Origin of the sequence: Rhodococcus sp. G-MC3, from assembly GCF_030063335.1 — a bacterium.
Lineage (GTDB): Bacteria > Actinomycetota > Actinomycetes > Mycobacteriales > Mycobacteriaceae > Rhodococcoides.
The window spans coordinates 1-57,671 of record NZ_JASISW010000022.1 but is presented as its reverse complement, the minus strand read 5'-3'; the positions used below and the strand labels follow the sequence as shown (position 1 = coordinate 57,671).

Here is a 57,671-nt window from a genome sequence, read left to right as displayed (position 1 = left end):
AAGTGCGCCGAGGAGAATCCAGGTCCCGGAGACGTATTCGCCGATCTGGCTCCGATCCGCCTGGGTGACTGACCGAGCACGCTCGGAACAACGTGGCCATCATCTCGTAGCGGTGAAAGACCATGCGCCGGATCAGCAGTGTCGTCAAACCGCGGTACAGGTCGTGACGTTGTGCCCGCCTTGTTGAATCGGGATCCTCGGGTTGTATCGCAAACCTGGACCGGTCGAAATGGTTCGAGGGGACTCCGATGGGTATTTGCTCGCGAGGGTCAGCACTCGTACACCATTAGTCCGGTCAGTAGAGCCGCCTGGAGGTTTAAGGTCACTCGACCGGAGGCACTTCGATGACGTGCAGAACGATGGAGCGAAAAGCAGAGGACATACTGGAGGCGAACGCGGAAGCAGAGTGCCAAGCCGGTTTCGTAGTCGACCGTGCGCAGCCATTACGATAACGGAGGCGAGAGAGAGTGCAGCTCGAGCGCACGCAGATCGTCCCTGATAGGCCACTTGGGACCGCAGGTCGAGTGCTTGTCTACAGCGGCCGCACGCTGGTTCACACAGGACGGGCATTGGGTAACGCCGGTGCTACGGCCGCGTCGGCGGTCAAGTGGGCGGATCCTCGAACGCTCATCACTGTCGTTGCAGCGCTGTCGAAGATCACCGCACTGGCGGCCCCCGACAGGCCGTTGGGTCGAGCCCTGGCGGCAGGCGGCTCGATAGACACGCTCCTCGCACGCGGAGGAATCGTCGACCGTGTTCTCGAACCAGGCGGTGCAGCAGAACAAGTGCTGGCCACGAACGGCCTCCTGGAACGACTGGTGGCCGACGGAGGCACTCTCGATCAGATTGCGGACCTCAGCGCTACTATCGCAGCCATCGCGCCGCAACTGACAACGCTCGGGCCCAGCATCGATGCAATCAATGAGTCCTCCGCCCAGCTCAGCACTGCCGTCAATCGCATTCCTGGACTACGCCGCAAAATCTAACGCGTGGAGAAGGCCGACGTAGAAACGTCGACGCCGACAAAATCGCCGCCCACCTCGATGCAGCACAAGAGGTGGTCGAATTCTTCGAAGAGAACACGGCAGGCTCGATCGTTCACACCTGCGGTGACGGCGTCGACCGTCCCCACCCGGCGTCGCTGGTGATCGCCTGCAGCAACGGCTGGGTGCGGTAGGGCAGGGGCGTCGTCAACGCGACGGTGGTGCTCGAGTGCCACACACCAACAATGCTGAGCACTTTCTCGATGAGCTCCTGCAAACTCGCGTGATCACGCGTCGCGACTCGAACGAGCAGATCCTCCCTTCCCGTCGTCGCGTGCATTTCGAGCACCTCCGGGATCTCCTTCAGTGCTGCCACGACGGACGTGAGGTATCCCTGTTCGAGTTCGAGAGCGAGGAAGGCCTGAACGTCAATTCCGGCCAGCGACAAGTCGAGTTCAGGACGAAAACTGCGAATGAGTCCGGTGTCCTCCAGGCGTTTGATTCGGGACTGAACGGTATTGCGGGTTACCCCGAGTGTCGCCGCGAGTTCGACGATCCCCGCGCGGGCGTCGGTTGTCAGCAGGCCGATCAGCTCGGCATCCAACTGGTCAATGGTGAGCATTTCGTAGACCTCCAAAGGTGTTCCAGATCACTGTCTGATCAATATGCTTAGTTGTACACGCATCAATTGACCGTCGTGTGATGCAGGTACATGGTTGCGGTACCGATAGGTCAACTAACCGGCTTTCGCCTACTGCGAGGTGCTTCATCCGATGTCCCAACTCGACGACGTAGTGACGGTCCAAACGGACTTCGATCCCGCCGATCGGTACCGAGCCGACTCCGGCCCGACGCTCATGACTGGAGTGCAGGCCATCGCACGCCAGCTCGTGGAACAGCACGTACGCGACCAGCGGGCCGGGCGCAACGTCGCGACGTTCGTTTCGGGATACCAGGGAAGCCCGTTGGCCGGTCTGGACCGACTGCTGGCCGGCATCCCCGAAATCGGTTCGGTCCACGAAGTACGCCTAGTGCCCGGCATGAACGAAGAACTTGCCGCGACCTCGGTGTGGGGAAGCCAGCTCGAGCTTCCGAGTGGATCGGCAACCCATGACGGAGTTGTCGGCGTCTGGTACGGCAAGGGGCCCGGCCTCGACCGAGCAAGCGATGCGTTGCGCCACGGCGCGATGTACGGCGCACATCCGGCCGGCGGCGCACTCGTTCTGGTGGGCGACGACCCAGCCGCAAAGTCGTCGACTGTTCCAGCTGCCAGCGAACGCTCGCTCGCGGCTCTGAGCATGCCAATCTTTTTCCCGCGCAATGCCGAAGAGATCATCGCCTTCGGGTTGTACGGCGTCGCCCTGTCCCGACTGTCCGGTTGCTGGTCGGCCATGAAGATCAACGCCGACGTCGCCGACGGGTTGTGGACGCTCGATCGCAACTTCTCCGACTTCGAGATCGTCTCACCGTCGATCGAGTGGGAAGGGCGGCCGTGGACCTACCGTCAACGTGTTCCCGGTCCGCCGCCGGACAGCGTCCTCGCCGAAGCCGACCTCTACGGCCCGCGGTGGGCGATGGTCGAAGCATTCAACGCGGCCAACGACATCGACTCGATCGAGATCGATCCGGACAACGCGTGGCTGGGCATCGTTGCCGTGGGAACCGCCTACGATTCGGTTCGCCAGGCCCTGCGCGAACTCGGTCTCGACGACGACCGGCTCGTCGACGCGGGCATCCGCATTCTGCGTGTCGGAATGCCGTACCCGCTCGGTTCGGCGAAAGTCCGTCAGCTCGCACGCGGCGTCGAGACCGTGCTCGTCGTCGAGGACAAGACGTCCTTCGTCGAGGCACAGGTCAAGGATGCGTTGTACGGCTCGGGCCATGCCCCGGCAGTCGTCGGCAAACGTGCGCCCTCCGGTAGCCTGCTGATCCCCGCCGACGGCGAGCTGACCGCCGCGCGGCTGCGAAAGCCGTTGCGCACGCTGCTGTCCGGCCGTGTGGACATGATCGTGCCGCCACCACCACCACCGCTCGAGCTCACCGTCCTGTCCTCCAAGCGAACCCCGTACTTCTGCTCGGGGTGCCCGCACAACCGATCGACTGCGGTTCCGGAAGGCTCTCTGGCAGGCGGCGGAATCGGTTGCCACACTCTCGTCACGATGTCCTCGCGTACCGACTCGCAGGTGACAGGTCTGACGCAGATGGGCGGCGAAGGGGCGCAGTGGATCGGACAATCCCCGTTCACCGACGTCGGGCACATCTTCCAGAACGTCGGTGACGGAACGTATTTCCACTCAGGGCAGCTCGCCGTGCAGGCTTGCATTGCCGCCGGGGTGAACATCACCTACAAGATCTTGTTCAACTCCGCCGTCGCCATGACCGGCGCTCAGGACGCCGAGGCGAGTCTGAGCGTTCCCGACCTGACCCACAAACTCGCCGCCGAGGGTGTAGCGAAGATCATCGTCTGCGCCGACGAGCCCGAGCGTCACCGGGGTGCGTCGTTCGCCGTCGGGACCGTGCTGTGGGATCGGGACCGGCTCGACGAGGCGCAACGACTCCTGCGGGACACCACGGGCGTCACCGTCCTGATTTACGACCAGCAATGCGCCGCGGAGGCGCGTCGTAAACGCAAGCGGGGCACCCTCCCTGTGCGACGGACGCGCGTGGTGATCAACGAGGCCGTGTGCGAGGGCTGCGGCGACTGCGGTGTCAAGAGCAACTGCCTCTCGGTGCAACCGGTCGATACCGAGTTCGGTCGCAAGACCCGTATCGACCAGGGCAGTTGCAACACCGACTACTCCTGCCTCGACGGCGATTGCCCGTCGTTCGTCACCGTCGAGCTCCCAGAGACGCCGGTGGCGACGGTGAAGAAGGCTGTGGCACAGCCGCCGTCGGTATCGGACGTCGTGCTCCCGACAGTCGAGGCGACGCATAATATCTTCCTCGCCGGCATCGGCGGGACCGGCATCGTCACCGTCAACCAGGTGCTCGGCATGGCCGGCTTGCGCTCGGGTCTGCACGTCGAGGGGTTGGACCAGACCGGGTTGAGCCAGAAGGCAGGTCCGGTCACCTCGCACCTGCGACTGAGTCCACATCGCGCCGAACCGTCCAATCGCATCAGCCCCTCCTCGGCGGACTGCATCCTGGCGTTCGATCTGCTCACCGCGGCCGATGGCAAGAACGCAGGCTTCGCCGATCCCGCACGGACGGTCACGGTTGCGTCGACCAGCCGGACGGCGACGGGCGAGATGGTTTACGACCCGTCCGTCTCGTACCCGGACGAGAGCGGTCTGCTCGATCGACTCGACGTGCTGTCCAAGCAACTCGTGAGCTTCGATGCGCTGGCGGCTGCGGAGACGCTCTTCGGCAACACCGCCGCAGCGAACTTCCTCCTCGTCGGAGCGGCCTACCAGGTCGGCGGACTGCCGATCCCGGCCGACGCCATCGAAGAAGCCATCGCGATCAACGGTGTTGCGGTGCAGGCGAACCACGCTGCGTTCCGTTGGGGCCGCGTCTCGGTCGACGATCCTGCAGCGTTCCGCACCGCGATGACGCAGGCCGCTCCGATGGCCACTCGGACCATCACCCCGGCGCCGGAGCGACTACTGAACTCGATCACTGTCGGCGGCGTGGTTCGTGAACTCGTCGAACGCCGCGCCGGCGAGCTCGTCGCCTACCAGAGCGAGAAAATTGCCTCCAGGTATCTGGCCGTCGTCCAGCAGGTATGGGCAAAGGAGCGCACGGTCGGTGACTGCACCGAGTTCAGCGAGGCCGTGGCACAGGGATTGTTCAAGTTCATGGCCTACAAGGACGAGTACGAGGTGGCCCGGCTCCTGACCGACCCAGCGTTCCTCGCGTCGGTGTCGTCGGAGGTGCCCGGGGGAGAGAAGCTCACCTACAAGCTGCATCCACCCGCGCTGAAGGCCCTCGGGCGCGCCAAGAAGATCGGGCTCGGACCCAACCTGCATCTCCCCATGCGCGTTCTCGCCAGGGGGAAGAAGCTGCGCGGCACAGCCTTCGACCCGTTCGGGTACGCACACGTTCGGCGACTGGAACGAGCACTGATCGACCACTACGAGTCGATGGTGCTGGACGCCGCCGAACATCTCACCGAACAGAACTACGCCACGGCAACCCAGGCCGCGGCGGCAGCGGACATCGTGCGCGGCTACGAGGACGTCAAGCTCGGGAACGTCGATCGATACCGCGCCCGGCTCACCGAATTGTCCATCGATACAACAGCTCTTCCGACCACCCGCTAGTACACCGACACAGGAACAGGAACCATGACACTGATCGACGATCACCGCACGGACACCTTCGCATCGACGGGAGTATTCGGTCGTCCCGATTTCGCCGACGATTCGCCGCACGAGCAGGTGGTGTTCTGCCAGGACGCAACGACCGGGTTGAAGGCCATCATTGCCATTCACTCGACGACACTCGGCAATGCCCTGGGTGGCACGAGGTTCTTCCCGTACCGGGACGAGCAGTCGGCTCTGACCGATGTGCTGCGTCTTTCGCGCGGCATGACGTACAAGGCGGCTGCTGCCGGCCTGCATCTCGGCGGCGGCAAAGCGGTCATCATCGGCGACCCCGCGACCGTCAAGACGCCCGAGTTGCTGGAAGCGTACGGCCGATTCGTCGAGACGCTCGGCGGCCGGTACATCACGGCAGGTGACGTGGGAACCACCTCCGACGACATGGATGTCATCGGGCGCTCGACCGATCATGTGGTTTCCCGGACGACGGCAGCGGGCGGATCCGGCGACAGTGCGCCACTGACCGCGCTAGGCGTCTTCCACTCCATGCGTGCGGCCGCCCAGGCCAACTGGGGATCGACGGATCTCACGGGCCGACGCGTGGGCGTCGAGGGCACCGGCAAGGTCGGGTACAACCTCATCAAGCTGCTGGTCGAGGCCGGTGCGAGCGTCACTGCAACCGACGTGAATGCCGCTGCGCTGCAGCGTGTTCGTGCAAATTTCGCCGACGTGCGTATCTCCGATCGGGTCATCGACACCGATATCGAGATCTATGCACCCTGTGCGATGGGAGCGACGCTGACGGACGAGAGTGTCCGCACCCTGAACGCTGTAATCGTGTGCGGCGCAGCAAACAATCAACTCGTCCAGCCGGGCGTCGAGGAGACACTGCGTCAGCGTGAGATCCTATGGGTCCCCGACTACGTCGCGAACAGCGGTGGTCTCATTCAGGTCGCAGGCGAAATCGACGGTAGTTCACGCTCCGAGATGACGTCCCGGGTGGAACGCGTCGGGTCGACGGTTGCCGAAATCCTGCGGCGCCAGCGCGATCAGGGAGTGCTCGCGGGTCACGCTGCGCACAGCATCGTCCACGAGCGCCTCGCCGCCCACTGAAGTCGAAGAAACTCCTCGAAAACCATTTCTACAGAGCCGGTTTCGGGTAGTCTGTGATTACCAACACAGTCCGAGTGGATGCCGCGCGAGACCCGCGTGGACCAGGTGCTCGAACAACTCGAAGTCGACAGGTGGAACACAACAGTGGATGAGAAGCGTCCGTCGAGCTATGCCCGAAAGACCGGGATCTTTCGAACCAAATCGGTTGAGCAATCCATTCGGGAGACCGACGAACCCGATACCAAGCTCCGCAAGGACCTGTCCTCCTGGGACCTCACCGTCTTCGGTGTAGCCGTGGTCATCGGGGCCGGTATCTTCACGCTCACGGCCCGGACTGCGGGCAACGTCGCGGGTCCGTCGGTATCGCTGGCATTCGTTCTGGCTGCCGTTGCCTGCGGTCTGGCGGCGCTGTGCTACGCGGAGTTCGCCTCGACCGTTCCCGTGGCCGGTAGCGCATACACGTTCTCCTACGCGACATTCGGCGAGTTCGTCGCCTGGATCATCGGGTGGGATCTGGTTCTCGAGTTCGCCCTCGCGTCGTCCGTTGTCGCGAAGGGCTGGTCGCTCTATCTCGGTGAGGTTCTCGGATCTGTGTCACCGATTGTCACGATCGGTGGACTCGACATCGACTGGGGCGCATTGCTGATCGTCGTGATCATCACCGGCCTGCTGGCGAGTGGCACCAAACTGTCCTCCCGCGTGTCGCTGATCATCACCGCGATCAAGGTCGCCGTCGTGCTGCTGATCGTCGTCGTCGGCGCGTTCTACATCAAGGCCGAGAACTACTCGCCGTACATTCCGCCCGCTCAGGAGGGGGCGACGGCCGAAGGCATTCACCAGTCCCTCTTCTCGTTTGCCACCGGAGCCGGCGGCAGCACATTCGGGTGGTACGGCCTTCTCGCCGCAGCCAGCCTGGTGTTTTTCGCTTTCATCGGATTCGATGTCGTGGCCACCACAGCCGAGGAGACCAAGGAGCCGCAGAAAGCTTTGCCTCGCGCAATCCTGGGCTCGCTGGCGATCGTGACAGTTCTCTACGTTGCCGTCACACTCGTGCTGACCGGAATGGTGAATTACACCGAACTGGCAGGGGATAGCTCCACATTGGCGACGGCATTCGAACTGAATGGCCTGACCTGGGCTAAGAACGTCATCTCGTTCGGTGCTCTGGCCGGCCTGACCACTGTGGTGATGGTGTTGATGCTGGGGCAGACTCGCGTATTGTTCGCGATGTCGCGCGACGGTTTGGCGCCCCGCGGCCTGGCACGCACCGGCAAGCGCGGCACGCCGGTACGCATCACGCTGATCGTTGGATTCGTGGTCGCGTTGCTGTCGGCGTTCTTCCCGATCGGCGCTCTCGAAGAGATGGTCAACATTGGGACGCTCTTCGCCTTCGTGCTGGTCTCGATCGGTGTCGTAGTCCTACGACGGACGCGCCCGGACCTGAAGCGCGGATTCAAGGTTCCGCTGATGCCGTGGATTCCGATCGTTGCCGTCGTCGCTTGCCTGTGGTTGATGGTCAACCTCTCCGTGGAGACATGGCTCAGGTTCGTGATCTGGATGGCGATCGGTATCGTTGTCTACTTCAGCTACAGTAAGCGCAACGCAGACAAGACGATTCGTGAGCGCGAACAGGAAAACCTCGATCGGGCGACAGTTCGGCCGGAGGTGGTCGGGTAATGAGCATCGTTGAGTCGGACCAACATAATTGCGCTGCACGATGGAAGCATTTCGTCGCGCCAGACTATCCAGAACTTCGGTATCGCGCCGAATAGCGGGCTGAATCGTCGTCGATTTTCTGTTGCCTGTACGCGCTCAGGAGTGCGGGGTCGAGTCCGTGACTGACAAGTCGATGACGCTGATAGATCGGTGTGAGGGCGAGCATGAAGTAAACGAAAGGCAGTAACAGGATCAGGAGCATTCCTGCACGGACCACCAGTGGGCCCGGCACCAGGAGGCACGCCGCCAGTAGTGGGGTGAGCGGGACTATGCACCGGGTGGCGTAACGCCGAGTGGAACCGGCGCCGGTAATGTCGTGAATGACCCAGGCATTGAACTCCTCGGGCAAGGGCCGACCTGCAATGTAGGCGGCGATCTGCCGGATGCCGGGTCGAGGTTCGATTGTCATCGGAGCACCTTCCATGCATCTTCGGGGCACGTGTGTTTCGGACGGAGTCGAGTGAGCGACGTAAGTTTCACGATGGCCATGCGTTCGGGAGCCACCCCTCGTCGCGGGCAATGGACGAAGCGATTCGCAGGGCGAATGATTTCTTCCCCAGTAGAGCATTGCCTCCATATCCGGATCCGTAGCTCCACATGGTTCGGGTCTGGGGGAAGTGGCTGATGTACTGCGTGTTGTCACGCGGCCAGGGGACGTCCGGTTGGCCCGGCGCCAACGGCGAACCTACCGAATGGAGTCCTTTGACGAACCGTGCGTCGGTGCCCATTCTGTCCCAGACGGGTGATCCGGTGCGGGTCATCACTCGCATCGATACCGCGACAAATTCGGAATCGGTTATCTCGACGCCGAATCGAGGGGTAGCCGAGTCGAGAGAACCCATACAGTAGCCGACGACGTACATCGTTCGGCCTGCCATAGCACCACGAAATTCTTCGGTCAGTATTGTCGTCATATCGACGGGGTCCATCCAATTGTTCGTCGGTCCCGCATCGGACTCGTTCTCGGAGCAGACGAATATGCGGTCTTTCACTCGTGCAACGTCTTCGGGATCAGCGATGCACCGAAAGGTATGTGCGGGTTCGCTCAGCTCGATGAAGGTTCCTCGGCGAACCAGAATGTCGGTCAATCGGTCCCATTCATCCGAGGTGCCGTCGCACCACACGACCTGGTCGGGCGTGGTGAGTTCAGCGACTTCGCCGACCCACATCAATAACTCGGAATGAGGAGTCGGTGCTAAGCCGAGATCGACGGTGCTTGACGTCGTCATGGGCATCCTTTCGAGGTGACATGGTGGGATGGGAACCTGCTGTGTAGGCGTAGCTGCCGCGCGTGGCAATTACCGACAGCGCCGAGGACTGGATTGTTCCGCGAGGTCGAAAACTCGGTCGGTGAATGGATCGATCGAGCTTCCGGGGTCGTCCACGGTCCCACCGGGGCCGGACAAGTCGACCAGAACATCGTTGTTCGAGATCAAGAGAGTCAACGGAAAGTCTTGTGCATCAATACTATTCCAACGCGTGATTCTGCCGACTCCGTCTTCGATGAGTGCAGAGACCAGTAGCGGCACTCGCTCGGAGCACGCAATGATCACGCGTCCACGGTTTACCGCGATGTTGTGGCGGCTGAGCATGGACACCACCGATTTTGCCAGCGTCGAGGTGGTGAGGTTGGGGGATTGTCGACTCGTCGTGGGGTGTCGAGCACTCATCTGTGGCCTCCGATGGTTGGCTGAGCCCTTACTGCCTGAACTTTCAATATAATAATCTCTTTACTTGCGCAATTATGCAAGTAGGACGTGTGTGATCTTGCCTTCAGGTCGAAGTCTTTCGAGGCCAGCGCTCGGAAGCCCTCGGGTATCAGGATGTTGCTAAAATACGCAAGCAATGGATCCAACGCGTACCGGGCGCCTGGTACCGAAGTCGAGAACGAGAGACCGAGGCCTTGAACTCACGGCAGCCGCTGTATCAAATGAAGGCAGACTTCTTCAAAACGCTGGGCCACCCAGCTCGGATTCGCGTTCTCGAGCTGTTGAGCGAGCGTGAATACGCAGTGTCGGAGATGCTGCCCGAAGTGGCGATCGAGCCGGCAAACCTGTCGCAGCAACTTTCGATTCTGAAGCGCGCAGGATTGGTCACCGCGCGTAGGGAAGGGCTATCGGTCTACTATGCGCTCACATCTCCCCGTATCGCAGAACTCTTGGCGAGCGCTCGTGCGATCCTGACGACCGTTGTCAGCGGCCAAGCGGAAATGCTGGAGGAGTCTGCGGACAGGTAATACTGTCGTCCCGACGGGCTCGCCTCTTCGGGAACCTTGTGGTCCGCACGTGAAGTTGTTGAGCGGTGTGCTTACTCGGGGATCTGCTCGGCCTATTTTGTTCACACGACAGGTTAAGCACGACACCCTTGGTGGCGGTGCCGCGGTTGGCAGATGACGGCCGGTTTTCCGGTGGCGACTGTTTCCACGAACTAAATGGGGGCGAGGGCGGCCGACAACGTCAACTGTCGCCGGGGTCGGGGGCATTCTGCGTGCGGAGCAAGCGGGCCTCCAGTCCGTCCAGGAGTGCGTCCAATCCGTAGTCGAAGGAAAGGTCCGACCGTACGATGCCGGTTTCTGCCGCAGCGATCGCCTCGGCCATCGCTCCGTCGGTGCGGTCGGTCGCCCACACGCGTTCGGGCGCAGCACGATCGAGCGCCGACCCCAGCGAGAAACTATCCAGCGCGGAGATGACGTAAATGACGTCACCCTGAGGAAATCCTGCGCGCAGGAGAGTAGACGCAAGTCGGCCGTAGAGGTCGAGAACCTCTGGTGCGGTTACTGTCTGAGCCGTCAGCAAAGTGACAAGCTCGGGATACGGCGAGAACGCCATTCGTACCTGCCGCACCCAGTGCGCGACCGCCACCCGCCAGTGCGCGTCCCAGTCGATATCAACGACGCGACTGCCGGCGATCTTGCCGCGCATGAGCTCCAACAGCTGACTACGGCCGGGCACGTGGTGGTACACCGATGAAACAGATACGCCGAGCTTGGACGCGAGGCCCGGCATCGTCAGTCCAGCGCGAGTGCCTACGAGCGCGAGGCCCGCGTCGACGATCATCTCCCGGTTCAGTCGCGGTGTTGTAGGTCTTGGCACCTGTGGAACTCCTCGTTGTCGGTTCACACAAACTTTACGTATCACTCTTGACGGCGAGCTCGGCATGTCTCACGATAGTTAATCGAATCACATTCGATTAATTCTCGGGCCCGCAAACCGTGGAAGGCACCATGACACAAATCGATGAGCCCATGAGCGCACCTGAGCCAGAGTCGGCCCTGAGAGCAAACGCTCTCGGCGCGTCCGGAATCGCTTTCATGGTGGTGGCAGCCGCTGCACCGCTCACCGTGATGGCTGGAGTTGCTCCACTCGCGCTCGCCGTCGGGGGAGTCGGTGCTCCCGTTGCCTACCTCGGGGCCGGCGCCGTGTTCGCGGTGTTCGCCGTGGGATTTCTGGCTATGACCAGGCATGTGGGGGGCGTCGGCGCGTTCTACAGCTACATCACGCTCGGCCTGGGGAAGGCGCTCGGACTTGCGGCAGGCATTCTCGCAGTGCTGTCCTACAACGCCGTCATGATCGGTGTCTACGGCCTGATGGCCGTGCAGACGCAGGCCGCGATCGAGCGGTTGTTGCACGTCCACATCGAGTGGTGGGTGCTGGCACTTGCCGCCATCGTGGTGGTATTGGCAATCGGGCGCCGGGGCGTCGACGTCGGCGCCAAGATCCTGGGAGTGCTGCTGGTCTTCGAGACGGCGATCCTGCTGGTGCTGGCCTTCTCTGTTCTTGTGCAGGGCGGCGCCGACGGGATCGAGTTCAGCTCGTTCACTCCGGACGCGATTATCTCCCCCGGAATGGGCGGGATTCTCGCGATTGCGTTCGCGGCGTTCATGGGGTTCGAGTCCACGGCGGTCTACCGGTCCGAAGCGCGCGACCCGAACCGGACGATTCCACGGGCCACGTACTGCGCGGTGGGCTTCATGGCACTCTTCTACTGCTTCATCGTGTGGTCGATTGTGCAGGCGTTCGGCGACCGCGACGTCCAAGCCGCTGCTGGAGGCGACATCGCCGGGTTGTTTTTCACGGCGATCGAGAAATACGTCGGCCTCTGGGCATCCGACGTCATGTCCGTTCTGATCGTCACGAGTGCACTGGCATCGCAGATTGCTTTCCACAACGCCATCAACCGGTACACCCTCTCACTGGCGAACGACGGAATCTTGCCTCGTTGGCTCGACCACACCCATCCCGTGTTCAAGTCCCCCAGTCGTGCGGGTCTACTGCAGACGGTCGTTGCTGCGGTGGTGGTGTCCGCATTCGCTCTTGCCGGCGCGGATCCATACTACAAACTTCTCCTCCTGCTCAACACTCCAGGAATCATCGGACTGCTTGTCCTGCAACTACTCACTTCGATCGCGGTGGTGGCCTATTTCGTGCGGAAGAAGGCGGTGTCCGCCGAACGTATCGGAGTGATTGCCGCAGCGATCGGTGCCGTGCTGCTGGCAGGTGGTACGGCGCTGCTGATCAAGAACGTCGAACTCCTGACACTCGCCACCGGGATCACCAACGTCCTACTGGTCGGTTCGGTCGGAGTGGTCATTCTCGCCGGTGTCGCCGCCGGCATGTGGTGTCGCTCCCACCGTCCCGACGTCTACGCCGCCATCGGCGGATTCGGCGCACAGCACGAGGCAATCACAACCACACCACATGAGAGAGAGTCCCAGATATGAGCAGCGCCGATCTGATAATCCACGCGGCGTCGGTCCACACACTCGACGACGACTTCGACGGACCTCGTTCGGTTGCCGTTTGCGACGGACTTATTGTTGCAGTCGGGGACGCAGTGACGGTCCGCCATCTTCGCAGCTCCCGGACCGAGGAGATCGACCTCGGCGGCGGATCGCTGACGCCAGGCCTTGTCGACGGCCACATCCATCCGGTCATGGGCCTCAACCTCACGTTCGGTACCGACCTGTCGACAGTGACGGATCTCGACGGCCTTCGGGATGCTCTGCTGCGCAGTATGTCTCATCTCGATCGCGGGGAGTGGATCCGCGGATGGGGATTGAACCCTAACGTTTTCGGCGACCGACCGGTCACGCACGCCCCACTGGTTGACGCAGTCGGCTCGGACATCCCGGTGTTCCTCGAGATGTTCGACGCGCATTCGGCGCTCGCAAGTCCAGCGGCGCTCGCGCTCGCCGGTGTCGACGGACCTCGCACGTTCGAGCAACGATCCGAAATCGTCTGTGATGCGGACGGAGTTCCTACCGGGCACCTTCTCGAACTGGCGGCGATGGGAGTAGTCCGCGCGGTTCTGCCGCTCGAGTCGCCGGACTCCCGTCGCGCACGCCTGCTCGACGTTCTTACCGGTATGGCTGCAGTCGGCATCACTGCGGGCAACGCCATGGATTTCGAAACCGACAGTGGTGATCTGATGCTTGCACTCGAAGCGGAAGGCGAGTTGCCGATGCGTTTGCGGTTTGCTCCGTTCTGTCTACCGGGTAGCGACATCGCCGCACTCGACCACATCACCGAACTTCAACGTCGACGGGGACGCCGGTGGAGGGTCGACGGTGTCAAGTTCATGATCGACGGCACCATCGATGGTGGCACCGCCTGGTTGGACGAGCCAGACACTCATGGTGAATCGACGGTGCCGTTCTGGCCTGAGCCCGATGAGTACCGAAGGGCAGCAACATATCTTGCCGGTCACGGTGTGCCTTTGGTGACGCACGCGATCGGCGACGCCGGAGTGCGGTACGCGCTGGACACCCTTGCGAGTTGTCGTCCAGCCGCCGGGGCAGCGCACCACCGCATCGAACACATCGAAACACTGCCGGACGATCTGGTGCCGATGTTCGCCAGGCATCAGGTCGTCGCGAGTATGCAGCCCACGCATTGCACTCATTACACACGAGCCGACCAGACCGACAATTGGTCTTCGCGCCTGGGCCCCGAACGCGCTGACCGAGCTTTCCGTACGCGCGATATTCGCGACGCGGGTGGCACCTTGGCTCTCGGATCGGACTGGCCGGTCGCACCTTATGACCCCCGTGCGATCATGGCCGACGCGCAACTGCGCCGCCCGGCAGGGCGACCCGAGGTGGAGCCCGTCCGCCCAGAACAGATGCTCACCGCACGAATGGCACTAGAGGGCTACACGACTCATGCTGCGGCGGCTGCAGGCGAATCGAGAACTGCAGGTCGTATCGCGGTGGGTATGCGCGCAGATCTCACGGCCTTCGCCGTCGATCCACTTGCTGCGCCTCCAGACGAACTCGCCGACGCGCCCATTCTGCTCACGACCGTCGGGGGAAGCATCAGTCACTATCAGCGATAGAACCTGAACCGAATTCCGTCCAGCCTTCTCCTGCTATCGCGTGCGCTGCAGATATCGGTTCATTCGACTGCGTCGAATATTCTTCGAAATGGCTGCGCAGCTTCGAGTTCGAATGCCAGCTCGAGTAGGAGCCTTTCAGCTCCTTGGTCGGCCGAAAGCTGGACACCGATGGGCAGGCCGCCGTCCGTCGATTCGAGTGGCAGCGAGATCGCGGGGCCGCCGCTCGCATTGTTGAGAGGGGTGAACGCGACGTAGGCCAGCAAGCGGGGCATGAGTACGTCGAAACCATGTGCTGGGGAGAGGTATCCGAGCTGCGGAGTCGTATGTGCCACTACCGGTGACACCATGACGTCGACGTTGGCAAACGCTTCGTGATAGATCGCCTCCGATTTCCGTAGTCTCCGCACTGCACCCGGGGTCCGCCAGAAGTGCCGTAGAAACATGCGGGAGAGTCCTCGCGTCAAAGCGTCCGTCCGCGACGGGTCGAACGTCGAGTCCATAGTTTTCTTGCCAAATTTCTGGACCGCGAAGGCCATCAACCCCCAGTAGTGCGTGAAGTCTTCCTGGAACGCCAGGAGGTCTTTCTTCTGTAGCGGCAAACCGATGTCGCGTACATCGTGCCCGAGGTCGGCCAATGCACGGGTGGTGTTCGAGACCGCCGCGTGTGTGTCACTGTCGAGAGGTATGCCGGGTAGCGAGCGGGTGATTACGCCGATTCTCAGACGCCTGCGCACCGGACCCTCGACGAGCCCGACCGAAGCAAGACCGCGTGGGTTGCGGTATTGCTCGATCTGCGCAACGAACGCTGCAGTGTCACGCACTGTTCGGGTGAGGACTCCGTTGGACACGATGTTCACCGGCATACCGGAGGCGTGGGCGTCGATGATCTCGCGTCCACGAGTGAGTTTGAGACCAACCAGCCCGCAGGCCGCGGCAGGTATACGTATGGAACCGCCGCCATCGTTTGCATGCGCAATGGGAACCACTCCCGCGGCAACCAACGCAGCAGATCCGCCTGACGATGCTCCGCTGGAGTAGTCGGTGTTCCACGGGTTGCGAGTCGGTGGCAGCGATTCGTATTCGGTGGTGGCGTTGAATCCGAACTCGGGCATCGTCGATTTTCCCAGACTGATCAAACCGGTCGACAGGAGCTGGTCGGTGAACGCCGCGTTGCGGGTCGCGGCCGGGGCATCGACGGCGAGTGAGCCTTGGTTGCTCGGCATGCCTGCGAAATCAGTGTTGTCCTTGATGAATGTCGGGACTCCCGCGAAGACGCCCGGCCCCAGGCTGCGGGCGCTGCTGCGTGCTCGGTCGAAGTCCGCGGTCTGTATCGCGTTCAGGCGACCGTTGACCATCTCGGCGCGCGCGATTGCGGCGTCGACACCCTCGGCTGCTGTGATGTCGCCTGCGGCTATAGCCGCTGCAACACCGGTTGCGTCGAGTTCCCCGAGCGCGTCGTCGGTGAACGAGTGAACCCGGCTGGACTGCGACATCGAACCTCCTGCACAGCGTTGGTCGAACCGATCGATCCACGGTACTTCGTCGTCAGGCACATCCCCTCACCGCGCTGACCTCGCCGATGCATCTTCCGGCAATCCGGCGATCCTTCCGTAGCGAAGTACATATAACGAAGGCAGACGAGGATTAGGATCGCGACGTGGCGAAATCGGGTGGACCAGGGCCGAAAGAGTCGCTGTTGCCTGAACCTGCGTCGGACTCCGAATACGGGTTTCCCGTTCCGGTCTTCCGTTCGATGGCTCGGCTCCGTCCACCTGGATTCGAACGGCTCTCACGCTTTCGAAGCCCGTTGCGCGGGCCGTGGCTGACGTCGTTCTTCGGATCGCTGCTGTTGGTAGCACTCCCGATCATCATCGTGACCGGTCTGCTGTCCTATATCGCGTACAGCCCACAGTTCGGACAAGCGCGACCGGGCAACGTCGGATGGTTGAAGCTCCCGACCTTCGATTGGCCCACCGACCCAGTCTGGCTCTACCAACTCACCCAGGGTTTACACGTCGGCCTCGGGTTGGTGATCATTCCACTGGTCGTCGCAAAGCTCTGGTCGGTGATGCCCAAGCTGACCCAGTGGCCGCCAGTCAGGTCGATCGCTCAGCTGCTCGAACGTATTTCACTGTTGGCGCTCGTCGGTGGACTGCTGTTCGAAATCATCACCGGTGTTCTCAATATTCAGTACGACTACATCTTCGGCTTCGACTTCTATGCCGCGCACTACTTCGGTGCCTGGGTGTTCATCGCCGGATTCGTCGTCCACGTCGTCCTCAAAGTTCCCTTGATGTGGCGGACCCTGCGTTCGCGGTCGCTCATGGAGATACTCCGTACGAGGACCGAGGACACCGAACCCGAAGAGCTCGACGAGAGCGGGCTCGTCTCGCGCGACCCTGCCCCTGCCACTATTGCTCGCCGCGGTGCGCTCGGACTCGTCGCCGCGGGATCCACCCTCATCGCGATCCTCACAGTCGGCCAGACGTTGGGTGGCCCATTGCGCGCAGCGGCGCTCCTGTTGCCGCGAGGCCGGTCCTATGGGGACGGACCCAACGATTTTCAGATCAACCGCACCGCAACGGCGGCGGGGATAACCGACAGTGACGCCGGACCCGACTGGCAGCTCACCCTTACCGGCTCCTCCGAGGTGGTCTTGACCCGCGACAGGCTTCTATCGCTGCCTCAGCACACGGCAGTATTGCCGATCGCGTGCGTCGAGGGTTGGTCGAGCACTCAAACCTGGACGGGGGTGCGGCTCGCAGACCTAGCGGCGCTCGCCGGTGTTGCCGCTCCGCGGTCCGCCGTCGTTACATCGCTCGAGAAGAGTGGTGCGTTCAATCAAGCCATCCTGCAAGGCAATCAGGTGACACATCCCGACGGACTGTTGGCGTTGATGGTCAACGGCGCCGAGCTCTCCCTGGATCACGGGTACCCGGCGCGAATCATAATTCCTGCCCTTCCCGGCGTTCACAACACCAAATGGGTAAGCGGTATCGAGTTTCGGGCCTGAACCGATACCTACTCGAGAAACGGTGCGCTACCGCCGGTGGTCAACCATGAATCCTTGTCATCGGGTGTTCTTGTCAGTGGCGCCGCGAGGACCGCGGTGTCGACAGTTGGCGCAGCTGGATAGCGGTGTCGAGTGCGAGCCGGTGCCAACCATTTCTAGGGTCCCTACCCGTGAGCTCACGGGCTCGCCGAAGGCGGTATCGCAGGGTTTGCGGATGTACGAGAAGCGCGGCTGCGGCCGCGGTTGCCGTTCCGGTGGAGATGAACGACGCCAGACCGGCGAGGATGTGGTCGTTCGCGGGGTCGGCCAGCGGGCCGAGGATGGACGCCACGACTGCGCCGGTGTCGGCGCTGGGCCGGGCGGTGAGCAACGCGAGAAGCTGCGCGTCACCTTCGTCGAGTACCGAGCGCTCTCCATATGCGTGTTCCGGGGCGGTATCGAGGGCGTACTCGGCAAGTCTGTACGCTGTGCCGACATCGCCTATCGGGTGTCCGGAGATCATGCATCCGCGTAACAGCATTGTCCGACAAAGGCTCTCGATGTCCTCGGGCGTGATGGTGTTCGGCAGCAGGAAGATCGCGCGAAGTGACCGTCTGGTGCACAGCTGGCTGCCGGTGCCGACAAGTGCTTCCACGGCTGCGTCGACAGCGTCATCGCTGGGCGGCCTCGATGTCTCGAGGGATTGTACGACGAGAATGTGCGGACGATCCGGCAGATCCAGAGCCAGTTCGCGGCTACGGTCCGCAAGTGCACCGGGTGAACTCTGACGCCCTGCAATCAGATCATCGAGAAGTGCGGCACGCGCTTGGCTGCGATCGGAGAGCAGTCGCCCCCTAGCCGAGGTGTAAGCATCGATAATTGCCTCGGAGATCAGGTCGATTCCTTCGATCAGCACGACACTGAGTTCGGCGATGTCTCCCGGCTCCAGATCGTTCAGGTACTCGGTGGCCACGTGCCGTACGAACACACTCGACGCGACACGGTAGGCCCGAAGTACGTCGGTGAGCGGTCTGCCATCCGAGGCGCGCGCGACCCCGATCGCACGAAATCTTGCTTGATCCCGGTCGTCGAGTGTGTCGCGACCGCCGGACCACAGCTGCAGGAGCCTGCGAAGCGACCAATAGGTGATGGCCTCGACGTCGGCGAGTTGTGCGCCGCGCAGATCTCGATACGCGGGTATCGCCTCGCGGATCGCATCGACTGCCGTCGCCACCACCGTCTGCATCCGGCCGTCGATCCGAGCAGCGACGATGTCGCGGGCGGGGTGCACAGTGCAAGCAACCTCTCTCAGGGATGCCGGCTTGTCACCGGTTGATAAATCATATCGTCGATTCGGACCGTTTTCTTGCGCTTGTTTGTCATTTTCAGCATTGTCGAAGGCGACGAGAGCTATCGGGTCGCGCAAGCCCGATGGGTGAGCGAGGAGAGGACCGGAGATGGACGCGGACGTGATCGTTGTCGGAGCTGGACTGGCGGGGTTGGTGGCTACGGCCGAACTGGCAGATGCAGGCAAGAAGGTTCTTCTTCTCGACCAAGAGCCCGAGCAGAATCTCGGCGGTCAAGCCTTTTGGTCGCTGGGTGGTCTCTTCATGATCGACACCCCGGAGCAGCGCCGGATGGGAATCAAGGACTCACCTGAACTGGCATGGCAGGACTGGCTCGGAACCGCCACATTCGACCGCGGCATCGATGATCCCGCGGGGGAGGATTATTGGGGCTACCAGTGGGCGCGTGCGTATCTCGACTTCGCGGCGGGGGAGAAGCGGTCCTGGTTGCATGGTCAGGGGTTGCGGTGGGTACCGATCGTCGGTTGGGCCGAACGCGGTGGCTACCTCGCCGACGGCCACGGCAACTCGGTTCCCCGGTTCCATCTGACCTGGGGGACCGGGCCGGGCGTCGTCGCACCGTTCGAACGCCGTGTACGGGAGGCTGCGGGTAGAGGCCTGGTGCGCTTCGGATTCCGCCATCGCGTCGACGAGTTGTCCATGACCGACGGCGTAGTCGATGGCGTTCGCGGTGCAGTGCTCGAACCCAGCGTGTCCGAGCGCGGATCAGGCAGTAACAGGACCGAGGTCGACGGTTTCGAACTCCACGCAGGCGCGGTCCTGGTCACCGCGGGCGGGATCGGAGGCAATCACGATCTCGTCCGCGCAAATTGGCCCGCCAGGCTGGGGACCGCCCCCAAGTCCATGATCTCCGGTGTGCCCGAACACGTCGACGGACGCATGATCGGCATCACCGAGCGCGCCGGCGGACGGTTGGTCAACAAGGACCGGATGTGGCACTACACCGAAGGCATCAGAAACTGGAATCCGATCTGGGCCAATCACGGTATCCGCATCATTCCGGGACCCTCGTCGATGTGGTTCGACGCTCGTGGCCGTCGATTTCCGGCCCCGAACTTTCCTGGTTTCGACACTCTCGGCACCCTTCGAGCAATTCAGGACACCGGCTACGACTACTCGTGGTTCGTGCTCACCCAGAAGATCATCGAGAAGGAGTTCGCGCTGTCGGGATCGGAACAGAACCCCGATATCACCGACAAGAACCTCAAACTTGTTCTCAAACGTGTCTTACCTGGGGCCAGCGGTCCGATCGAGGCGTTCAAGAAGCACGGTGAGGACTTCGTTGTGGCCGACAACATCGACGACCTCGTCGCAAGTATGAACAAGATAACCGACGAACCACTGATCGATCGAGATGATCTGCATCGCCAGATCGTCGCTCGCGACCGCGAGACCGACAACGCGTTCACCAAGGACCTGCAGATTTCTGCCATCCACAATTCCCGTCGCTCACGCGGTGAACGGATTGCCAGGACGGCATCACCACACAAGATATTGGATCCGAAGTCGGGACCGTTGATTGCCGTCCGGCTCAACATCGTCACCCGTAAGACGTTGGGCGGCATTCAAACCGACCTCGCCGGGCGAGTTCAGAATAATCACGGCACGAGTGTGCCCGGTCTGTGGGCCGCCGGTGAGATAGCGGGATTCGGCGGTGGCGGCGTGCATGGATATCGATCGTTGGAGGGCACATTCCTCGGCGGATGCATCTTTAGTGGCCGCCAGGCTGGTCGCGCACTTGCGGCGGAGCTGTAGAGGGGAGTGGGTCCAGCGGCAGGGCTTGTAATTGAGCGTTCGAGACCTTGTCGTGGCCTTGACAGGGGGAGCAGTCTGAGAGGAGCGCACACACGTCGATAAGGGCGGGTGCGAAAATCGAGGAGGATCTGATGAATGCTGGATCTGGAAAGCATCAGGACGAGGAGCCGCAATCCGAACGTGGCGAAACGGGTTCGCGCGGGTTCGAAGCTGTGGGGAAGGGCTCGGCAGATCGACCGAGCGGATCGTTCGACGACGAGGAAATGCAGTCCGCGGCGCCGGGGTATCGCGACCCCGATTCCGATGCCGGTCGTCAGGCGGAGCCGGAGTTCACTGACGAAATCAACGATGTCGAGCCGGTGGTGCCTCCGTACGAGGGGCGAAAGGAGCGCGCCGACGTCCATCCGCAGACGGAGAAGGCCGGCCCCAACGCCGCCGGTGCACGAGGTCCGGTCGAAGACGATCAGGCCAAGTCGCCGGATCCGTCGAAGACGCCGAGCGGAGCCACAGCGTCTCCTGCCGACGAGCGTCCCGCAGACGAGGGATCCGAAACCGAGGACAGCGAACCGGGAGTGGGCCCATCGCATCAAGCAGGCGTGCCGAAGGCTGAAGACAAGTCTTGATTTTGTCGCTCTCGCGCCGTAATCACGTGAGAACAGTCGGGGCAGGGTCGAATACTGCCGGTGTCACATTCGCGTGAACCGACGCCGGTGTGCGAGGTTTCTCAACTTCGAGTGGTGCCTCCGCACGTCGAGAGTAGTCGGGGGCTCTTGACGCGGATCTCATTGAGCCATTATGGTGAGCAAGACCACTGAATGAAACGTTTCAATCAAAGCGTGTCAATCGGAGGTCTCCCTGTACCTTCTGCTTATCGAGGCTCGATGAACCCGATCGCTACCGACGCATCCACATCGAAGACCCAACGCATGTGCTTCCTGCTGGCCCTGCGCCCGGAGCGTGTCGAGGACTATCTCGCCGCTCACGAACACGTGTGGCCGGAGATGCTCGATGCGCTACGCACCGCCGGATGGCGGAACTACTCGCTGTTTCTCCGTAAGGAGGACGGCCTCGTGGTCGGCTACGTCGAGTCTCGGGACCCGCAGGCGATGACAGCAGCGATGAGCGCGACGGATGTCGACGCCCGCTGGCAGAAGACCATGGCCGAATATTTCGAACCGTCGGCTCGTCCCGATGCACCCCTCGAGTTTCTCACTCACTACTTTCACCTTCCCTGACCTCGAGTCGCGAGATGTCATCCCTCACAATGATTCCGGAGCCCTCATGAAAATTGGCGCCACATCCACCACCGGGTGGAAGGCAACCATTTCGGTTGCGATGAGCAACTACATCGAAGCTGGATCGATCATTGCGATCGCAACCTCACTCACGTTGTGGCAGAACGAGTTCGGTATCAGCAACCTCGCCGTCGGTTTGCTGGCCGCCTTCAGCGCCAACGCCTTCGGTGCGGCCATCGGCGCCGGCATCGGCGGGCCACTGTGCGACCGCTTCGGACGAAAGGCCATCTATACCTACGACCTGATGGTGTACATGGTCGGGGTACTGCTCGCAGCATTCGCGGTCAACTTCACCATGCTCCTCGCCGCGTTCGTGATCACCGGCGTCGCGGTGGGGGCGGGCGTTCCGGCGTCGTGGACCTACATCGCCGAGCAAGCCCCCTCACGTGAACGTGCTCGACATGTCGGCACGGCTCAACTCGCCTGGTCGGTGGGACCTTTCGTCGGATTTGCGCTCGCCGCTGCGTTGTCACCACTCGATCTGCTCGGCTCGCGCATCATCTTTCTCCACCTCTTCGTTGTGGCTGCTGTCGTCTGGTGGATCCGTCAGGGACTGCCCGAGTCGGTGATCTGGAAGGACGAGGCGAAGGACACCGCCGCTGCTGCGGCTCGGGCCGTGACGTTCGGAGCACAGGGGTTGAAAGGCTTGTTCACCAAGCGGGTCAACATCACCGCTCTGCTCGTGTTGATCGGCATCTATGGCTTCTGGAACACGGTTGCAGGCCAGGCGGGCATTTTCATGCCGCGCGTCTACGAGAGTGCCGGTGTCGAGAGCGCCGTCGAGCAGGACCTGCTTCAGGTTCTGGTCTGGGGCTGCACCGTCGCGGCCACGTATTTCGGATTCATGAGGTTCGCCGATCGTGTGTCGCAGCGGGCTCTGTACATACTGGGTGCAGTCCTCGGTATCGCGGCGTGGGCGATACTCGTGTTCTTCACGGACGCCGGGATGCCCACACTGTTGATCTTCGCCGTGACGTGGGGCACCGCATCCGGTATCGGCGCGCAGGCGTTCTACAGCCTCTGGGCCAGCGAACTGTTCGCAACCCCGTACCGAGCCAGCGCGCAGGGATTCATGTTCTTCATCGTTCGTACGGCGACCGGGCTGCTCAGCTACTTCTTCCCGACGTTGCTCGCCGCGACCGGACTCACCACCGTCGGTCTTCTGCTGATCGGTTTGCTCACCGTCGCTCTGGCTATCGGCGCAGTGTTCGCACCGAACACCCGCGGGAAGTCGCTGCAGGAGATCGAAACCGAGCGCTACGGCAGTGTCGTGTCCACTGAAATGTCAGATCCCGCCGGCGAAACCGGCCGTACCCCGGAGCGTGCACTATGACCACCCCCGATCCAACCGCTGTTCTCGACGCCCTCGCGATCGAACTTCCGTCCTGGGCGTTCGGCAACTCGGGCACCCGGTTCAAAGTGTTCGGTACCCCTGGTACTCCTCGAACCATTCAGGAGAAGATCGCGGACGCCGCCACTGTCCATCGTCTCACCGGCCTTGCTCCGGCTGTGGCACTGCATATTCCGTGGGATCTGGTAGACGACTTCGCCGCCCTCGTTCGCTACGCCGAGGACCAGGGCGTGAAACTGGGGACGGTCAATTCGAATACCTTTCAGGACGACGACTACAAATTCGGCAGTCTCACACACACCGACAAGTTGGTGCGTCAGAAAGCAATCGACCACCACATTCGCTGCCTCGAGATCATGACCGAGACCGGATCGCAGGATCTGAAGGTATGGCTTGCGGACGGAACGAACTATCCGGGCCAGGGCGATATTAGAGGCAGGCAGGACCGTCTCGCGGAATCGCTCGCGGCGATCTACCAGCACGTCGGTGAGCAGCAGCGATTGGTGCTCGAATACAAGTTCTTCGAGCCTGCCTTCTACGTCACGGATGTACCGGACTGGGGCACCTCATATGCGCACACCGTGGCGCTGGGGGAGCGTGCGGCAGTGTGCCTCGACACCGGACATCACGCACCGGGTACCAACATCGAGTTCATCGTCGCTCAGCTACTGAGGCTCGGCAAGCTCGGATCCTTCGATTTCAATTCGCGCTTCTACGCCGACGACGATCTCATCGTCGGCGCGGCGGACCCGTTCCAGCTTTTCAGGATCATGTTCGAGGTGATCCGTGGAGGCGGACTCGCCGCCGGTTCCGACCTCGCACTCATGCTCGATCAGTGCCACAACGTCGAGGCCAAGATTCCCGGTCAGATCAGATCGGTGCTCAACGTGCAGGAAATGACACTGAGGGCTGCCCTTGTCGATACTTCGGCGTTGACGGTTGCTCAGGAATCCGGAGATGTTCTCGGTGCCAACGAAATATTCATGGACGCCTTCTACACCGATGTGCGTCCGCGTCTCGAGGCCTGGCGCGAGGACCGAGGTCTGCCCGCCGCGCCGATGCGTGCCTACGGCGAGTCCGGGTACCAGGAACGTATCGAAACCGACCGTGTAGGCGGCACCCAGACCTCCTGGGGTGCCTGAGCCATGTCCATCGACCCCGCTGCCACAAGGAACATCACCATGAATCAGACTGTCGCCGATCTGCTGGCGCGATCGAATCGCCTCGGCTCCGATCCCACCAACACAAACTATGCAGGAGGGAACACCTCGGCCAAAGGCACCGACATCGACCCGGTGACGGGTGCCGACGTCGAGTTGATGTGGGTCAAGGGATCCGGTGGTGATCTGGGGACCCTTGCCGAGAGTGGCCTCGCGGTACTGCGTCTCGACCGGTTGCGTTCACTAGTCGACGTCTACCCGGGAATGGACCGCGAAGACGAGATGGTCGCGGCGTTCGACTACACCCTGCACGGACGCGGCGGGGCCGCACCATCCATCGATACCGCCATGCACGGCTTGGTCGATTCACCGCACGTCGACCACCTACATCCCGACTCCGGAATCGCGATCGCGACAGCTGCCGATGGTGAGGAGTTGACTCACGCCGTCTACGGCGACCGTGTCGTGTGGGTGCCGTGGCGTCGTCCGGGATTCCAACTGGGACTCGATATTGCGGCAATCAAGGCCGAAAACCCGCAGGCGATCGGATGTATCCTCGGCGGTCACGGCATCACCGCATGGGGCGAGACGAGTGATGTGGCCGAGGCCAACTCTCTCGAGATCATCCGAGCGGCTCAGGCATACCTCGACGAGCACGGAAAAGCCGAGCCTTTCGGCGCAGCGCTCGACGGCTATGCGGCACTGCCGGAGGAGCAGCGGCGCGCCAAGGCTGCTGCCCTCGCGCCTCATATCCGAGGTCTTGCCTCGACCGACGAGCCGAAGGTCGGCCACTTCACCGACTCGGCAGCTGTTCTCGAGTTTCTCGCAGCTTCCGAACATCCTCGGCTCGGCGCACTCGGTACGAGTTGCCCTGACCATTTCCTGCGTACCAAGGTCAAGCCGCTCGTCCTCGACCTTCCCTCGGACGCGTCCGTCGAACAGTGCATCGAACGCCTGTCGACTCTTCACGACGCCTACCGCAAGGACTACCAGGCGTACTACGACCGCTATGCCACCGAGAACTCTCCAGCAATCCGGGGAGCGGACCCGGCAGTCGTGCTGATCCCCGGCGTCGGCATGTTCACCTACGGCAGCAACAAGCAGACCGCGCGCGTCGCCGGTGAGTTCTACGTCAACGCGATCAACGTGATGCGCGGCGCAGAATCGGTCTCGCGCTACAGCCCGATCGACGAGTCCGAGAAGTTCCGGATCGAGTACTGGGCGCTCGAAGAAGCCAAGCTCGCGCGTATGCCGAAGCCGAAGCCGCTCGCGACCCGTATCGCTCTGGTCACGGGTGCGGCATCGGGCATCGGCAAGGCGATCGCACAGCGGCTTGCGGCCGAGGGTGCCTGCGTCGTCATCGCAGATCTCGATGCGCAGAAGGCAATCGACGTCGCCGCCGAGATCGGCAGCACGGATGTCGCAGTCGGTATATGCGCCGATGTCACCGATGAGGTCGCGGTCCAGGCTGCCGTCGACGCAACGGTTCTCGCGTTCGGCGGAATTGACCTCGTGGTCAACAATGCCGGGCTCTCACTGTCCAAGCCGCTGCTCGACACGACCGTCGCCGACTGGGATCTGCAGCACAATGTTATGGCCCGCGGCTCGTTCCTGGTCTCGCGAGCAGCCGCGTCGGCTCTCATCGCGCAGAAGATGGGCGGAGACATCCTGTACATCTCGTCCAAGAACTCTGTGTTCGCCGGGCCCAACAACATCGCCTACTCCGCTACCAAAGCCGATCAGGCTCATCAGGTACGTCTGCTCGCAGCCGAATTGGGCGAGCATGGCATCAAGGTGAACGGAATCAACCCCGACGGTGTGGTGCAGGGGTCGGGAATCTTCGCGGGCGGATGGGGCGCGTCGCGGGCAGCGGTGTACGGCGTGGACGAGTCGGACCTGGGCAAGTTCTACGCCCAGCGGACGTTGCTCAAGCGCGAGGTGCTGCCCGAGAACATCGCCAATGCCGCGTTCGTGATGTGCACGTCCGACTTCTCGCACACCACCGGACTCCACGTGCCGGTCGACGCCGGTGTTGCCGCTGCGTTCCTGCGATGACGATCGGGCAGGTTGCGGCCGTCGACCTCGGCGCGACGAGCGGACGAGTTGTCCTCGCGACCGTCGGAACGGATTCCGCGGGCAAAGACGTCCTCGAGCTCGACGTGGCCGCGCGCTTTCCGAACGAACCACTGCGCCTGTGGAACGGCACGCGGGCAGTGCTGCACACCGACGTTCCAGGTCTCTTCGGGTACGTCCGTGGCGGGCTGGCCGATGCCGCGCGTCGGTCGACGAATCTGGTGAGCATCGCGGTCGACTCGTGGGCGGTCGATTACGGCCTGCTGCGAGAGGGCACGCTGCTCGGGCTCCCGCATCACTACCGTGACGAGCGCACCGCTCGCGGCGTCGAACTCGTCGAGTCGGTGGTGGACCGAGCAGAACTGTTCGCACGCAACGGATTGCAGTTTCTGCCCTTCACCACCGTCTACCAGCTTGCGGTGGACCGCGCGGACGGCGTTCTGGATCTGGCCGATCGTGCGTTGCTGGTGCCCGATCTGATCGGGTACTGGCTGACGGGCAAGGAGGTGACCGAGCGCACGAATGCGTCGACAACCGGATTGTTCGGCACCGATGGAACTCTCGACACCGTGATTCTCGATCGGCTGGGGCTGGCGCAGACACTGTTCGCGGATCTGGCGGAGCCAGGATCGGTCTTGGGTCGAGTGCTTCCCGGTATCGTCGACGGTGATCCTGCCGCGACGGTGACCACGGTCGGATCTCACGACACGGCCTCCGCTGTCGCCGCCGTACCCATGGACCCGGACACATCGGCATATATCTCCTGTGGGACATGGGGACTGGTAGGCGTCGAGACGCGCACTCCGATCATCGACGAACGCGTTCGTGCAGCCGGATTCACCAACGAAGCAGGGGTGGACGGACGAACCCGACTGTTGCACAACGTGATGGGACTGTGGTTGTTGTCCGAATCCGTTCGCGAATGGACCGGGCAGGACGGAACGGCCGTCGACCTTCCCGAGTTGGTCGACGCGGCGGCACAGTGCCCGCCCACGACGCACATCTTCGAGGCCGACGATGATTGCTTCCTATCGCGCGGCGACATGCCTGCACGTATCGCTCGGTGGTACGCCGAGCGCGGTCTACCTGTCCCCGCAACTCGTGTCGAGACCGTCCGGGCGATCGTCGACTCGCTTGCCGCTGCACTCGCGCGTTCGGTTCGCGACGCCGCAGCGGTGTCCGGCGTCGATGTACGACGAGTACATGTTGTTGGCGGCGGCGCTCAGAACACCCTGCTCTGCCGTTCGCTTGCCGATGAACTCGGATTACCCGTACTTGCGGGCCCCGTGGAAGCGACGGCCATCGGTAACGTGTTGGTGCAGGCGCGGACACACGATTTGATCGACGGAGACCTGCAACGACTCCGGCACACCGTGGCGTCGGCGTTTCCGCCCATACGTCACGAACCCTCGCCGCGTCACGGTTCACGCACCGCGTGATCACCGGAAAGGAACACAAGATGATCAAGAGGCAGTTCCCCAAGGTGCGCGACCTCGCGCCCCTCATGCAGTTCAAGAAGCCCGAACTCAACGCGAAGAAGCGTCGACTCGACGCGGCCCTGACGATCGAAGATCTGCGCGCGATCGCCAAGCGGCGCACCCCGACGGCCGCATTCGACTACACCGACGGGTCGGCCGAAGCCGAGCTGTCGATCGGGCGGGCGCGGCAGGCGTTCCAGGACATCGAGTTTCATCCGGCCATCCTGCGTGACGTGTCGAAGATCTCGACCGGGTGGGACGTACTCGGAGCCCCGGTTTCCCTTCCCTTCGGTATCGCACCGACGGGATTCACCCGCATGATGCAGACCGAGGGTGAAATCGCGGGTGCTCACGCTGCCGCGCGTGCAGGAATTCCGTTCTCGCTGTCGACGATGGGAACGAGCTCGATCGAGGACGTCCGCGATGCGAACCCGCGGGGTCGCAACTGGTTCCAGCTGTACATGTGGAAGGACCGTGAGCGCTCGATGGCGCTTGTCGATCGGGCCGCAGCGGCGGGTTTCGACACCCTGCTGGTGACCGTCGACGTACCCGTGGCAGGAGCCAGGCTCCGCGACAAGAGGAACGGCATGACCATCCCGCCGGCGCTGACACCCGGCACCGTCCTCGATGCGCTTCCGCGCCCGAAGTGGTGGATCGATCTTCTGACGACCGAGCCGCTGTCGTTCGCGTCCATCGATCGCTGGTCCGGTACCGTCGCCGAATTGCTCGACACGATGTTCGATCCCACCGTGACGTTCGAGGACCTCGCGTGGATCAAGTCGCAGTGGCCGGGAAAACTCGTCGTGAAGGGTATACAAACGCTCGACGATGCCAAAGCCGTGACCGAGCTCGGTGCCGACGGCATCATTCTGTCCAATCACGGCGGCCGACAACTCGACCGTGCCCCGATTCCGTTCCACCTGCTACCCGACGTTGCTCGGGAAGTGGGAAAGGATACCGAGGTCATGATCGACACCGGCATCATGTCCGGAGCCGACATCGTTGCCTCGATCGCACTCGGTGCCCGGTTCACTCTGGTCGGACGCGCTTACCTGTACGGCCTGATGGCCGGTGGTGAGGCCGGTGTCAACAGAGCTGTCGACATTCTGTCCGAACAGGTGGAACGGACGATGCGTCTTCTCGGGGTAACGGCGCTCGAAGAATTGGTGCCCGGGCACGTCACGCAGCTCGAGCGTCTGATTCCACGCGCCCGCTAGTCCTGCGTGCGGTCTCGCTCGCTGCATTCGTCTACCATCCTGTGCGAAGCTCGAACCCTGTAAGCACTTGGACGGAAGGCGTCGGAAGCGTGATCACCGGAAGCATCGTTGCAATAGTCACTCCGATGACCGAGAGCGGTGAAGTCGACCACGTGTCGTTCGGCGAACTCGTTGAACGCCAGGTCACCTCGGGTACCTCCGCCATCGTGTCGGTCGGTACCACGGGGGAGTCCTCGACGCTGTCGGTGTCCGAGCACACGGAGATCATCCGGCGCACGATCGAGGTGGTGGCAGGACGTGTTCCGGTGATCGCGGGTACCGGCGCCAATTCGACGTCCGAGGCGATCCACTTGACCAGGGCCGCGCTTGCTGCGGGCGCTGATGGCGCATTGCTGGTCACGCCTTACTACAACAAGCCGCCGCAGGAGGGTCTGTACCGGCACTTCCGCGCGGTCGCGGAAGCCGTCGACATTCCTCAGTATCTGTACAACGTTCCGGGACGCACCGGCTGCGACATGCTCCCGTCGACCGTTGCGCGGCTCTCGGAGATTCCCAACATCGTCGGCCTCAAGGAGGCCGCGGGGGACCTCGATCGGGTACGCGAACTTGTTGCACTGGAGCTGGCGGACTTCGCGCTTTACTCCGGAGACGACAGCACCGCGTGCGCAAGCATGTTGGCCGGGTTCCACGGCAATATCTCGGTCACGGCGAACGTCGCCCCCGAGGCCATGGCTCGTATGTGCGCGGCAGCGCTCGAGGGCGACGCCGAGGCAGCTTCAGAGATCGATGCGAACCTGGTGGGCTTGCACAGCGCCTTGTTCGCCGAGCCGAATCCGATTCCGGTCAAGTGGGCGCTCGCCGAGATGGGCCTCATGCCGGGAGGCATCAGGCTGCCACTCGTCGAACTTGACGAGTGGCATCACGAGGACGTCCGCGCAGCTTTGCGCAGTGCCTCGCTGCTGGCCTGACCGGGCCCTGCGGTCAGCGCCATCCAAGGGCAGGCGCGACCTCGGTCAGGAGCGCATCCATTACATGCGCGCAATAGTCGACCCCGAGCTGATTGGGCACCGTCAACAGAACAGTGTCAGCGGCGGCAACAGCTTCGTCGGCTGCCAACTCCTCGATGAGGCGGTCCGGCTCGCCTGCATACGACTTTCCGAAGCGAGCAATCCCGCCGTCGATGTACCCGACCTGGTCCTCGCCATCGGCCTGGCCACCGAAGTACGCACGGTCGACGTCATTGACGATCGGGAAGATGCTGCGACTGACCGACACTCGCGGTTGGTAGGCGTGCCCTGAAACTGCCCATGTCTTTCGGAACAGTTCGATCTGCTCGGCCTGTAGTTGGTGGAACGGGATGCCGGTGTCCTCGGTCAACAGAGTCGAACTCATCAGGTTCATACCCTGTTCGGCAGCCCATTGCGCGGTCTGCCTGTTTCCTGCGCCCCACCAGATTCGCTCCCGCAACCCTTCGGAATGCGGTTCGAGACGCAGCAGGCCGGGCGGGTTGGGAAACATCGGGCGCGGATTGGGCTCTGCGAAGCCCTTACCTTCCAAAAGGTCGAGGAACGTCCGTGTGTGCTCGCGTGCCATCTCTGCGTGATCCGTGCCCTCGACCGGGGTATGGCCGAAGTATCGGTAACCCTCGATGACCTGCTCCGGCGATCCCCGACTGATACCGAGCTGCAGTCGTCGGCCCGAGATCAGATCGGCGGAACTGGCGTCCTCGATCATGTAGTAGGGATTCTCGTAGCGCATGTCGATTACGCCGGTCCCGATTTCGATCTTCGAGGTTTTCGCCCCTATCGCTGCGAGCAGCGGGAAGGGTGAGGAGAGTTGATTGGCGAAGTGATGCACGCGGTAGTAGGCGCCGTCCGCGCCCAACTCCTCTGCCGCGACGGCGAGGTCGATCGACTGGAGGAGTACGTCGGAGGCCGAGCGCGTCTGCGATTGCGGAGACGGCGTCCAATGGCCGAAGGACAGGAACCCGATCTTCTTCATTGTCGCTTCAACCTAAAATTGTATGGCTGTATTCCTGGCATGGACGAGAATCATGACCGATGCGTTCGGACGACGATCGGCCGGGTGACAGACTGTGCGGGTGGACGTACGAGCAAAGAACAACGTCACGGTCACCGGGTCCCGATCCGGGCCGACCGTCATGCTCGCCCATGGGTTCGGTTGCGACCAGACCTTGTGGCGCGCGGTGACCGAGTTATTGGTCCCGACCTGCCGCGTCGTGTTGTTCGACCACGTCGGCGCAGGCCGGTCCGACGTGTCGGTCTGGGACGAAGAGACATACTCGTCGCTCGACGCCTATGCCTGCGACGTCGTCGACATCGTCCGTGACCTCAACCTGCAGGACGTGATCTTCGTCGGCCATTCCGTCGCGTCGATGATCGGTGTGCTGGCTGCGGCCGCACATCCTGAACTGTTCGCCGGACTCGTGCTGTTGACGCCGTCCCCGCGCTACATCGATGAGGGCGACTACCGCGGCGGGTTCAGTCGAAGTGACATCGACGAGTTGCTCGAATCGCTGGACAGCAACTACCTGGGCTGGTCACGGGCAATGGCACCGTCGATCATGGGTAACCCGGACCGCGCAGAATTGAGCGAGCAGTTGACCGACAGCTTCTGCCGAACCGATCCGGCGTGTGCTCGGGCGTTCGCACGGGCGACGTTCCTTTCGGACAATCGCGAAGACCTCGCCCGAGTCTCCACGCCGACACTCGTCGTCGAGTGCGCCGAAGATTCCCTGGCACCGCGGTGGGTTGGGCGCTACGTGCGCGAGAATATCGCCGGTTGTGAACTGATCACCCTCGACACGAGCGGGCACTGCCCACACGTCAGCGATCCGAAGGCAACGGCGAGCGCGATCCTCTCGTTCGTTCACGATCGATGAACGACAGCGATCCCGTCCTCCACGACACCGCAGAAGATCTGTACGAGAACGCGCCGTGCGGGTATCTGTCCACGTGGCCCGACGGTCGAATTGCAAGAGTCAACGCGACTCTCCGCGGCTGGCTCGGTTTCGACGGGGACCAACTCGTCGGTCGCCGGTTCGTCGACCTTCTGACCGTCGGTGGACGGATCCATTTCGAAACGCATTTTGCTCCCGTGCTCCGGATGAACGGTGAAGTGGAGAGCGTGGCACTCGATATGGTCGATTCGACCGGTGCGCGGCTGCCGATGTTCATCAGCGCCAACGTCAAAGCGGGAACCGACGGTAGGCCGGTGTCGATTCGGATCACGGCTATCGATGCCAGAGATCGCCGTTCCTACGAGCGTGAATTGCTGGAGGAGAGGCGCCTCGCCGAGGTCGAGCGCGAACGAACTGAGTTGCTGGCGAAAACACTTCAGCGCTCGTTGCTGCCGCCGACGTTGTCTCCGCCGCCCGGGCTCGATGCTGCTGCGTACTACCACTTCGCGTCTCGCTACGACGTCGGCGGCGATTTCTACGACTTGTTTCCTCTGTCGGACGACCGCTGGGGTTTCTTCCTGGGTGATGTGTGCGGGAAGGGGCCGGATGCCGCCGTCGTCACGTCCTCGACGCGGTATACCCTGCGCGCGGCGGCCGTGTACGACCGTGATCCAGTTGCCGTGCTGCACAACCTCAATTCTGTGCTCGTTCAGGAGTTCGGCCACGACGATGCACGATTCTGCACGGTAGTATTCGGAGTTCTCACTGCGTGCTCGGGGGGATTCGACGTCGAATTGGCCAGCGGTGGGCATCCACCCGCTCTGGTATTGGGATCGGATGGATCTGCGCGGTACATCGACACTCCAGGTGGACAACTCGTCGGAATTCTTCCCGATGCGAAGTTCACCTCGGCCCGAGTTCTGTTGACGCCGGGGGATACGTTGGTGCTGTACACCGACGGACTGACCGAGGCCAGGACCGGGCGCGGACGTGAGCGATACGACGACCATGGTTCGCTGCTCGATTTTGCACGGTCGAGCGCGCCGTCGACTGCAGTCGGTATCGTGGCCGCCCTCCGGGAAATTCTGGACGGCTTCGGCGACGGACTCGAAGACGACGCCGCGATCATGGCGTTCGGTGTGCCGTCTGACTAGGATTCGACCGGTGCCACGTATCGACGCGATATCAACTTGTCCAGAAGCGCAGGGAGTGTAACCGAGAGATCGTGCTCGGCGGCAACACGAGTGCGGGCGGCATCGGCGATGGAGCGACGCAACGTCTCGTCGGCGAGAACCGAGTCGAGAGCCTCGGCCAGAGAAACCGAGTTTCCGGGCTCCACCAGAATTCCAGCGCCACCCGTCAAGAACTCGCTGGTACCTCCGTGGTCGGTGCCGACAACAGGAAGACCGTGTGACATCGCTTCGAGTACCGAGAGCGGCCCCGCTTCCGGGGATGTGCTGGCGGACACCACGACATCCCACCGCTGCAGGGCCGTGTCGGGGTCGATGTGCCCGAGGAATTCGACTCGTCCGGCAAGATCCTGCTGTCCGGCCCTCGATGATAATTCGGCTACATACTCGGCGTCACCGGGGAAGCTCCCGCCTGCCAACTCCACACGAATTCCGGGAAGAGTCGCAGCGGCATCGAGCAAGACCCTGTGTCCCTTCCATTCCGTGAGAAGTGCCAGCATTCCGATGACCGGTGGATCGTGCAGTTCACCGCCGAACTGGGGCACCGGCCATCGGACGCCGTTGTGCGACACGAGCACCGGTACGTTTGCAGCGCGCAGTGGGGCCGCGGTGGCATCAGATACCGATACCGCGATGCGAATCGCGGGTTTGCTGATCGCAACCACCGCGCGCTGCTTGCTGCTCGTCATCGTGTCGTGCACCAGCCACGAGGCGCCCCTGGCGGGACGAGCGAGCCGCGCAACGGGCAAAGCGAACAGCGAATTGACGACGGTTTCGGTATCGTCGGCACGTGCGAGGGAACGAAGCTTGCGCCCCGCATCGATCCACCGGTACACCAGACGTACTGTCGCCAAGCCGCGGGCAAGTCCGCGTTCACCGCCGAGGCCCAGCTGGCTGATCTTCACATGTCGAACGCCGTTCGGGAGTGACTCCGACAGTCGACCGCTCGGACACGCGACTATGACATCGAGCCCGCCGCGTTGTGCCTCGCCGATCAGATCGAGCAACACCTTCTCCGCACCGGAGACCTGACCGGTGTGCGCAAGAAACAAGACCTTGGTTGCACCGGTCATCGGCAACACCCCTTCGTTCGGTAACTACACTCGCCGCTGAAGTCAGGGCCGGACAGCTCGCAGCAGCCCAACGGGATCGGTGCACAAGCGCGCGAGTGCTGATTCGATGATCGCATCGTCGACGAATGTGCTGCAGTACGACGCGGTGTACGTACGGCCGCCACCGAGTTCGGCAATGAGCATCGTGACGCCATCGGGTCCATCCGGTTCCAAGGACGCCGCGAGCTGCGGTGGGCGTCCGTCCTCGGCCCATTTCAGATGGCCGAACATCGGCAGTTTCCCGAGATCGCTCACCGCAAGTCGCAGCGCGCGTGGTACCTCCACCGCCGCAGTGTCGGGGACCTTCGCGTAACTCCGCCGGAGGATTGCTTTGATCTCGGACATAGCGAGGATCGCGATCGGCCACCCGGAGTCGATGACTGCACGCATCGTCGATGCGATGTCCCCTGGCGTCGAACTCTGGGGCAGATGCAGCGGGATGCCAACAGCGAAGTTGCCGTGTGCACCGACGTACTCGGGCCCGAGGTATCGCCGTGAATTGAACAGAATCATGATGTGTTCGTCGACGGCGACATTCTCGGCGCGCAGTGCCGCTGCCCAGAGTGCCACCGAGATCGATGCCGACGTGGCGCCTTCGGCCTCGGTGGTGGCCCACTTCTTCAGCTCGGAGACTCGAGCGGGGGCCATGTAGCCGGATTTGCTGACCTTCGCTGTGGTCCAGTTCTCGATCGTGCGAGTGTGAAGCGATTCTTGTGCCGGCTTGCGCTTGTGGGCACCCCTCAGCCGCCAGAAGTCACGCACGGCCGAAGGTCGCGTAGCGTAGTGCCGTCTCAACGCGGTCCAGGTTGCGCGCGAGGGTAACCCTGCGGCCAGACCAGGGGCGAGCGAGCCGTCGGGATCGCTGGAGAATGCAGCCATCATCATGACGCCGAGTTGACCGTCGCCGAGTCCGTGCGAAAAATCGACCGCGAGATAGTCACCGCAGATCGATACTTCCAGCGAACCACGTGTGCCGGATCGGTTTCTGATGTCTGTCAACAGCTTCCCGAGGTCAGCGGTATCGGCGTCCGGGGCGTGGTGGACGGCGGTATCGGCGAGTGACCGACGGTAATTCCACTGCCGCGAGTCGCTCCGAGGCTCGAGCGCGAGCCTCGGAGTGGGAGAGGAGTTCTCGGCGTCGGTAAGTGTCGCTCGGGTGGCCTCGGGATCAAGACCGAGCGAGGGGCCGGTGACCGCGATGATCCGTCCGTCGGCGAACGCGCGGTCCATTGCCGTCGATCGGTAAGTGGGCCTAGAGGACGGCATCGACGACCTCCTGCATTCTGGATCGAAAGTGCTGACGCGAGAAGCCTTCCGCCCACGTTCTGATTTCCGAGCGGTCGAAGTCGTGAGGAGCGAACGACCGCATCGCAGTGGTGAACCCGTCGATCACTTCGTCGTCCGTGCCCGATGCGACGTGCAGACCGGTCTTGCCCGGTACCACAGTATCGAGCGCTCCGCCCTCGTCCAGAGCGATCACCGGCGTTCCCGTGGCCATCGACTCGACGGGAACGATACCGAAATCCTCGATGCCCGGCATCAGAAGCGCGCGTGCCTTGCGGTGCAGCGCCAGAAGCTCCTCGTGCGAGACCCGGCCGAGGAACGTCGTTTTCGGACCGGCCAACTCGCGGCACGCATCCATCGCCCGGCCGTCGCCTGCAACCACCAACGGTACGTCGGCTGCTGCCGCGGCCCGCACCGCGATATCAGGACGCTTGTAGGGAACCAGCCGTCCGGCGAGAAGGAAGAAGTCTTCGCGCTCCACTGATGCGTCGGGAGTGAATCCCTCCGTATCGACGGGGGGATGAACGACGAGTGCGTCGTCGCGACCCCACCAGTCCGCGATCCGCTGCGCCACCGCGGTCGAATTGGCAACCACCGTGGTCAATTTCGGTGCCGCAGATGTCTCGCATCGCCGGGCGACAGCGGACAGAGCCGTCAGGATGGCGGCGCCTACCTTCCCGCCGCCCTCGCCGGCCCGAAGCTCGGGATCCCATGCCCACCGTGCCGGGCTGTGAACGTAGGCAATGACGGGAGCGTCGGTAGCGAACACCACCTGCGTGGCGAAAGCGTGGTGACTCACCACCACTGCCTCGTAGTCCTGCAGTTTCATGTGACGGAAAGCGAGCGGAATCATGGGCAGCACCGGTGCATAGGAGCGTTGTCCGATCGCGTTGTACACCCCGTTCAGCCAGGTCGTGTAGGGCGGTTTCGACAGGCCCGCGGGTATCCCTTCTTCTCGCGCGATAGGCGCGAACACATCCGCGTTGGGCCAATGAATTGCCAACTGCTCCATCACGTGCTCGGAACCGGCGATCTCGGTGAACCGCTCGTGCACGAGTGCCAGTCGGTTATCCGGCATTGCTTTCGACCTCCGTATTCCTCGGCGCCGTCGACTGCGCCTCCGGCCGTTTGCGGCTCTTCGACTGCAAGAGCATGTATGCCGGGCGGTCGAACTCGGCAATTCGCTTCAGAGTGCGGCCGGCCTCCTTGCGATCGTGTCCGCCCTTGGACAGCAGGACTACCACAGTGTCCACGGCGGCTACGTCCACTGCTCGCCACCACTCGTCCGTCAACCCCATGGTGACCACAGCGGATCGTTTCGGTCGGGCGGCTGACGCATACGTCGGTGGGGGGACGTAGGCGGCGTCCTCGCCGACCAGCACCACTATCACCGAGTCACGTTTGTTGGCGGAATGTCGAGCGTTGCTCGACGTTTCCTCGCCCTCGCGTTGCAATGCGTCGATCTTTGCCACGAGTATCGGGGGCAGAAAGTCGGCCAGGCCAAGCTCGAACCGGGCACCGTTCTTCTTCGCTGCACGCCGCGCCCATGAGCGATTCGGCTTGGATCCGAATCGACCACGAAGCAGCACGATCAATTCGGCGGCGATGATCAATGCCGCCAATGCAGCAACCAACGCCTCCGACAGCGGCTTCGGAGCTACCGGGTCAGTGCTCTGCTCCGGACTGGCCAACACCACGAGTTGGTCGCCGCCTGCGCTCTGCAGACTGGACAGCTGCCCTTGAAGGTTGGCTAGTTCGGCTGTTGCTGTGGTTCGAGCTGGATCGTCGGCTGCGAGCGTGCCGACCTTCGCTTCGGCTGCAGCGACGGACGCCTGCACCTGTTCGACTTGGCCCTGAGTGTCCCTGGCGTCATTGGCCCTTGATGCCTGCGCAACAGTGGAGACCAAGGACTGCGCGAGTTCGAGGGCGAGTTCGGGAGAATCCGCCGTGACCGTGAACGTCAGGAGAGCGGGAGACGTACCCGGGGTCAAGGTCAACTCGTCTGCGAGCTCCGACGAAGTCAAATCCGTGTCGACTTGGCCCAGAGCCTGGTTCAGTACGTCCGTGTCCGTTGCGAGTTGCATGAAGGGGCCGCGCATCTGTTCGATGAAAGCGTCGCCGGCAACGAGCGTCTGGCTGGGCTTGACTTCGGTGACGACCGACGCCGAATACTCTTTGTCGGTCAATTCGCTTCGCACATAGAACACAGCGGCGCCGACGATCAACGCGACCACGAACGCGGGCAGCAATGCTCGTCCGAGTTCACGCATGTGACCCGCCACGTCGATTGAAGGAGGCACGTCGCTGCGGTGCGTTGCGTTCTCTACGTGCACCAACCGAATCTCCTTACATCGTCGATGTGAGTCTGCCCGGGAGTGCGCCGGCTCGAGAAGTGAACATTTTCGATGATAACCGAGCTGTTGGTTTCGGGGGTGAGTCACCACTGGTCGAAGCCACCGTACCCAGCGGGATCGTCATGACTCGTCCCTCTCTCCGCGTGGCAGAGGCTTTCCGCGCGGCAGAGGCGATTCGACGACGCCGATGGCCACCAATGCGAACACCGAGCCGCCGACAAGGGTGGCGGCGAGTACCGAGATCGGAAACCATAAAGCGGAAAATGTTTGAACAGCAGCATATCCCGCGCCGGTGAACACCGCAGTGATCACTGCGAGCACAAGAATGGACCGCGTCGGCAGCAAGCCGGACATCGGCATGCTGCGGGCAATGACGATCCACAACAGAATGACGGTCGTGCCGATTGTGGCCACGGTCGAGATCGCGGCACCGTTGTATGACATGCGGGGGATGAGGACCAGGTTGAGTCCGATGTTCAAGGCAAGGCCGACCAGTGCCACCACCGGATAGTGTCGTTGCAGCCCTGCGGATGCGAGCATGAAGATCCCGAGAAGCACGAGCGACATCAGAGCTGCGCCGAGAACAAGCAACCTTGCCGCATTCGCGCCTTCAACGAATCGGTCTCCGTACAGCAGCCTGATCAGTGGTTCGGCCGAAGGCCAGAACGCAGCGACCGCCATAGCCCCGAACACCGCGAAAAGTGCAGCTGCCGAGCGTGATCTGGACTTGAACGTCTCCAGGTCGTGTGGCCACGATGCGATCAACAAAGTGCTCACCGGAGCCACCGCAGCGAGCGCGAAAGTATCCATCATGTCCGAGAACTTGTAGCCGATGGAATACAGACCGACAGCATCGAAGGAATCGAGAAGACTGAGCATCAGTACGTCGATCTTCAGCATCGCCACCGTGAGGGCGAACCCGATGGCGAGAGGAACCGCTTCCTTCAGATAGGGACCCCATCGTCTGAATTCGATGTGGCGAGACGGTCTCAGGCCAAGCGACCGGCTTCGAATGCCGAACCCCTTGGTCGCCAGTTTGTAGACTTCGTTGGCCACTGCCGGCAAGACGAAGATGAGCAGAGTGGGAGCAAACACTGCTGCCACTACGGTGAGCCCGAGTTGGAGCAGCTGGCCGAGGCTTTCGGCGATTGCGACAAGCAACAACCGGTGCCTGCTCTGGTAGAGAACGGACAGTGCGTGACTCGGGGTCGCGAACACGACCACGAGCCCGCCGGCCGCAGTCGCGGCGATCACCTCGCTCGGATAGCCGAGAACTGCAACGTATCCGAGCGCCAGAGCGTAGCCGCCGAGACCGAGCGCGGTGCGAAGCGCAAGGAACGAGGATGCAGTCCGACCGATTTCCTCGGGGTCGTTGTCCATGAGCCGGGCGAGAACCACTCTTCCGACACCGAGGTCCGTCACTACCGACATCAGTCCGAGGAGCGCGAAAACAAAACTGAACTGGCCCCAACCATCAGGACTGAGTGACCGCGCGACGATGACGCTGCCAATCCAGCCGAGGGCTGCCACCACGACACGGCTGGCCAGCACCGCGGCGGTTGCACGTGCAGCGGCCTTGGGATCGGCTGCTATTGCCCGGTAGTCCGGTGGAGTTTCCATCCCGTCGGGAACCGAACTCTCCGTCATCCGCCCACTCCCGCGTCGCGGTATGCCCGGGCGGTGAGTTCGGCGGTACGGCGCCACGTCAGTCCATCGGCCACTTTCAGTGCATTTTCCGTCAGGGCGTCGCGAGCCTCGGGATCGAAGACGAGGGGACGCAGTGCATCCGCCCAGTTCTCGACGCGTGTGGATTTGAGCAGGACTGCACCGTCTCCCACCACATCGGGAAGTGCACCGACTGCGCTCGCGACGACGGCGCCGCCGCACGCCATTGCCTCGACGGGAGGCAGGCCGTAGCCCTCGTACCGAGAGGCGTACGCCGTGACGGTCGCCGCGGCGTACAGACCTGGCAAATCCTCCACATCGATGTATCCCAGCCCGATCGAAGAGGTGGGTGCATTCGGGCCGGTGGACCCCGCGCCCGCCAATACCGACGGAATGCCCAGCCTGTCAGCCGCATCAGCGACGAGCTGCACATTCTTTCGAGGCTCGACGGTCCCGACCTGCAGGACGAATTTCTCGGGCAGAGAATATTTGGCCCGCACCGCCTCGACTGCAGATTCGCTCGGTGGCCGCGCCCACGCGCCGGGGGCGAGTTCGGCAATGGCCGCATCGCGGCCGCTCACCGCCTTGATCCGATCTGCGGTGAACTGTGAGACGGCGATCAACAGATCTGCGCGGCGCAACGTGTGTCGGATCAGGCGCTGTTCCCCGAGCGCGCGGAACTTGCTGGATGCGGACGGCATGTCGATCACCGAAAGGTCGTGGACGGTGGCGATCGTGAATGCGCGGGTGATCAGAGGAAGGTCCACATCGAGCCCATGAACAACGTCGCACGAACCGACAGGGAGTGCACCGAGGACCGCACGGATCGCGCCGCCTGCCACCGGTCGAGTGATCGGCCGAACGTCGGGTGGTAACTCGTCTGCGGCATCCTTCTGCACCACAGCGGCAAGATCGGCTCCGAGCAGTTGCGCTGGCAGCTCGTTCAGTAGCTCGCGGATATAGGTCTGTACACCGCTACCCCCTGGCCGGAGCGCGAGCGCCCCGTAGATGAACCGTGTTGCGCTGCTGCGCATCCCACCACCCCTAACAGTAACCAGAAATAGACGTCGATCGGGAAGATCTCGAAATAGGTCGAGACGAGGCTGGCGAACATCGCAGCGACGATCGAGGCGCCGACGCCGAGGGCGAGTGCGCCGTCGTTCCCCGGAAGTGATCGCGAGAGCCGGGTGCACCACATCATCGTCGCGATCAGCAGTGCCACTACCGCCCACAATCCGATCGGACCCAGTTCGAGAGTGGCTTTCACGAAGTAGTTGTCGGGCTGATAATTTGTCGACAGTCCGTCTTTCTGGAAGGCCGTACCCGACGCTGTCGAGATCCGGTCGGCGGCAGAACCACTGGAACCCAGGCCGGTGCCGAGCGGGTGCACGAGGATGCTCGCGATGATGTTGTTCCAGCCGTCGCCGCGCTGACCGAGGCTGCTCGAGGAGAAGAAGACCGCCGTGATCTTCGGCACGAACGGGACAATGACGGCGATGGACGCTGCGGCGATGCCCAGCGGGGCGGCAAGGAAGCGAAACCTGATGGCGATCAGGTAGATCACTCCCACCACGAGGCCGAGGATCGCGCCTCGCACGATGGAGCTGGCCATCGCGACCACCATCACCGGTGAGGTAACGAGAAACAACATGTTGCGGCGCCGCTGTGGATCCGCAAGGGCCACTGCGCCGCCCACAAGCAGGGAGAGCATCACATACAGGCCGAACGGGAACGGAAGATTGAACGTACTGAACGTCCGTAGAAGTCCGCCCGAGGTGCGCACTTGGGTGCCGTACTCGTAACCGAGCGATACCAGCGCCGCAGGACCCGCTGTCAATTGCAGTATCCCGACGAAGGAGGTGAACGCGCCCATGCCCATGAGGATGGACACCACGTTGTCGCGATCCTGTGCATCGAGGGGCGCCAGCCACATGATCACCACGAGCAGGATGTAGAAGTACGTCACCTTGATGGCGAAGATACCGACGACACCGAACGTTGCGAGAGCGGAGACGCTTCCGAATACCACGAAGAGCGCGGCCGCAGGCCACCATGGCATCAGAACCGGCGGCGACGTAGGGGAGCGGGTCCGGCGGATCCACGCACAACCGAGGGTGAACAGAACCAGTCCCTCCTTCCATCCCGAGACGAAACCGGGAAGGGGCAGGAGGAACAGCAGACCGTTGAGGGGTACGAAGGCGGCGAGTAACAGCAGTCCGCGCTGCGGCCTTCGAAAGATGGCTGCTGCAATCACGTACGCGACCGCAGCCACCAGAACTACCGCACAGGCGATTGCGATGATCGCGATCACGAACTACCCGGGGCGCAGTGCATCGGTCAGTCCTCGGCGCGCTTGAGTACCGCGAGAACGGTCAGAAACAGAATTTTGACGTCGAGCCAGATGGACCAGTTCTCGATGTAGTAGTTGTCCCATTCTGCCCGGTCCGCGATGGAGGTCTGCCCCCGCAGTCCGTGTACCTGAGCCCAGCCGGTGACCCCTGCCTTCACTCGGTGCCTCTCGCCGTACCGGCGGATCTGCATGGCGAACAGGTCCACATACACGGGGCGCTCTGGTCGTGGTCCGACCAAGCTCATGTCGCCCCGAATGACGTTGAGCAGCTGAGGAAGCTCGTCGAGAGAGGTCTGGCGCATGATCTTGCCGATCTTGGTGCGCCGATCAACGCCTTCGACACCGCCGGGTGCCGCACCCTCGATGCGAACAAACTCTGCGTCGGACGCCCGCGGTGGCCGCATCGACCGAAACTTCAAGCAGTCGAACGGTATACCGTCGCGGCCGATCCGCTCCTGTGCGAAGAAGATCGGGCCGGGCGAACTCAGACGAACCAGGAGCATCAGGAGTAGAAAGATCGGGGAAATGAGCAACAGGCCGATGCTGGTCAGGACACGGTCCGTGGCACCCTTCAGGAAGAATTGCCAGCCTTTGGGATCGACGTGAGGCAACACCATCAAAGGCAGGCCGCCCAAATGCTCGATGCGCGTCTTGAGGCCGATTGTGTCGAAGAGGCGCGGCACCATCCACACTCGCATGCCGAGTTGATGTGCACTTCGCGTCGCTGCGACAAGTTGTTCGGTTTCGACGGCGGCGAACGCAATGATGACTTCCTCGGCACCGGTCGTGCGAGCGATCAGGTCGAAGTCGTTCGGGGTCCCGAGGTAGGGCACATCGATGTAGTCGGGTGCAGCCGGGTCGACCGGCGTGACCGGCAGGACGTCGACCATGCCGATCGGGGTCAGGCCGTACTCGGGAAATTCGCGCATTCTGGTCACCAGTTGGTGCGCGATGGGTCCGCCGCCCACGATAAGTGTCGGCGCGGCCGAGCGATACTTGATTCGCATTCGGCGCTGAATTGCTGCCCGTATCAAGCGTCCGACCGCGATCGCCACCGCTGCAGTGATCCACATGCGGACCATCAACGCTCCGGGCCGATATTCGGTCTCGACCACGAGCATGATGCTCAACATCGCGAGCGTAGCGAACGCGACGGCTGTCTCCACCGGTCCGATCTCGTCGAGGAAGTTTCTGCTAAGGCTTCTTCGGTACAGTCCACCCGCACCGAGGATGGCGATGACGATGGGGATGAAAAGCCATGGCAACGAGCCGAGTTCGGTCAAGCTGCCGGTGCGCCACAGTACGGCTTCGGCGACGGCGATGGTTGCCGCCAGGACATCGACGGCGACGGTGATTACTGTGTGCAGCGGATCGACCCGCATGCGGTCGGTCAAACCACGGGGCCTGACGTGCGCATCGCGGAGTGCTTCCGCTGTGGCGGGGGACTCGAGAGTTTTGGACACTCGTCAGACTTTCGTTTGGGACCTAGTTCGCGTTCCAAGCATGGGTAAAGGCTAGCCCAGTCCGTAATCCCGGGTAGTCATTTGTTTTATCGATCGCGTTACGAAAAACAACCGGTTTGCTGTTTCTGCGCGGAAATTCGGGTGCCGAATATTGTTTCGATATCTTCAGCCGAATATTCGTTCGCGAACAATCCACGCAAGGTCCTGAAGGATTTGTTGGTGGCCGATTGTCCACGCTCGTGGCTGTTGGTCCCAGACACACAATGTCCCGACGGTGAGACCCTCATCGTCCTTCAGTGGAACTCCCATATATGAAATCGCAAGCCCGCCGAGTACTGCGGGGTGGTTCTTCAGGGTTTCATTGAGCCGGGCATCTTCGACGATCAGTGGTCGCCCATCGTCGACCACGTACTGGCACATGGTCTGATGGACATCGACCTCACGCGCCTCCTCCAGCTCCGGTGGCAAGCCGACGGCGCTCTTGAAGAACTGACGAGTCTGATCGATGAGCGAGACTGCGGCATTCGGAACCATCAGCGAGTCTGCCACCATCCTGACCAGAAGATCGTAGCTATCCTCGCGGGGTGAATCCATGAGCCCAGTCTTCGCGACAGCCTCGAGCCGTGCTGGGTCGTTCAGCGCACGTTCGGGTTGCTCCGTCTCTGATGGTGTCTCGATTCGGACGTCCTCGAGATGCCTCAACAATCGACCCAGTTCGGATCCATCGTCTTCGGTCAACTCCAGCACGAGCCTCTTCACGACTGCGCGCCTGACGTACGCCTCGGGAGACTCTCCGGCCTTTTCGGCTTGCTGCGCGAGAATCTCGTTGAGTCGGTCGTCGAAACCGGGAACAACATCAGTCATTTTTCCGATGGTAATGCAGTTGTCGCGTACCAACTGATTCATTCGGGTGGCGCATGCCTGTCACGTTCGGAAAGCACTATATGTCGATCGAATGGTTTCGAGCGGTGCGAATGCTGTTATATTCTGTCGATGTTTCGGCGCGCACCGCTGAGCGTGCGGCTGACGCTGATCGCTCTGGCTGTTTCTATCGTTTCCCTCACGTCGATGGCGCCGTCCGTGTCGGCGGCGCCCGTCCCTGCCGACGGGCGGTGTTCCGATATGTCCTCTGCGCCTCTCATCGGTGGATCCCCCGGTGCGACTCTCGGCGGGCTCTCGGACGCGGATCTCGATCGCGAACTCACCCTCGCGAGGAACGCAGGGATGTTCGGTGTTCGCGTCGATATCGACTGGTCGAACATCGAGGCTGTCCGCGGCCGCTTCAACTGGACCAACACGGACAGAGTGCTCAACGCAATCGTATCGCACGGGATGTGTCCGCTCGGCATCATCGGCTACACACCTCAGTGGGCGAGGGTGGCGGCGGCGGTGGGGGATTCGCATTCCCGACCTGCCGATCCGGCAATCTATGCAGCGTTCGTCGGCACGGTGGTACAACGCTACCTCGCCCACATGAATCTGTGGGAGGTGTGGAACGAGCCGAACATCGTCGGATTTTTCAAGCCTCAGCCGGACGTCACGGCATACTCGCTCATGCTTCGAGCCGCGTATCAGAAGATCAAGGCCCTGCAACCGAATTCGACTGTGCTGTCCGGCGGTTTGGCGCCCGCAACGAACAACGGCATCAACATCGATCCGACGACGTACCTACAGCAGATGTATCAACTTGGTGCCAACGCCTACTTCGACGACTTCAACCTTCATCCCTACACGTATCCAGCACTCCCCAACGATCCGAGTACAGCGTCGTGGAACACCGCGATGAAACTGTGGCCGATGCGCGACGTCATGGTTGCGGGCGGCGACACCGCGAAACAAATCTGGCTCACCGAGTTCGGCGCCCCTACCGGAACCGCGCCGAATGCAGTATCCGAACAGGGACAGTCGGACACGGTCGGAATCATCATGGACGCTGTGCTCGGAAACTCTTGGATCGGTCCCGCTTTCGTCTACAGCACCCGGGATTCTGGAACAAACGTGGCCGATTCCGAGCAGAACTTCGGGCTCTTGCGCCGCGACTTCTTGCCGAAACTCGCATACGGCAGGGTCCGCGACTTCACTGCCGGACACCCGCCCCCTGAGACTTGACACCGTTCCAGAAACTGCCGTGACATCATGCTTCGATGCTTGTTAGTGTCCCTTTCATGGCATGGGACGAGATTCGCGACGCAGAGGAACTGACCGCGATGTTCGGGACACCGAGTGATCGCGCCGCGAACAAGGATCGGATCGCACTACATCCGCTCGACGTGCAATGGCTGTCCAAATCCCCGTTCTGCCTCATCGGCACATCCGACGACTCGGGCCGATGCGATGTATCTCCCAAGGGTGATCCTGCAGGCCAACTGGTCCATGTGCTGGATGAGAAGACCATTGCCATCGCTGAACGTCCCGGCAACAAGCGAATGGACGGGTATCGAAATGTCCTGCTCAATCCTTTCGTCGGGATCAACTTCTTCATTCCGGGTCGAGGAGACACTCTCCGCGTCAACGGCGCCGCCCGACTGATCAAGGACGCGCCGTTCTTCGACGGTATGAAAGTCAAGGGGCACAGGCCGATTCTGTGCCTCGTGATCGACGTCGAACAGGTTTTCTTCCACTGCGCCAAGGCATTCATGCGATCGCGCCTGTGGGAGCCGCAGACGTGGGATCCCGCCGTGATGCCCACCGTTGCGGCCATCACCAAGGCCGTGATGCCGAATTCGCCGGAAACCATCACCGAGCTGGAGCAGTACTACGGCGCCTCGTATGAACAGCAGCTCTACCAGCCGCAGTAGGCGCCGAGCGGCCTCGGTCAGTCGAGACGGCCGAATGCGACCGCGCCGAGGATGGTGTGTGCCCCGGCGATGACGCCGTCCAGCGGTTCGGAATCGGGGGCGAGCAACCATTGCTGGGTCATCATGAGGACTGCACCGACCAGCCCCACCGCCAATGTTCGACGGTTGGGCCCGGCGAGGCCTCTTGCCGTACCGACAGAGTCGGCAACTGCCAGCACCGCGTCGACGAACAGTGACGTTGTTTGCCGGTACAACGCATCGACCTCCGTCGATACACCGAGAACTTCGAGCAGTACGATGCGAGCGGAACGGGGATCGTCGGCGATTGCCTCGAAGAAGTTCGACAACGCAGCCTGCAGCACTTCCTCGGCAGTCATCGAGCTTTCCGCCGAGGGTGCGTGGATACCGCTGAGCATGGTGGTCGTGGCTCGCCGATACACCGTTGTCAGTAGATCTTCGCTGCTCTCGAACGACTCGTAGAAGTACCGCTTGGTCAATCCGGCAGTCGAACAGATGCGGTCGATCGATGCCGATCGGAAGCCGCTTGTCCCGAATATCTCGACCGCGGCATCGAGAAGCTGTTCGCGCCGCAGCTCACGACGTTCTTCCGGGGAGGAGCCGCGGTACGGGCGACCCGGGGCGGTGCCGGTCTCGGAAGTGCTCACCAAGCGATCTTGACACTGATCGGTATCAGATGGGAAGTCGCAGGCGACTTCGTCTCACGTGAGCCGAAGCGCGAGGTAGAACTCGACCCGGTCCTCCAGTCGAGAAAGATCACGTCCGGTCAATTCTTCGACACGTTGGATGCGGTAGCGGACCGAGTTGACGTGCAGGTGCATCAACTCCGCGCATTTGGTCCACGATCCGTTGGTGTCCAGAAACGCCGACAACGTCGCGATCAGATCGCTCTTGTGGACAGCGTCGTAACCTGAGAGCGGAGTGAGCAGGCGAGAGCGAAACATGTGCCGTACATCGTCGGGAACTCCCGCCAGAAGCAGTACCAGCGTAGCGAGTTCGTCATGACCGACCACATAGCGGTCGTCGTTGCGACGCGCGGCGAGCTGACGGGCATGCCGGGCTTCCTCGACAGCGCTGCGGATGTCTCGTGCAGCCACGAGGCTACTGACTCCGACGGACAGTCCCGTGCCGACGAGCCCAGCAGCGAGGATGTCCACCGTTGCCTCGATGGACGGGGTCAAGTCTGTCTCGGCGGGCACGATCGCAACCACTTCACCGTCGATGATCCCCACTGCCGCAGACGGATCGGCCGAAATTTCGCGGACCAACTGCCGCACCTCGCCGAGCCGGAGAAGAGTTTCGGACACGGCTGCGGCGATGGCAATATAGCGAGATCGGTGCGGAAGTCCGACTATGTGCAGCTGCTGCGCGATGTCCGACGCACTTGCTCCCTCGCACACCGCGCGAACAAGTTCCTGCGCGAGAATTCCGGTTCCGCTCAGTCGGTCGTCGGATCGCACGCGTTCGGCCGCGACGATCGACGACAACTGCTCGGCAAGTGCTAAACGCTCCGAATGCCAGGTTTGCCAATCGCTTCGAACGGCAAGGAACCAGTCGACGACCCTCGCTGTCGAGTCGTTGTCGACCGGTAGCAGGGAAATGCCGAACTTCTCCACATAGTGGGGAAGCCGCCTGGCCGTAAGGAATTCGCGAGCAAGGTACACCGGATCGGCAAGATCACCCTGTCCGGCCACCACGCGCCCCGAGGCCGTCAGCACCCAGCACTCCATTCCGAGTTCGCTGCCGACCAATTCGAGAAGAGGACCCATGCCGCCGGGGCCGGTCGTGGCGACGAGGCGTTGGTGGCGGTCCAACACGGCCTTGAGATCGGAAGTCCTGGCTGTGGACAGCCGTCGCACAACGCTCTCGGTGATGGTCGCGAACGCGATGTCCGCCGAGACCCGAAACAATGGAAGTCCGTGTTCACGGCACGCATCGATCAGGTCCTCGGGGACGAGACCGCCCTCCGAGGCGGCCAAGGCTGCCACCCCTGCTTTGGCGACCGAGGAGACGAAGGCGAAAGAATCGGCAGGCTGCGTCCGCCACATCATTCCGGTGAGAACGAGTTCTCCGCCGGTCAGATAGCGGCTCGGGTCGAGCATGTCGGTGGTCACCACCCACCGGATCACCGGATCGAAATGCTCCGGGGCCACTATCTGCTGCAGCTTCAGATCGGATAATCCGAGCAAATCGTGCAGTCTCACGACGTATCGACCTCACTATTTGTAGGAACATCCAGAACCTACACTGTGATCGCCGTCATAGTTCGTTGTTCCTGTCCCTCGTTCGGTAGCTCTCTCGCAGCTGTACTGGGAGCATGGAATTCTTGAGGCCACAGACCTGGGCCGATGCACTGGCGGCCAAAGCCGAAGACGTCGACGCAGTCCCCATTCAAGGCGGCACCGACGTCATGGTGGAGTTGAATTTCGATGTGCATCGACCTGGTGCGCTGCTCGATCTGAACCCCATCGAGGAACTGAACACCTGGCACGAACTACCCGACGGCACTCTCCGCGTCGGCGCAGGCGTTCCCTATGTACGGATCATCGCCGAGCTCGGTGATCGACTCCCGGGAATCGCGCAGGCATCTCGGACCGTCGGTTCGCCGCAGATTCGCAACAGAGGAACCGTCGGTGGCAACCTTGGAGGTGCGTCGCCTGCCGGTGATCTGCACGCGCCGCTGCTGGCCGCGGGAGCGGTTGTCGAGGTCGAGTCGGCTTCGCGTGGTACTCGGATGATCCCGGCCGCCGAGTTCTACGTGGGCGTCAAGCGAAACTCGTGCGAGTCGGACGAGCTGATCCGCGCCTTCCACGTCCGACCCGCCGCCGGACCCCAGTATTTTTCGAAGATCGGTACACGAAACGCGATGGTCATTGCAGTCTGCTCCTTCTCGATCGCTCTCTTTCCCGGTGAGCGGCGGGTGGGTACCGGCTTGGGATCCGCTGCGCCGACGCCGAGGCGGGCCTATGCTGCCGAGGAATTCCTTGCCGCAGAACTCGACTGGTCCGGTGTACTCGATCACCGAGTGGCCGAACGATTCGGCGCATTGGTTTCGGAAGCGGCGAGCCCCATCGACGATGTTCGCGGCACTGCGAACTACCGCAGGCACGCGCTTTCGGTCATGGCGAGACGAACTCTCGGATGGGCATGTGCAGACCTCGACAACAAAGGAAAGGCAGCCTGATGCGCGTCAAGTGCACGGTCAACGGTAAGGATCTGGAAGCCGACGACGTCTGGGAGGGTGAGAGCCTGCTGTATCTGCTCCGGGAGCGCATGGGTCTTCCCGGCTCGAAGAATGCATGCGAACAGGGCGAATGTGGTTCGTGCACGGTCTATCTCGACGGTCTACCGGCCTGCGCGTGCCTGGTGGCGGCCGGGCAGGTGGAGGGCCGTCAAGTTCGCACGGTGGAAGGGCTCGCCGACGGTGATCGCCTCGACCCGATGCAGGAAGCGTTCGTCGAGTGTGGCGCTGTTCAGTGCGGATTCTGCACCCCTGGTCTCGTCGTGCAGGCACATGACCTGATCGAACGTGTACCGGACCCGTCCGATGCAGAGATCCGTGAATCGCTCGCGGGAAACCTGTGCCGCTGCACGGGATACGAAAAAATACTCGATGCGGTACGACTCGCTGCAACCCGAAAGGCCGAATCCCGATGACTGTGACCATCATTCACAATGCGTATGTAGCCCCGATCGTCGGTCACGAGATTCCCGGTGGGTATGTGGTGATCGAGGACGGGATGATCACCGCACTGGGATCGGGGCCCGCGCCCGCATTCGAGGGCGCCGAAACGATCGACGCCAAGGGTGGACTCCTGACTCCCGGTCTGGTGAACACCCACCACCACCTCTACCAGTGGGCATCGCAGGGACTGGCGAAGGACAACACGTTGTTCGAGTGGCTCGTCGCTTTGTACAAGCCCTGGTCGAAAATGGACGCCGAGGTCGTGGGCGGCGCTGCGGCGGCAGGGTTGGGATGGCTGGCGAAGTCGGGTTGTACCACCACGACCGACCACCACTACATCTTCCCCAAGGATCGGGGAGATCTGTTTGCCGCCGAGATAGATGCCGCTCGTCGCATCGGCGTCCGTTTTCAGCCGTGCCGAGGCTCGATGGACCGCGGTGTTTCCGACGGTGGGCTGCCGCCGGACGAGGTGGTCGAAAGTCTCGACGACATCCTCACGGCCACCGCCGATGCAATCGACACCTATCACGACAGCTCGTTCGGATCGATGCTGCGGATTGCTGTCGCGCCGTGTTCACCGTTCTCCATCAGCAAGGATCTGCTGGTCGAATCTGCGACGTTGGCGCGATCCAAGGGGGTCCGGTTGCACACGCATCTCGCCGAAACGATGGACGAAGAAGAGCACTGTCTGGCCCAGATGGGCTGCACACCTGTCGAATACATGGAGCAGGTCGGTTGGCTCGGTGACGATGTCTGGTTCGCGCACGCGGTCCACCTGCACGACTCCGACATCGCAAAGATGGCGGCGACCGGAACCGGCACCGCGCACTGCCCGAGCTCGAATGCACGTTTGGGAGCCGGAATTGCGCGGGTATCGGACCTGCTCGCTGCGGGTGCACCGGTAGGACTCGGCGTCGACGGCAGTGCTTCGGCCGAGATGGTGCCGTTGGCAGGGGAAGTTCGTCAGGCGATGTACATGCAGCGGGCCAAGTACGGACCGACTGCCTTGACGGCTCGTCAGGCTCTCGAAATCGGGACGCTCGGCGGAGCAACGGTGCTCGGTCGCCAGGAGGAGATCGGATCCATCGAGGTGGGGAAGATCGCAGACCTTGCGCTGTGGAGGACCGACGGTTTCTACTCTGCAGTGGACGATCCGATCGTTGCGTTCGCCTACGGCCAGACCCCGCCGCTGGCGCGGCTGATGGTCGGCGGAAGAACCATCGTCGAGGACGACGTGTTGGTCAGTGCCCCGCAGGACGCAGTGGCGCGTGAAGGTGTCGACGCACACCGCCGGCTGATGGAACTAGCAAAGGATGTCCTGTGAGCGCGCCGACACAAGCCCCGTTGAAACAAACCCCGTTGAAGGCTCCCGCCGACATCGCGGCCCCTGGCCGAGGACGAGTCGGAGACAGCCCACTGCGACCGGACGGAAACCTCAAAGTAAAGGGCGAGTTCGCGTACTCTTCGGACCTGTTCATCGACGGAATGCTCTGGGGTGCAACGCTACGCAGTCCGCACCCACGTGCTCGTATCGTCTCGGTCGACATCTCGCAGGCTCTCGTCACGCCCGGGGTCGAAGCGGTCCTGACACACGAGGATGTACCGGGCCGCAAGTGCTTCGGTCTCGATAACACCTGGGATCAGCCCGTTCTCGCGTTCGACGAGGTCCGTCACGAGGGGGAGCCGATCGCCCTGATCGCCGCAGATCACCCCGAAACGGCGCGCCGGGCGATGGAAAAGATCGTCGTCGAGTACGAGGTACTCGAACCACTGACCGATGCCAGGCGTGCTGCGCTGGATCCGACATATCCGTTCGTGCAGGAGCGCGGGGGAGTGGTGCGGCATCAGCCGGTGCGGGTGGGCGATGTGGCGGCCGCGAAAGTAGCGGCCGATGTTGTTGTCAGCAGCGAATTCTCGGTCGGTATACAGGATCAGGCATTCCTCGGTCCCGAGTCGGGTCTTGCGATTCCCGGCGAGGACGGCGGCATCGATCTGTATGTAGCCACCCAATGGATGCACAACGACCTCGAACAGATCGGGCCATGTCTGGGGCTTCCGAAGGAGAAGATCCGGATGACTCTGGCAGGAGTCGGCGGAGCATTCGGTGGCCGCGAGGACCTCTCCATGCAGATTCACGCGGCGATGCTGGCGATGCACACGGGTAAACCGGTCAAGATCGTCTACAACCGGTACGAGTCGTTCTTCGGCCACGTCCACCGGCATCCAGCGCAGATGCACTACGAGTACGGCGCGACCCGTGACGGCAAGCTGTTGTACGCGGACGTCGAGATCATTCTCGACGGCGGCGCGTATACCTCTGCGACACTGAATGTCGTCGGAAACGCGGCCTCGCTCGGGGTCGGACCGTACGTCATCCCGAACATCGAGATCGACGCGTACGGTGTCTACACCAACAACCCTCCATGTGGAGCCATGCGAGGATTCGGTGCTGTACAAGCATGTTTCGCGTACGAGTCGATGATGGACAAGCTTGCCGAGGCCTGCGGACTGAGCCCGGTAGAGGTCCGGCAGATCAATGCTGTCAGTCAAGGTTCCATCCTCGCGACCGGACAGGTCATCGAAGCCCCCGCGCCACTCGCGGAGATGCTCGCCCGTGCCGAAGCGATGCCGATGCCGGCCCCCGTCGATGCGTCGGACATTCGGAATCTTCCGGGAGGGGCCTCGCAGACCACGCACGGCGAGGGCGTCGTACGTGGGGTCGGGTACGGAGTCGGCCTCAAGAACATCTGCTTCTCGGAGAATTACGACGACTATTCGACCGCGCGTGTACGGCTCGAGGTGATCGGGGGCGAAGCGACCGCGCTCGTCCACACTGCCGCAGCGGAGGTGGGGCAGGGACTGGTAACTCTGGAGGCTCAAATCGCGCGGACCGAGCTCGGTGTGACCAAGGTGGTCATCCACCCAGCGGATACCAAGGTCGGCAACTCCGGATCGTCCTCGGCGTCGCGGCAGTCCTATATGACCGGTGGTGCAGTCAAGGCTGCCTGCGAGGCCGTTCGAGAAGCAATCTTCGTTCTGGCCGGACTGTACGTCGGACGGGCTGTCTCGGACCTCAGCCTGGACGGCGGCAAGGTCGTCTCGGTCACCGACGGTGTGCTCGCCACGATCGAGGACGTGCTCGGTGAACGGGTGATCGAGCAGACCCGCGAGTTCCATCACCGTCCCACCAGCGGCATGGACCCCGTCACCGGCCAAGGCGCCAGCCACACCCAGCTCGCGCTGTGCGTGCACCGAGCGGTCGTGGATGTCGACGTCGAGCTCGGCCTGGTCAAGGTCGTCGAAATGGCGGCCGTGCAGGACGTCGGCAAGATCCTCAACCGACTCTCGCTCGAAGGCCAGATCCACGGCGGCTCGGCCCAAGGACTCGGCCTCGCCGTCATGGAGGAGATCGTCGTCGTGAACGGGCTCGTGAAGAATCCGTCGTTCACCGATTACCTCATCCCCACCATCCTCGACATGCCGCCCATGAAGCTCGACATCCTGGAAAATGCAGATCCACAGGCGCCGTACGGTCTCCGCGGAGCAGGCGAACCGCCGACTCTGTCGTCGACGCCCGCCGTTGTGGCCGCGATCCGCGATGCAACCGGGCTCGCCTTGACCCGGGTACCGATCCGCCCCGAACACATCGTCAGCAGTTAGTCCCACAGCCCTGGGAGGGCAACATCATGACGCAACTCGAAGAATCCAGCACACACGAACGTAAGCCCCGCCTGTCGCAGATCGACAGATTCTTTTCGATATCCTTACGCGGATCCACCATCTCACGCGAGATACGTGGAGGCGTCACGACATTCGTCGCGATGGCGTACCTGATCGTCCTCATCCCGCTCATCATCGGCGACGCCAAGGACGTCACCGGAGCCACGCTCGATCCAGCCCAGCTGTCGACGATGGTCGCGCTGTCGGCCGGAATCACCACGGTACTCATGGGTGTCATCGGAAATGCACCGCTTGCTATGGCTGCGGGGCTCGGAGTGACCCCGATCGTGGTCTTTCAGGCCGCGCCATACATGACGTGGCCGCAGGCGATGGGGCTGGTTGTACTCGAAGGCGTCGTGATCGTGATCTTCGCATTGACCGGCGTCCGTCAGCTGATCATGGATGCAATACCTTTGGTTTTGAAACAAGCCATCGGCGTCGGCATCGGAGCGTTCATCGCCCTTATCGGCCTCGTCGACGCGGGGTTCGTCGGACACCACGACGCCGCAGCAACGGCAGTGACTCTCGGGACGTTCGGCAAGCTCGCCGGTTGGCCGGTGTTCGTGTTCTGCGTCGGACTCGTGGTGATGATCATGTTGTTCGTCCGCCGCGTCCCTGGAGCCATGCTGATCGGAATCTTCGTTGCGACCAACCTGGCGATTGTTCTGAATGCGTTCATCGATATCGATCCGAAGGCGTGGGGCCCAGTCGTTCCGAAGGTGCCCGATTCCATTGTCGCGACACCGCAATTCGGCTTGTTGTTCGATGTCGATCTATTCGGCGGCTTTGCCAGGGCAGGTGTGGTGACCGCTTCGGTCGTGCTGTTCACGCTGGTGCTGTCGGGGTTCTTCGACGCCATGGGCACGATCCTCGGTGTCGGCGAAGAGGCCGGTCTGGTGGACAAGCAGGGGAAGATGCCGGGGCTCAGCCGAATTCTGACCGTCGACGGTTTCGGGGCCATCTTGGGCGGCGCCATCAACGGCTCGGCGAACACCGCTGTGGTGGAATCGGCGGCCGGCGTCACCGAGGGCGCCCGAACGGGTCTTGCCAGCGTGGTGACCGGAGGGTTGCTCACCAGCTTGATTTTCTTCACTCCATTGGCGGGCGTGGTTCCGGTGGGCGCTGCAGCTCCGGCGCTGGTGCTCGTCGGCGCGCTGATGATGACCCATGTGCGCAAGATCGATTGGGAGAACACCGAGATCGCGATTCCGGCTTTCCTGACGATCGTGTTGATGCCGTTCACTTATTCGATCACCGTCGGTGTTGCGGCAGGCGTGATCGCCTATACCCTCGTTCGGGTGGCGAAAGGTAAAATACGACAGACGCATTGGTTGCTGTACGTGATGAGCGCGATCTTCCTGATCTACTTCGCTCTTCACCCGATCGAAGAGGCACTCGGGATCTCCTGATGAGAGAGATTGCAGCAAGGCTGGCGCGGTGGAACTCCTCCGGGACGCTCTACGCGATTGCCACCGTCGTCTCCGTCTCCGGCAGCGCTCCAAGGCTGCCGGGGGCGGCGATGGCCGTCAACTCCGACGGTGAGGTGGTAGGCAGCGTGTCCGGCGGATGCGTCGAAGGAGCGGTGTACGAGCTGTGCCGCGAAGTACTTGCCAGCGGGGTGTGCGTGCGAACCAGCTTCGGCTACAGCGACGACGACGCCTTCGCGGTTGGGCTGACGTGCGGCGGCATCATCGAGGTATTCGTCTCGCCCGCTGTGCCTTCGGTGATGCTCGACGCGGTCGTCGCCGGTGAACCGATCGCTACTGTCCGAGTTCTCGACGGTTCGGGGAAAGTGCTGATGGTCGGTTCGCGCGGTGTGTCGGGCACAACAGGATTCTCGGATGTCGATTCGGTAGTGGTGGACGAGGCGATCGCGATGCTCGATTCCGGAAGCACGGGGATTCGATCGGTGCGTTGCCGGCCGGACCTGGAGGTGTTCGTCCAGTCCTATGCGACACGACCAAGCCTGTTGATCTTCGGTGCAATCGACTATGCGGGTGCCCTCGCCCGGCTGGGAAAATTCCTCGGCTACCGGGTAACCGTGTGCGATGCCCGGCCAGTCTTTGCCACGAGGTCTCGATTCCCGGACGCGAACGAAGTAGTCGTGGAATGGCCGCACAGCTACCTGGCCCGGACGCCGGTGGATTCCCGGACCGTCGTGTGTGTGCTCACCCACGACGCGAAATTCGATGTGCCGCTCCTGGAGGTCGCACTGCGGTTGCCGGTGGCCTTCGTCGGCGCGATGGGTTCGCGGCGTACACATCTCGACCGACTGGCACGACTGCGCGAGGTCGGTCTCACCGATGTCGAGCTGTCGCGCCTACGTTCACCTATCGGCCTCGATCTGGGCGCCAGGACACCGGAGGAGACCGCCGTCGCCATCGCCGCGGAGTTCGTTGCCGTGCGGCGAGGGGGAAGTGGGATGCCGCTGCTGGGCTCGGACGGGCCGATTCATCATGATGCGCAGGAAGCCCACGCTTCGGCCTAGGCCGCCCGCTCCCAGTTTCGGATAAGTACGTCCGTGGCGAAACTGAGGTCCAGTCCTTCGCCCTGCCAGTCCGGGACTATCGCGTCACTCTCGATCAGCTTGTATCGGTCGTCGAATTCCTCCGAATCGCCGCTCGCGGCAGGCGCATACAGGACTTCTCGGCCGTCGGAATGACGGAACGCGAACTGTTGATCGCCGCGTGCGGTGATTGTGAAGTAGCCGTCGTGCAAGGCCCGGTGGTGCTCGCTGCACATCATCACCACATTCTCGAGATCCGTCTCACCCCCACGTGAGTGATAGTGCACGTGATGGGCATTGAGGAACCGCACCCGCCCACACCCGGGGACGACGCAGCATCGGTCCCGCATCAACAACGCCCGCAGTTGCAACCGGCTCGGTGTCCGCGCTGTGGTACTCCATGAAATCGTCTTGCCCAGCGCCCCGTGGTTGACGGTCCGCATCGTCGCATCGCACAGCACCTCCGCCAGCGACTCCGCATCGAGCCCGGGCCCATCGTCGAGGTGGGCGTGCGTGGTGGCGGGATCTACGTGCACGATGACCTCCGCCGCCGGTGAGGCCACTGGAGACTCCAGCCCAGCGCACACCATCTGCGCTATCGCCGTCAACGCGGGCACGATGTTCCGCGGTGCAGGCGCAGCGGCGTCGACGTCGAGTTCGGGATCGGTTCGGGTCCGTTCGTACTCCGCCCGCGTCAACGCAGCCAAGAACCGGGCTCCGTCCTCGGGGCGCAACCGTGCGTTGATCACCAGTGATCCGTCGTCCTCGTCCCAGCGCCATCGACCTCCGTATCTTTCTTCGTCGAGGTCGTTGTTTTTCGTAGGTCTCCGTGCGGCCAGCAAACCCCGGCACAGCCTGTCGATGTGCGCGGCCGGTGCTTCGAGTGCCAGACGCAACAAGGTTTGTTCGTTCTTCTGATCGGCGACCCTGGTGATCGCTCTGACCTTGGAATACGACACCCGGCCATGCGCGAATGCCTCCGCGATGAGCGGGAGGCTCACCAACGCCCGTGCAACCCGGACATGCTCACGCGCAGTGTGCAGGGACACGCCTGCTTTCCAGGACAACCAGTGAGAGCAGGAGTGCAGTTGCCAGCCGGCCCAGCCGCGCCGTTGGTCGAAGTCGGCCAGCAGCAACAGATACCGCGCCGTTGCCGCTGCTATCTGACCGGAGAGTGCGCAGATCTCGCTTTCGAGTTCCTCGATCGGTCGCTCCATATCTTCGACCGCCGGTTCCGCTGGTTGGTCCGTGTTCCTGACGACTGCTACATGCATTCGAGCCCCTCGATTCGAACTGATGTTCTATGAGGAGAGGCTAGTGGTAAGCACCGACAGGTTCCGGAAACCAGAAAAGCGTCCCCGCGGGGACGCTTTTCACGGTGATGTGAATCACCCTAGGTTTGATGCCGCTTCCTTCTGAGTCAGGAAGGATGAGCACATGCCCAAGAAAATCGATCCAGAGGTCCGTGCGAGGGCCCTGCGGTTGCTGGAAGCACACGGAGCGGAATACGC

47 protein-coding genes and 1 pseudogene (1 of these 48 running past the window's edge) are annotated in these 57,671 nt (G+C 62.5%); 28 read left to right on the top strand and 20 right to left on the bottom strand.

Annotation, left to right across the window (positions count from 1 at the left end; genetic code table 11):
• Positions 1-72 carry the final stretch of a flavin monoamine oxidase family protein gene (locus QMK17_RS21110; RefSeq protein ID WP_283511259.1) on the top strand. Its footprint begins 1,617 nt before the window's first position, so only the last 72 of its 1,689 coding nucleotides appear in the window; its start codon lies off the left edge, out of view; the stop codon is at positions 70-72.
• 395 nt (positions 73-467) lie between these two features.
• On the top strand, positions 468-986 hold the full coding sequence (locus tag QMK17_RS21105) for a hypothetical protein (protein WP_283511258.1): 519 nt from the start codon (positions 468-470) through the stop codon (positions 984-986).
• A 112-nt stretch (positions 987-1,098) separates the two neighbouring features.
• Here the strand turns inward: QMK17_RS21105 and QMK17_RS21100 are convergent, their stop codons facing one another.
• On the bottom strand, positions 1,099-1,605 hold the full coding sequence (locus QMK17_RS21100; RefSeq protein WP_283511257.1) for an Lrp/AsnC family transcriptional regulator: 507 nt from the start codon (positions 1,603-1,605) through the stop codon (positions 1,099-1,101).
• A gap of 151 nt (positions 1,606-1,756) precedes the next feature.
• On the opposite strand from QMK17_RS21100, the gene QMK17_RS21095 reads away from it, so the two are divergent.
• The 3 genes from QMK17_RS21095 to QMK17_RS21085 all read left to right on the top strand — a co-directional run bounded on the left by QMK17_RS21095 (position 1,757) and on the right by QMK17_RS21085 (position 8,035).
• Positions 1,757-5,245 carry an indolepyruvate ferredoxin oxidoreductase family protein gene (locus QMK17_RS21095; protein ID WP_283511256.1) on the top strand — a complete coding sequence of 1,163 codons (3,489 nt, stop codon included), beginning with the start codon at positions 1,757-1,759 and terminating at the stop codon, positions 5,243-5,245.
• Between the two features lie 24 nt (positions 5,246-5,269).
• Positions 5,270-6,358, top strand: a complete 1,089-nt coding sequence (locus QMK17_RS21090; protein WP_283511255.1) for a Glu/Leu/Phe/Val family dehydrogenase — start codon at positions 5,270-5,272, stop codon at positions 6,356-6,358.
• 78 nt (positions 6,359-6,436) lie between these two features.
• Positions 6,437-8,035, top strand: coding sequence for an amino acid permease (locus QMK17_RS21085; protein ID WP_283511254.1), 1,599 nt, complete (start codon positions 6,437-6,439; stop codon positions 8,033-8,035).
• Positions 8,036-8,099: 64 nt separating this feature from the next.
• On the opposite strand, the gene QMK17_RS21080 is transcribed toward QMK17_RS21085, so the two are convergent.
• The 3 genes and pseudogenes from QMK17_RS21080 to QMK17_RS21070 all read right to left on the bottom strand — a co-directional run bounded on the left by QMK17_RS21080 (position 8,100) and on the right by QMK17_RS21070 (position 9,744).
• A complete protein-coding gene (locus QMK17_RS21080) occupies positions 8,100-8,483 on the bottom strand; it encodes a DUF5313 family protein (protein WP_283511253.1) in 384 nt (127 codons plus the stop codon).
• 56 nt (positions 8,484-8,539) lie between these two features.
• Positions 8,540-9,309, bottom strand: a pseudogene (locus QMK17_RS21075) (phosphoenolpyruvate carboxykinase (GTP)); the annotation flags it as partial.
• A 63-nt stretch (positions 9,310-9,372) separates the two neighbouring features.
• Complete coding sequence (locus tag QMK17_RS21070; RefSeq protein ID WP_283511252.1) at positions 9,373-9,744, bottom strand: hypothetical protein; 372 nt, start codon at positions 9,742-9,744, stop codon at positions 9,373-9,375.
• Between the two features lie 260 nt (positions 9,745-10,004).
• Between QMK17_RS21070 and QMK17_RS21065 the strand changes: the two genes are divergently transcribed.
• Positions 10,005-10,310 carry an ArsR/SmtB family transcription factor gene (locus QMK17_RS21065; RefSeq protein WP_283511295.1) on the top strand — a complete coding sequence of 102 codons (306 nt, stop codon included), beginning with the start codon at positions 10,005-10,007 and terminating at the stop codon, positions 10,308-10,310.
• Positions 10,311-10,530: 220 nt separating this feature from the next.
• Here the strand turns inward: QMK17_RS21065 and QMK17_RS21060 are convergent, their stop codons facing one another.
• The gene (locus QMK17_RS21060; RefSeq protein ID WP_283511251.1) at positions 10,531-11,166 is read right to left on the bottom strand and encodes a TetR/AcrR family transcriptional regulator; all 636 of its coding nucleotides are present in this window, start codon (positions 11,164-11,166) and stop codon (positions 10,531-10,533) included.
• A 131-nt stretch (positions 11,167-11,297) separates the two neighbouring features.
• Between QMK17_RS21060 and QMK17_RS21055 the strand changes: the two genes are divergently transcribed.
• Positions 11,298-12,794 (top strand): APC family permease, encoded by a 1,497-nt coding sequence (locus QMK17_RS21055; RefSeq protein WP_283511250.1) that lies wholly within the window; start codon positions 11,298-11,300, stop codon positions 12,792-12,794.
• Positions 12,791-14,407, top strand: coding sequence for an amidohydrolase (locus tag QMK17_RS21050; RefSeq protein ID WP_283511249.1), 1,617 nt, complete (start codon positions 12,791-12,793; stop codon positions 14,405-14,407). Before QMK17_RS21055 ends, QMK17_RS21050 begins: the two co-directional genes overlap by 4 nt.
• 59 nt (positions 14,408-14,466) lie before the next feature.
• Here the strand turns inward: QMK17_RS21050 and QMK17_RS21045 are convergent, their stop codons facing one another.
• Positions 14,467-15,900, bottom strand: a complete 1,434-nt coding sequence (locus tag QMK17_RS21045) for an amidase (RefSeq protein WP_283511248.1) — start codon at positions 15,898-15,900, stop codon at positions 14,467-14,469.
• A gap of 203 nt (positions 15,901-16,103) precedes the next feature.
• On the opposite strand from QMK17_RS21045, the gene QMK17_RS21040 reads away from it, so the two are divergent.
• Positions 16,104-17,420 carry a molybdopterin-dependent oxidoreductase gene (locus tag QMK17_RS21040; RefSeq protein ID WP_442972808.1) on the top strand — a complete coding sequence of 439 codons (1,317 nt, stop codon included), beginning with the start codon at positions 16,104-16,106 and terminating at the stop codon, positions 17,418-17,420.
• A gap of 73 nt (positions 17,421-17,493) precedes the next feature.
• On the opposite strand, the gene QMK17_RS21035 is transcribed toward QMK17_RS21040, so the two are convergent.
• On the bottom strand, positions 17,494-18,690 hold the full coding sequence (locus QMK17_RS21035; protein WP_283511247.1) for a PucR family transcriptional regulator: 1,197 nt from the start codon (positions 18,688-18,690) through the stop codon (positions 17,494-17,496).
• A 166-nt stretch (positions 18,691-18,856) separates the two neighbouring features.
• On the opposite strand from QMK17_RS21035, the gene QMK17_RS21030 reads away from it, so the two are divergent.
• The 9 genes from QMK17_RS21030 (at position 18,857) to dapA (ending at position 30,063) form a co-directional block, all read left to right on the top strand.
• Positions 18,857-20,521 (top strand): FAD-binding dehydrogenase, encoded by a 1,665-nt coding sequence (locus tag QMK17_RS21030; protein ID WP_283511246.1) that lies wholly within the window; start codon positions 18,857-18,859, stop codon positions 20,519-20,521.
• Between the two features lie 131 nt (positions 20,522-20,652).
• Positions 20,653-21,144, top strand: a complete 492-nt coding sequence (locus QMK17_RS21025) for a hypothetical protein (protein ID WP_283511245.1) — start codon at positions 20,653-20,655, stop codon at positions 21,142-21,144.
• 258 nt (positions 21,145-21,402) lie between these two features.
• Positions 21,403-21,756 carry an L-rhamnose mutarotase gene (locus tag QMK17_RS21020; RefSeq protein WP_283511244.1) on the top strand — a complete coding sequence of 118 codons (354 nt, stop codon included), beginning with the start codon at positions 21,403-21,405 and terminating at the stop codon, positions 21,754-21,756.
• A 46-nt stretch (positions 21,757-21,802) separates the two neighbouring features.
• On the top strand, positions 21,803-23,149 hold the full coding sequence (locus QMK17_RS21015; protein ID WP_283511243.1) for an MFS transporter: 1,347 nt from the start codon (positions 21,803-21,805) through the stop codon (positions 23,147-23,149).
• Positions 23,146-24,309: an L-rhamnose isomerase gene (gene rhaI, locus QMK17_RS21010; protein ID WP_283511242.1), complete on the top strand. Its 1,164-nt coding sequence runs from the start codon at positions 23,146-23,148 to the stop codon at positions 24,307-24,309. Before QMK17_RS21015 ends, rhaI begins: the two co-directional genes overlap by 4 nt.
• A 39-nt stretch (positions 24,310-24,348) precedes the next feature.
• Complete coding sequence (locus QMK17_RS21005; RefSeq protein ID WP_283511241.1) at positions 24,349-26,382, top strand: bifunctional aldolase/short-chain dehydrogenase; 2,034 nt, start codon at positions 24,349-24,351, stop codon at positions 26,380-26,382.
• The gene (locus tag QMK17_RS21000) at positions 26,379-27,839 is read left to right on the top strand and encodes a rhamnulokinase (protein WP_283511240.1); all 1,461 of its coding nucleotides are present in this window, start codon (positions 26,379-26,381) and stop codon (positions 27,837-27,839) included. Before QMK17_RS21005 ends, QMK17_RS21000 begins: the two co-directional genes overlap by 4 nt.
• Positions 27,840-27,859: 20 nt before the next feature.
• Positions 27,860-29,095: an alpha-hydroxy acid oxidase gene (locus QMK17_RS20995; protein WP_283511239.1), complete on the top strand. Its 1,236-nt coding sequence runs from the start codon at positions 27,860-27,862 to the stop codon at positions 29,093-29,095.
• Between the two features lie 89 nt (positions 29,096-29,184).
• On the top strand, positions 29,185-30,063 hold the full coding sequence (dapA, locus tag QMK17_RS20990) for a 4-hydroxy-tetrahydrodipicolinate synthase (RefSeq protein ID WP_283511238.1): 879 nt from the start codon (positions 29,185-29,187) through the stop codon (positions 30,061-30,063).
• A gap of 13 nt (positions 30,064-30,076) precedes the next feature.
• Here the strand turns inward: dapA and QMK17_RS20985 are convergent, their stop codons facing one another.
• A complete protein-coding gene (locus QMK17_RS20985) occupies positions 30,077-31,096 on the bottom strand; it encodes an LLM class flavin-dependent oxidoreductase (protein WP_283511237.1) in 1,020 nt (339 codons plus the stop codon).
• Positions 31,097-31,196: 100 nt separating this feature from the next.
• Between QMK17_RS20985 and QMK17_RS20980 the strand changes: the two genes are divergently transcribed.
• Both QMK17_RS20980 and QMK17_RS20975 read left to right on the top strand, forming a co-directional pair.
• Positions 31,197-31,997, top strand: coding sequence for an alpha/beta fold hydrolase (locus QMK17_RS20980; protein WP_283511236.1), 801 nt, complete (start codon positions 31,197-31,199; stop codon positions 31,995-31,997).
• Positions 31,994-33,169, top strand: a complete 1,176-nt coding sequence (locus QMK17_RS20975) for a PP2C family protein-serine/threonine phosphatase (RefSeq protein ID WP_283511235.1) — start codon at positions 31,994-31,996, stop codon at positions 33,167-33,169. Before QMK17_RS20980 ends, QMK17_RS20975 begins: the two co-directional genes overlap by 4 nt.
• On the opposite strand, the gene QMK17_RS20970 is transcribed toward QMK17_RS20975, so the two are convergent.
• From QMK17_RS20970 to QMK17_RS20930, 9 genes are all read right to left on the bottom strand, one after another.
• A complete protein-coding gene (locus QMK17_RS20970; protein ID WP_283511234.1) occupies positions 33,166-34,278 on the bottom strand; it encodes a glycosyltransferase family 4 protein in 1,113 nt (370 codons plus the stop codon). The two genes, QMK17_RS20975 and QMK17_RS20970, sit on opposite strands and share 4 nt — an antisense overlap.
• Positions 34,279-34,320: 42 nt before the next feature.
• The gene (locus QMK17_RS20965; RefSeq protein ID WP_283511233.1) at positions 34,321-35,583 is read right to left on the bottom strand and encodes a hypothetical protein; all 1,263 of its coding nucleotides are present in this window, start codon (positions 35,581-35,583) and stop codon (positions 34,321-34,323) included.
• Positions 35,570-36,679: a glycosyltransferase gene (locus QMK17_RS20960; RefSeq protein ID WP_283511232.1), complete on the bottom strand. Its 1,110-nt coding sequence runs from the start codon at positions 36,677-36,679 to the stop codon at positions 35,570-35,572. The genes QMK17_RS20965 and QMK17_RS20960 overlap by 14 nt, the downstream gene beginning before the upstream one ends.
• Positions 36,669-37,934 carry a hypothetical protein gene (locus tag QMK17_RS20955; RefSeq protein ID WP_283511231.1) on the bottom strand — a complete coding sequence of 422 codons (1,266 nt, stop codon included), beginning with the start codon at positions 37,932-37,934 and terminating at the stop codon, positions 36,669-36,671. Before QMK17_RS20955 ends, QMK17_RS20960 begins: the two co-directional genes overlap by 11 nt.
• A gap of 141 nt (positions 37,935-38,075) precedes the next feature.
• Positions 38,076-39,602 (bottom strand): flippase, encoded by a 1,527-nt coding sequence (locus tag QMK17_RS20950; protein ID WP_283511230.1) that lies wholly within the window; start codon positions 39,600-39,602, stop codon positions 38,076-38,078.
• On the bottom strand, positions 39,599-40,654 hold the full coding sequence (locus tag QMK17_RS20945; protein ID WP_283511229.1) for a glycosyltransferase family 4 protein: 1,056 nt from the start codon (positions 40,652-40,654) through the stop codon (positions 39,599-39,601). Before QMK17_RS20945 ends, QMK17_RS20950 begins: the two co-directional genes overlap by 4 nt.
• On the bottom strand, positions 40,564-41,931 hold the full coding sequence (locus QMK17_RS20940) for an O-antigen ligase family protein (RefSeq protein ID WP_283511228.1): 1,368 nt from the start codon (positions 41,929-41,931) through the stop codon (positions 40,564-40,566). Before QMK17_RS20940 ends, QMK17_RS20945 begins: the two co-directional genes overlap by 91 nt.
• Before the next feature lie 26 nt (positions 41,932-41,957).
• The gene (locus QMK17_RS20935; RefSeq protein WP_283511227.1) at positions 41,958-43,433 is read right to left on the bottom strand and encodes a sugar transferase; all 1,476 of its coding nucleotides are present in this window, start codon (positions 43,431-43,433) and stop codon (positions 41,958-41,960) included.
• Positions 43,434-43,598: 165 nt separating this feature from the next.
• Entirely contained in the window at positions 43,599-44,297 is a 699-nt protein-coding gene (locus QMK17_RS20930; protein WP_283511226.1) for a GAF domain-containing protein, read from the bottom strand.
• Between the two features lie 129 nt (positions 44,298-44,426).
• Between QMK17_RS20930 and QMK17_RS20925 the strand changes: the two genes are divergently transcribed.
• Positions 44,427-45,542 (top strand): beta-xylosidase, encoded by a 1,116-nt coding sequence (locus QMK17_RS20925; protein WP_283511225.1) that lies wholly within the window; start codon positions 44,427-44,429, stop codon positions 45,540-45,542.
• 56 nt (positions 45,543-45,598) lie between these two features.
• Complete coding sequence (locus tag QMK17_RS20920; protein ID WP_283511224.1) at positions 45,599-46,231, top strand: MSMEG_1061 family FMN-dependent PPOX-type flavoprotein; 633 nt, start codon at positions 45,599-45,601, stop codon at positions 46,229-46,231.
• A 17-nt stretch (positions 46,232-46,248) separates the two neighbouring features.
• Here the strand turns inward: QMK17_RS20920 and QMK17_RS20915 are convergent, their stop codons facing one another.
• The gene (locus tag QMK17_RS20915; RefSeq protein ID WP_283511223.1) at positions 46,249-46,896 is read right to left on the bottom strand and encodes a TetR/AcrR family transcriptional regulator; all 648 of its coding nucleotides are present in this window, start codon (positions 46,894-46,896) and stop codon (positions 46,249-46,251) included.
• A 54-nt stretch (positions 46,897-46,950) separates the two neighbouring features.
• A complete protein-coding gene (locus tag QMK17_RS20910) occupies positions 46,951-48,453 on the bottom strand; it encodes a PucR family transcriptional regulator (protein ID WP_283511222.1) in 1,503 nt (500 codons plus the stop codon).
• 113 nt (positions 48,454-48,566) lie between these two features.
• On the opposite strand from QMK17_RS20910, the gene QMK17_RS20905 reads away from it, so the two are divergent.
• The 6 genes from QMK17_RS20905 to QMK17_RS20880 are packed head-to-tail and all read left to right on the top strand — an operon-like array spanning position 48,567 to position 56,142.
• Positions 48,567-49,433 carry an FAD binding domain-containing protein gene (locus QMK17_RS20905; protein WP_283511221.1) on the top strand — a complete coding sequence of 289 codons (867 nt, stop codon included), beginning with the start codon at positions 48,567-48,569 and terminating at the stop codon, positions 49,431-49,433.
• Positions 49,433-49,906, top strand: coding sequence for a (2Fe-2S)-binding protein (locus tag QMK17_RS20900; RefSeq protein ID WP_283511220.1), 474 nt, complete (start codon positions 49,433-49,435; stop codon positions 49,904-49,906). The genes QMK17_RS20905 and QMK17_RS20900 overlap by 1 nt, the downstream gene beginning before the upstream one ends.
• Complete coding sequence (locus tag QMK17_RS20895) at positions 49,903-51,258, top strand: 8-oxoguanine deaminase (protein ID WP_283511219.1); 1,356 nt, start codon at positions 49,903-49,905, stop codon at positions 51,256-51,258. Before QMK17_RS20900 ends, QMK17_RS20895 begins: the two co-directional genes overlap by 4 nt.
• On the top strand, positions 51,255-53,594 hold the full coding sequence (locus QMK17_RS20890) for a molybdopterin cofactor-binding domain-containing protein (protein ID WP_283511218.1): 2,340 nt from the start codon (positions 51,255-51,257) through the stop codon (positions 53,592-53,594). Before QMK17_RS20895 ends, QMK17_RS20890 begins: the two co-directional genes overlap by 4 nt.
• Positions 53,595-53,620: 26 nt before the next feature.
• Positions 53,621-55,063 (top strand): NCS2 family permease, encoded by a 1,443-nt coding sequence (locus tag QMK17_RS20885; RefSeq protein WP_283511217.1) that lies wholly within the window; start codon positions 53,621-53,623, stop codon positions 55,061-55,063.
• Positions 55,063-56,142, top strand: coding sequence for an XdhC family protein (locus tag QMK17_RS20880; protein WP_283511216.1), 1,080 nt, complete (start codon positions 55,063-55,065; stop codon positions 56,140-56,142). Before QMK17_RS20885 ends, QMK17_RS20880 begins: the two co-directional genes overlap by 1 nt.
• Here the strand turns inward: QMK17_RS20880 and QMK17_RS20875 are convergent.
• Positions 56,139-57,377, bottom strand: a complete 1,239-nt coding sequence (locus QMK17_RS20875; RefSeq protein ID WP_283511215.1) for an HNH endonuclease — start codon at positions 57,375-57,377, stop codon at positions 56,139-56,141. The genes QMK17_RS20880 and QMK17_RS20875 overlap by 4 nt on opposite strands.
• Positions 57,378-57,671: the final 294 nt, after the last annotated feature.

Bases quoted from the DNA above. Each gene is read 5' to 3' on its own strand.
- QMK17_RS21050 (WP_283511249.1), top strand. From the start codon at position 12,791: ATGAGCAGCGCCGATCTGATAATCCACGCGGCGTCGGTCCACACACTC.
- QMK17_RS21020 (WP_283511244.1), top strand. From the start codon at position 21,403: ATGAACCCGATCGCTACCGACGCATCCACATCGAAGACCCAACGCATG.
- QMK17_RS21095 (WP_283511256.1), top strand. From the start codon at position 1,757: ATGTCCCAACTCGACGACGTAGTGACGGTCCAAACGGACTTCGATCCC.
- QMK17_RS21045 (WP_283511248.1), bottom strand. From the start codon at position 15,900: ATGTCGCAGTCCAGCCGGGTTCACTCGTTCACCGACGACGCGCTCGGG.
- QMK17_RS21085 (WP_283511254.1), top strand. From the start codon at position 6,437: ATGCCGCGCGAGACCCGCGTGGACCAGGTGCTCGAACAACTCGAAGTC.
- QMK17_RS20985 (WP_283511237.1), bottom strand. From the start codon at position 31,096: ATGAAGAAGATCGGGTTCCTGTCCTTCGGCCATTGGACGCCGTCTCCG.
- QMK17_RS20995 (WP_283511239.1), top strand. From the start codon at position 27,860: ATGATCAAGAGGCAGTTCCCCAAGGTGCGCGACCTCGCGCCCCTCATG.
- QMK17_RS21055 (WP_283511250.1), top strand. From the start codon at position 11,298: ATGACACAAATCGATGAGCCCATGAGCGCACCTGAGCCAGAGTCGGCC.
- QMK17_RS21090 (WP_283511255.1), top strand. From the start codon at position 5,270: ATGACACTGATCGACGATCACCGCACGGACACCTTCGCATCGACGGGA.
- QMK17_RS20920 (WP_283511224.1), top strand. From the start codon at position 45,599: ATGGCATGGGACGAGATTCGCGACGCAGAGGAACTGACCGCGATGTTC.
- QMK17_RS21015 (WP_283511243.1), top strand. From the start codon at position 21,803: ATGAAAATTGGCGCCACATCCACCACCGGGTGGAAGGCAACCATTTCG.
- QMK17_RS20930 (WP_283511226.1), bottom strand. From the start codon at position 44,297: ATGACTGATGTTGTTCCCGGTTTCGACGACCGACTCAACGAGATTCTC.
- QMK17_RS21030 (WP_283511246.1), top strand. From the start codon at position 18,857: ATGGACGCGGACGTGATCGTTGTCGGAGCTGGACTGGCGGGGTTGGTG.
- QMK17_RS20885 (WP_283511217.1), top strand. From the start codon at position 53,621: ATGACGCAACTCGAAGAATCCAGCACACACGAACGTAAGCCCCGCCTG.
- QMK17_RS21005 (WP_283511241.1), top strand. From the start codon at position 24,349: ATGAATCAGACTGTCGCCGATCTGCTGGCGCGATCGAATCGCCTCGGC.
- QMK17_RS21100 (WP_283511257.1), bottom strand. From the start codon at position 1,605: ATGCTCACCATTGACCAGTTGGATGCCGAGCTGATCGGCCTGCTGACA.
- QMK17_RS20960 (WP_283511232.1), bottom strand. From the start codon at position 36,679: ATGCCGGATAACCGACTGGCACTCGTGCACGAGCGGTTCACCGAGATC.
- QMK17_RS21025 (WP_283511245.1), top strand. From the start codon at position 20,653: ATGAATGCTGGATCTGGAAAGCATCAGGACGAGGAGCCGCAATCCGAA.
- QMK17_RS20965 (WP_283511233.1), bottom strand. From the start codon at position 35,583: ATGCCGTCCTCTAGGCCCACTTACCGATCGACGGCAATGGACCGCGCG.
- QMK17_RS20875 (WP_283511215.1), bottom strand. From the start codon at position 57,377: ATGGAGCGACCGATCGAGGAACTCGAAAGCGAGATCTGCGCACTCTCC.
- QMK17_RS20945 (WP_283511229.1), bottom strand. From the start codon at position 40,654: ATGCGCAGCAGCGCAACACGGTTCATCTACGGGGCGCTCGCGCTCCGG.
- QMK17_RS20925 (WP_283511225.1), top strand. From the start codon at position 44,427: ATGTTTCGGCGCGCACCGCTGAGCGTGCGGCTGACGCTGATCGCTCTG.
- QMK17_RS20970 (WP_283511234.1), bottom strand. From the start codon at position 34,278: ATGACCGGTGCAACCAAGGTCTTGTTTCTTGCGCACACCGGTCAGGTC.
- QMK17_RS21065 (WP_283511295.1), top strand. From the start codon at position 10,005: ATGAAGGCAGACTTCTTCAAAACGCTGGGCCACCCAGCTCGGATTCGC.
- QMK17_RS20975 (WP_283511235.1), top strand. From the start codon at position 31,994: ATGAACGACAGCGATCCCGTCCTCCACGACACCGCAGAAGATCTGTAC.
- QMK17_RS20950 (WP_283511230.1), bottom strand. From the start codon at position 39,602: ATGACGGAGAGTTCGGTTCCCGACGGGATGGAAACTCCACCGGACTAC.
- QMK17_RS20880 (WP_283511216.1), top strand. From the start codon at position 55,063: ATGAGAGAGATTGCAGCAAGGCTGGCGCGGTGGAACTCCTCCGGGACG.
- QMK17_RS21070 (WP_283511252.1), bottom strand. From the start codon at position 9,744: ATGAGTGCTCGACACCCCACGACGAGTCGACAATCCCCCAACCTCACC.
- QMK17_RS21080 (WP_283511253.1), bottom strand. From the start codon at position 8,483: ATGACAATCGAACCTCGACCCGGCATCCGGCAGATCGCCGCCTACATT.
- rhaI (WP_283511242.1), top strand. From the start codon at position 23,146: ATGACCACCCCCGATCCAACCGCTGTTCTCGACGCCCTCGCGATCGAA.
- QMK17_RS20905 (WP_283511221.1), top strand. From the start codon at position 48,567: ATGGAATTCTTGAGGCCACAGACCTGGGCCGATGCACTGGCGGCCAAA.
- QMK17_RS21000 (WP_283511240.1), top strand. From the start codon at position 26,379: ATGACGATCGGGCAGGTTGCGGCCGTCGACCTCGGCGCGACGAGCGGA.
- QMK17_RS20900 (WP_283511220.1), top strand. From the start codon at position 49,433: ATGCGCGTCAAGTGCACGGTCAACGGTAAGGATCTGGAAGCCGACGAC.
- QMK17_RS20895 (WP_283511219.1), top strand. From the start codon at position 49,903: ATGACTGTGACCATCATTCACAATGCGTATGTAGCCCCGATCGTCGGT.